Annotated in this window: 50 protein-coding genes and 1 tRNA gene (2 of these 51 running past the window's edge); 23 read left to right on the plus strand and 28 right to left on the minus strand. The window is 58.5% G+C overall.

The window, feature by feature from the left end; translation table 11 throughout:
- From RMR21_RS16990 to RMR21_RS17000, 3 genes are all read left to right on the plus strand, one after another.
- Positions 1-745: the 3' portion of a GNAT family N-acetyltransferase gene (locus tag RMR21_RS16990; RefSeq protein WP_498670642.1), read on the plus strand. 533 nt of this gene lie to the left of the window's left edge; 745 of the gene's 1278 nt are visible here — the last part of the coding sequence; its start codon lies off the left edge, out of view; it ends in the stop codon at positions 743-745.
- Between the two features lie 51 nt (positions 746-796).
- Positions 797-1894: a pyridoxal-phosphate-dependent aminotransferase family protein gene (locus RMR21_RS16995; protein ID WP_498670643.1), complete on the plus strand. Its 1098-nt coding sequence runs from the start codon at positions 797-799 to the stop codon at positions 1892-1894.
- A 173-nt stretch (positions 1895-2067) separates the two neighbouring features.
- A complete protein-coding gene (locus RMR21_RS17000) occupies positions 2068-2250 on the plus strand; it encodes a hypothetical protein (RefSeq protein ID WP_498670644.1) in 183 nt (60 codons plus the stop codon).
- A gap of 62 nt (positions 2251-2312) precedes the next feature.
- On the opposite strand, the gene RMR21_RS17005 is transcribed toward RMR21_RS17000, so the two are convergent.
- From RMR21_RS17005 to RMR21_RS17015, 3 genes are all read right to left on the minus strand, one after another.
- Complete coding sequence (locus tag RMR21_RS17005) at positions 2313-3500, minus strand: Gfo/Idh/MocA family protein (protein WP_498670645.1); 1188 nt, start codon at positions 3498-3500, stop codon at positions 2313-2315.
- Positions 3501-3515: 15 nt separating this feature from the next.
- Positions 3516-4571 (minus strand): sugar phosphate isomerase/epimerase family protein, encoded by a 1056-nt coding sequence (locus RMR21_RS17010; RefSeq protein ID WP_498670646.1) that lies wholly within the window; start codon positions 4569-4571, stop codon positions 3516-3518.
- A gap of 97 nt (positions 4572-4668) precedes the next feature.
- Positions 4669-5742 carry an NAD(P)-dependent alcohol dehydrogenase gene (locus RMR21_RS17015; protein ID WP_498670647.1) on the minus strand — a complete coding sequence of 358 codons (1074 nt, stop codon included), beginning with the start codon at positions 5740-5742 and terminating at the stop codon, positions 4669-4671.
- A 134-nt stretch (positions 5743-5876) separates the two neighbouring features.
- On the opposite strand from RMR21_RS17015, the gene RMR21_RS17020 reads away from it, so the two are divergent.
- The 6 genes from RMR21_RS17020 to RMR21_RS17045 all read left to right on the plus strand — a co-directional run bounded on the left by RMR21_RS17020 (position 5877) and on the right by RMR21_RS17045 (position 12227).
- Positions 5877-6563 (plus strand): superoxide dismutase, encoded by a 687-nt coding sequence (locus tag RMR21_RS17020; protein ID WP_498670648.1) that lies wholly within the window; start codon positions 5877-5879, stop codon positions 6561-6563.
- A 289-nt stretch (positions 6564-6852) separates the two neighbouring features.
- Complete coding sequence (locus RMR21_RS17025) at positions 6853-8454, plus strand: ABC transporter substrate-binding protein (RefSeq protein ID WP_498670649.1); 1602 nt, start codon at positions 6853-6855, stop codon at positions 8452-8454.
- A gap of 148 nt (positions 8455-8602) precedes the next feature.
- Entirely contained in the window at positions 8603-9595 is a 993-nt protein-coding gene (locus tag RMR21_RS17030) for an ABC transporter permease subunit (RefSeq protein ID WP_498670650.1), read from the plus strand.
- A 67-nt stretch (positions 9596-9662) separates the two neighbouring features.
- Positions 9663-10529, plus strand: a complete 867-nt coding sequence (locus tag RMR21_RS17035; protein WP_498671766.1) for an ABC transporter permease subunit — start codon at positions 9663-9665, stop codon at positions 10527-10529.
- A 1-nt stretch (position 10530) separates the two neighbouring features.
- The gene (locus tag RMR21_RS17040; RefSeq protein WP_498670652.1) at positions 10531-11385 is read left to right on the plus strand and encodes an ABC transporter ATP-binding protein; all 855 of its coding nucleotides are present in this window, start codon (positions 10531-10533) and stop codon (positions 11383-11385) included.
- Entirely contained in the window at positions 11382-12227 is an 846-nt protein-coding gene (locus RMR21_RS17045; RefSeq protein WP_498670654.1) for a dipeptide ABC transporter ATP-binding protein, read from the plus strand. The genes RMR21_RS17040 and RMR21_RS17045 overlap by 4 nt, the downstream gene beginning before the upstream one ends.
- 641 nt (positions 12228-12868) lie before the next feature.
- On the opposite strand, the gene RMR21_RS17050 is transcribed toward RMR21_RS17045, so the two are convergent.
- On the minus strand, positions 12869-13678 hold the full coding sequence (locus tag RMR21_RS17050) for a class I SAM-dependent methyltransferase (protein WP_498670656.1): 810 nt from the start codon (positions 13676-13678) through the stop codon (positions 12869-12871).
- Between the two features lie 110 nt (positions 13679-13788).
- Here RMR21_RS17050 and RMR21_RS17055 point away from each other — a divergent pair, with 110 nt between their 5' ends.
- The 4 genes from RMR21_RS17055 (at position 13789) to RMR21_RS17070 (ending at position 17968) form a co-directional block, all read left to right on the plus strand.
- Positions 13789-14922, plus strand: a complete 1134-nt coding sequence (locus tag RMR21_RS17055; protein WP_498670657.1) for an ABC transporter substrate-binding protein — start codon at positions 13789-13791, stop codon at positions 14920-14922.
- Between the two features lie 95 nt (positions 14923-15017).
- Positions 15018-16154, plus strand: coding sequence for an ABC transporter substrate-binding protein (locus RMR21_RS17060; RefSeq protein ID WP_498670658.1), 1137 nt, complete (start codon positions 15018-15020; stop codon positions 16152-16154).
- Positions 16155-17222 carry a FecCD family ABC transporter permease gene (locus RMR21_RS17065; RefSeq protein WP_498670659.1) on the plus strand — a complete coding sequence of 356 codons (1068 nt, stop codon included), beginning with the start codon at positions 16155-16157 and terminating at the stop codon, positions 17220-17222.
- Complete coding sequence (locus tag RMR21_RS17070) at positions 17216-17968, plus strand: ABC transporter ATP-binding protein (protein WP_498670660.1); 753 nt, start codon at positions 17216-17218, stop codon at positions 17966-17968. The genes RMR21_RS17065 and RMR21_RS17070 overlap by 7 nt, the downstream gene beginning before the upstream one ends.
- A 109-nt stretch (positions 17969-18077) precedes the next feature.
- Here RMR21_RS17070 and pbpC read toward each other — a convergent pair whose 3' ends face one another.
- The 6 genes from pbpC to RMR21_RS17100 all read right to left on the minus strand — a co-directional run bounded on the left by pbpC (position 18078) and on the right by RMR21_RS17100 (position 28281).
- Positions 18078-20159 carry a penicillin-binding protein 1C gene (pbpC, locus tag RMR21_RS17075; protein WP_498670661.1) on the minus strand — a complete coding sequence of 694 codons (2082 nt, stop codon included), beginning with the start codon at positions 20157-20159 and terminating at the stop codon, positions 18078-18080.
- Complete coding sequence (locus tag RMR21_RS17080; protein WP_498670662.1) at positions 20156-25603, minus strand: alpha-2-macroglobulin family protein; 5448 nt, start codon at positions 25601-25603, stop codon at positions 20156-20158. Before RMR21_RS17080 ends, pbpC begins: the two co-directional genes overlap by 4 nt.
- A gap of 121 nt (positions 25604-25724) precedes the next feature.
- On the minus strand, positions 25725-25913 hold the full coding sequence (locus RMR21_RS17085; RefSeq protein WP_174156040.1) for a Trm112 family protein: 189 nt from the start codon (positions 25911-25913) through the stop codon (positions 25725-25727).
- A gap of 10 nt (positions 25914-25923) precedes the next feature.
- Positions 25924-26595 (minus strand): LON peptidase substrate-binding domain-containing protein, encoded by a 672-nt coding sequence (locus tag RMR21_RS17090; protein ID WP_498670663.1) that lies wholly within the window; start codon positions 26593-26595, stop codon positions 25924-25926.
- Positions 26596-26739: 144 nt separating this feature from the next.
- Positions 26740-27717 (minus strand): thioredoxin, encoded by a 978-nt coding sequence (gene trxA, locus RMR21_RS17095; protein ID WP_498670665.1) that lies wholly within the window; start codon positions 27715-27717, stop codon positions 26740-26742.
- Positions 27718-27771: 54 nt separating this feature from the next.
- The gene (locus RMR21_RS17100) at positions 27772-28281 is read right to left on the minus strand and encodes a prolyl-tRNA synthetase associated domain-containing protein (protein WP_498670666.1); all 510 of its coding nucleotides are present in this window, start codon (positions 28279-28281) and stop codon (positions 27772-27774) included.
- A gap of 256 nt (positions 28282-28537) precedes the next feature.
- Here RMR21_RS17100 and RMR21_RS17105 point away from each other — a divergent pair.
- Positions 28538-28612 (plus strand) — tRNA-Gly (locus tag RMR21_RS17105).
- A 176-nt stretch (positions 28613-28788) separates the two neighbouring features.
- On the opposite strand, the gene RMR21_RS17110 is transcribed toward RMR21_RS17105, so the two are convergent.
- From RMR21_RS17110 to RMR21_RS17140, 7 genes are all read right to left on the minus strand, one after another.
- A complete protein-coding gene (locus tag RMR21_RS17110; protein ID WP_498670667.1) occupies positions 28789-30516 on the minus strand; it encodes a sensor histidine kinase in 1728 nt (575 codons plus the stop codon).
- Positions 30517-30644: 128 nt separating this feature from the next.
- On the minus strand, positions 30645-33731 hold the full coding sequence (locus tag RMR21_RS17115; RefSeq protein WP_498670668.1) for an efflux RND transporter permease subunit: 3087 nt from the start codon (positions 33729-33731) through the stop codon (positions 30645-30647).
- Positions 33728-34987: an efflux RND transporter periplasmic adaptor subunit gene (locus tag RMR21_RS17120; protein WP_498670669.1), complete on the minus strand. Its 1260-nt coding sequence runs from the start codon at positions 34985-34987 to the stop codon at positions 33728-33730. Before RMR21_RS17120 ends, RMR21_RS17115 begins: the two co-directional genes overlap by 4 nt.
- A gap of 368 nt (positions 34988-35355) precedes the next feature.
- Positions 35356-36291 (minus strand): esterase-like activity of phytase family protein, encoded by a 936-nt coding sequence (locus tag RMR21_RS17125; protein WP_498671768.1) that lies wholly within the window; start codon positions 36289-36291, stop codon positions 35356-35358.
- A gap of 88 nt (positions 36292-36379) precedes the next feature.
- The gene (cobT, locus tag RMR21_RS17130) at positions 36380-38284 is read right to left on the minus strand and encodes a cobaltochelatase subunit CobT (protein WP_498670670.1); all 1905 of its coding nucleotides are present in this window, start codon (positions 38282-38284) and stop codon (positions 36380-36382) included.
- Between the two features lie 98 nt (positions 38285-38382).
- Positions 38383-39372, minus strand: coding sequence for a cobaltochelatase subunit CobS (gene cobS, locus RMR21_RS17135; protein WP_498670671.1), 990 nt, complete (start codon positions 39370-39372; stop codon positions 38383-38385).
- 64 nt (positions 39373-39436) lie between these two features.
- Positions 39437-40063, minus strand: a complete 627-nt coding sequence (locus RMR21_RS17140) for a J domain-containing protein (RefSeq protein WP_498670672.1) — start codon at positions 40061-40063, stop codon at positions 39437-39439.
- Between the two features lie 113 nt (positions 40064-40176).
- On the opposite strand from RMR21_RS17140, the gene RMR21_RS17145 reads away from it, so the two are divergent.
- Positions 40177-40458 (plus strand): BolA family protein, encoded by a 282-nt coding sequence (locus tag RMR21_RS17145; protein WP_498670673.1) that lies wholly within the window; start codon positions 40177-40179, stop codon positions 40456-40458.
- A gap of 6 nt (positions 40459-40464) precedes the next feature.
- Here the strand turns inward: RMR21_RS17145 and aroB are convergent, their stop codons facing one another.
- Together aroB and RMR21_RS17155 are read right to left on the minus strand one after the other, a co-directional pair.
- Positions 40465-41598, minus strand: a complete 1134-nt coding sequence (gene aroB, locus RMR21_RS17150) for a 3-dehydroquinate synthase (protein ID WP_498670674.1) — start codon at positions 41596-41598, stop codon at positions 40465-40467.
- A gap of 4 nt (positions 41599-41602) precedes the next feature.
- Positions 41603-42199, minus strand: a complete 597-nt coding sequence (locus RMR21_RS17155) for a shikimate kinase (protein ID WP_498670675.1) — start codon at positions 42197-42199, stop codon at positions 41603-41605.
- Positions 42200-42370: 171 nt separating this feature from the next.
- Between RMR21_RS17155 and RMR21_RS17160 the strand changes: the two genes are divergently transcribed.
- The 6 genes from RMR21_RS17160 (at position 42371) to RMR21_RS17185 (ending at position 47681) form a co-directional block, all read left to right on the plus strand.
- Positions 42371-42523, plus strand: coding sequence for a hypothetical protein (locus tag RMR21_RS17160; RefSeq protein WP_174156027.1), 153 nt, complete (start codon positions 42371-42373; stop codon positions 42521-42523).
- A 20-nt stretch (positions 42524-42543) separates the two neighbouring features.
- On the plus strand, positions 42544-43497 hold the full coding sequence (gene xerD, locus RMR21_RS17165; RefSeq protein ID WP_498670676.1) for a site-specific tyrosine recombinase XerD: 954 nt from the start codon (positions 42544-42546) through the stop codon (positions 43495-43497).
- 63 nt (positions 43498-43560) lie between these two features.
- Positions 43561-44514 (plus strand): acetyl-CoA carboxylase carboxyltransferase subunit alpha, encoded by a 954-nt coding sequence (locus tag RMR21_RS17170; protein ID WP_498670677.1) that lies wholly within the window; start codon positions 43561-43563, stop codon positions 44512-44514.
- A 230-nt stretch (positions 44515-44744) separates the two neighbouring features.
- A complete protein-coding gene (locus RMR21_RS17175; RefSeq protein ID WP_498671770.1) occupies positions 44745-46199 on the plus strand; it encodes a sensor histidine kinase in 1455 nt (484 codons plus the stop codon).
- Positions 46196-46633 carry a response regulator gene (locus RMR21_RS17180; protein ID WP_498670678.1) on the plus strand — a complete coding sequence of 146 codons (438 nt, stop codon included), beginning with the start codon at positions 46196-46198 and terminating at the stop codon, positions 46631-46633. The genes RMR21_RS17175 and RMR21_RS17180 overlap by 4 nt, the downstream gene beginning before the upstream one ends.
- A 7-nt stretch (positions 46634-46640) precedes the next feature.
- A complete protein-coding gene (locus RMR21_RS17185) occupies positions 46641-47681 on the plus strand; it encodes a histidine kinase dimerization/phosphoacceptor domain -containing protein (RefSeq protein WP_498670679.1) in 1041 nt (346 codons plus the stop codon).
- Positions 47682-47698: 17 nt separating this feature from the next.
- Here RMR21_RS17185 and RMR21_RS17190 read toward each other — a convergent pair whose 3' ends face one another.
- The 3 genes from RMR21_RS17190 to RMR21_RS17200 all read right to left on the minus strand — a co-directional run bounded on the left by RMR21_RS17190 (position 47699) and on the right by RMR21_RS17200 (position 50461).
- Positions 47699-48460 (minus strand): L,D-transpeptidase, encoded by a 762-nt coding sequence (locus RMR21_RS17190; protein ID WP_498670680.1) that lies wholly within the window; start codon positions 48458-48460, stop codon positions 47699-47701.
- 26 nt (positions 48461-48486) lie between these two features.
- Complete coding sequence (locus RMR21_RS17195) at positions 48487-49491, minus strand: L,D-transpeptidase family protein (RefSeq protein ID WP_498670681.1); 1005 nt, start codon at positions 49489-49491, stop codon at positions 48487-48489.
- A 193-nt stretch (positions 49492-49684) separates the two neighbouring features.
- Positions 49685-50461 carry an SDR family oxidoreductase gene (locus RMR21_RS17200; RefSeq protein WP_498670682.1) on the minus strand — a complete coding sequence of 259 codons (777 nt, stop codon included), beginning with the start codon at positions 50459-50461 and terminating at the stop codon, positions 49685-49687.
- Between the two features lie 97 nt (positions 50462-50558).
- Between RMR21_RS17200 and RMR21_RS17205 the strand changes: the two genes are divergently transcribed.
- Positions 50559-51110, plus strand: coding sequence for a DNA-3-methyladenine glycosylase (locus RMR21_RS17205; protein WP_498670683.1), 552 nt, complete (start codon positions 50559-50561; stop codon positions 51108-51110).
- Between the two features lie 33 nt (positions 51111-51143).
- On the opposite strand, the gene RMR21_RS17210 is transcribed toward RMR21_RS17205, so the two are convergent.
- The 6 genes from RMR21_RS17210 to RMR21_RS17235 are packed head-to-tail and all read right to left on the minus strand — an operon-like array spanning position 51144 to position 57449.
- Positions 51144-52220, minus strand: coding sequence for an ABC transporter ATP-binding protein (locus RMR21_RS17210; RefSeq protein WP_498670684.1), 1077 nt, complete (start codon positions 52218-52220; stop codon positions 51144-51146).
- 21 nt (positions 52221-52241) lie between these two features.
- Positions 52242-53309 (minus strand): Gfo/Idh/MocA family protein, encoded by a 1068-nt coding sequence (locus RMR21_RS17215; RefSeq protein ID WP_498670685.1) that lies wholly within the window; start codon positions 53307-53309, stop codon positions 52242-52244.
- Complete coding sequence (locus RMR21_RS17220) at positions 53302-54315, minus strand: Gfo/Idh/MocA family protein (protein WP_498670686.1); 1014 nt, start codon at positions 54313-54315, stop codon at positions 53302-53304. The genes RMR21_RS17215 and RMR21_RS17220 overlap by 8 nt, the downstream gene beginning before the upstream one ends.
- A gap of 16 nt (positions 54316-54331) precedes the next feature.
- Entirely contained in the window at positions 54332-55207 is an 876-nt protein-coding gene (locus RMR21_RS17225) for a carbohydrate ABC transporter permease (protein ID WP_498670687.1), read from the minus strand.
- Entirely contained in the window at positions 55200-56153 is a 954-nt protein-coding gene (locus tag RMR21_RS17230; RefSeq protein ID WP_498670688.1) for a carbohydrate ABC transporter permease, read from the minus strand. Before RMR21_RS17230 ends, RMR21_RS17225 begins: the two co-directional genes overlap by 8 nt.
- Positions 56154-56159: 6 nt before the next feature.
- Complete coding sequence (locus RMR21_RS17235; protein ID WP_498670689.1) at positions 56160-57449, minus strand: ABC transporter substrate-binding protein; 1290 nt, start codon at positions 57447-57449, stop codon at positions 56160-56162.
- 121 nt (positions 57450-57570) lie between these two features.
- On the opposite strand from RMR21_RS17235, the gene RMR21_RS17240 reads away from it, so the two are divergent.
- On the plus strand, positions 57571-57671 hold the start of the coding sequence (locus RMR21_RS17240) for a TetR/AcrR family transcriptional regulator (protein WP_498670690.1). Its footprint extends 604 nt past the window's final position; the window shows 101 of its 705 coding nt (coding positions 1-101); its start codon is at positions 57571-57573; the stop codon falls past the right edge of the window.

Here is a 57671-nt window from a genome sequence, read left to right on the forward strand (position 1 = left end):
GATGATCAAGGCCATCGCGCTCAGCCGAAATCTGCCCCTGGCAACCGCCGAGCCTCACCGGCGCATGATGCTGGAAAGCCAGACTGACGCCAGTCTGTACCTGCAAAATGTTCTGTCGGCCGGACAGTTGCAAGAGCTCCAAAGCCATTGGCAGCATCTTGAAAGCATGGGCACCCTGACCCACGACATCGCCAGACAGCCTCAGGATATCAGACTACGCACGGAAGAGTTTCTCGCTCTGGAGGCGAGCGGCTCCAAAGGCCGCAAACGCTCGGCCCTTGTCAGTGATCGATACCGCGCAGCCTTTGCGCGTGAGGCCATCACCAATCTGGCAGAAGTCGATTCGGTGCGTATCCATACCGTCAACCTCAATGGCCAGGCCATCGCTTCCGCTGTCGTCTTCATGACCATGGGCGAAGCCTATGTCTGGAAGCTGGCCGTCGATGAAAGCTACTCGCGCCAGTCCATCGAGCGGCTGCTCATGCAGAAGCTGACGGAATGGCATCTGGACGACGCCAACATCTTGCGCACCGACATCTGCGGAGCTGACGAAGGAAGTACGTTCAAAGGTTTCTGGGGCGAATCCGCTGACATGGGCACCCTCGTCATCGGTCTGGCGCAAAACAGCGACCGCGACGTGCGGCAGGTGGCAGCGCAGGTGCATATGTATCGCAACACCCGAAATCTCGCCAAAGTTCTACGCGAACGCATCATGTCGATTGGTCGCAAAAGCAACAGGGACTGATCGGCACGATCTTCGCAACGCTACACCTATGCATTGACAGAGAACTCGACCATGCCCCATCGTGACTGGAGCCACCTTCTCGATATCCCCTCCTTTCCGCCGGACCGTTACGCGCAGCTGGCGGACAGACTGGGCGCGCTCATGGGCACGAAAAACGATGTGCTGCTGATCCAGGCGGAAGCCGTTCTGGCTCTGGAAGCGGTCGCTGCCAGCCTCGCGCGCTCCGGCCTCAGAGCCCTCAATCTTGTGACCAGCCCTTACGGAACATGGTTTGGGACGTGGCTTGAACGCGGCGGCGCCGATGTCGTCAACCTCATCGCGGAACCGGCGCTGCCCATCACGCTCACCGCGGTCACTCGCGCCATCGATGACAATCCCGATATTGCGATGCTCTCGCTCGTCCACGCGGAATCGGCCAGCGGTATTCTCAACCCGCTGGAAGAGATCATCGCCTATGCCCGAGAGCGCGGCATCCTCACCATCGTCGATGCCGTTGCATCCATTGGTGGCCACGCATTGGATGTGGACAGTCTCGGCATTGATATCACCGTCATCGGTCCACAAAAGGCCTTGGCGGGAACAGCGGGCCTGTCGGCTATTTCTGTCAGCCAAGGTGCCTGGGATCATTTTTGTCATGCCGAGGCCCCACGCCTGTCCATGCTGTCATTGCTCGACCAGAAAGAACAGTGGATAGACACCGGACGTCACGTCTTGCCCGGAACACCTGTAGCGCTTGAGTTCTTCGCCTTGCAAGCAGCCCTCGACCGGGTAGAAGCCGAGGGCATGGAGCCGTTGCGGCGGCGTCACGAACGGGCCAGAGATGCCACTCGGGCCGGACTTCGGGTGCTTGGCGCGAAACTTTGGGTGCAGCAGCAATCCGCATCGGCGCTTGTCACCACCGTTCTGCTTCCCCCTGATGTGGCCCGCGATGCCTTCATTTCGCGCCGCAACATAGCCGGTGCGGATATGACCGCTGGCGTCGGTCCCGGCGCGGAGCGCCTCGTGCGCCTCAATCACACCGGACGGCGCGCCACCGAAGAGGCGATTCTGGCAAATCTCACGGCGTTTTCACAGGCGCTGGAGGCCCACGGACATGTCAATGATCTCGATAACGCATTGAAGGCCGCAACCGATATTTACCGCCGCTGAACTCGGCATTTTATCGGCGAGGAATAAAGCCGCGCATATGCGACCTTTGCAGAAACGAATCTTCCAAACAGACAGCTGCGCTTAAAAGACTAATTCCCTCGGCAATCTTGACGAAAACGTGGCAACGCGCGAATATTTACACCTCGTTAAATATTGTGACAATGAGGGACAAAATGGTAGCTGGCTTCAATATGCTCTCCTTCGACCTGTTCGGTCTCGGTCGCAAGGCGCAGGAAGACAAACTGAGACGCGACAGTGGCGCCACACCGGAGCCGAAGGTCAAGGACGATTCCGAGCAGCACGACCGCGATCAGGAACACGAGTTGTTCTTCTGGTCGCTCTATCCGGTGATTTAGAGCGCTTCATTGAGGTCGCAGGGTGTGGTCTACCCACTCTCCGACCTCAACCGTTGCTCATATCACACCTTCACCCATCCACCATTCTGCTTCGAAGACGCGATACACGCCGCCACAAAGGCAACACCCTTCACGCCATCATCGATGGTCGGGTACACCACGGCGCTATCGAGCGTCGTGCCTTTGCTGCGTGCTTCGATGGCATTCGCCGCCTCGGTGTAGATCGTTGCGAAGGCTTCAAGGTAGCCCTCGGGGTGGCCGGACGGGATGCGGCTGACACGGCCGGCGGCGGCACCGGCTCCGGCTCCACCACGGGTGATCAGTTGCTTCGGCTCGCCAAGCTTGGTGAACCACAGATAATTCGGATCGGCCTGCGTCCATTCAATGCCTGCCTTTGTGCCATAAACGCGCACCTTCAGGCCGTTCTCATGACCGACCGCCACCTGGCTGCACCATAGAAGGCCCTTGGCAGGCATCTTACCGCCATTTGCCTTGAAGCGCAGCATCACGTGGGCATTGTCATCCAGACGACGACCGTCCACAAAGGTATGGACATCGGCTGCCAGTTCTTCGACCTCAAGCCCGGAAATGAAACAGCCGAGATTGTAAGCGTGTGTGCCGATATCGCCAGTCGATCCGCCTGCACCGGATTGCGCCGGATCGGTGCGCCAAACGGCCTGCTTGGCACCCGTTTGCTCCACGGGTTCCGCCAGCCAGTCCTGCGGATATTCCATCTGCACCAGTCTGATGTCACCCAGTTCGCCGCTTTCCACCAGTTCACGTGCATGCCGCACCATCGGGTAGCCGGTGTAGTTGTGGGTCAGCACGAACAGCGCGTCGGCCTTGTCGGCAACGTCCTTCAGCTTCTTGGCATCGTCCAGATTGGAGGTCAGCGGCTTGTCGCAGATGACGTGGATGCCGCGCTCCAGAAATGCTTTTGCAGCGGGATAATGGACATGGTTGGGCGTGACGATGGAAACGGCCTGAATACCATCAGGACGTGCCGCTTCCTTTTCCGCCATCTCCTCGAAAGAGCCGTAGCAACGGTCCTCATCGAGACCCAGTTCCAGACCGGAAGCCTTGGATTTTTCGGGTGTGGACGACAGCGCTCCTGCCACCAGCTCGAACCGGTTGTCCAGCCGCGCCGCCATGCGGTGCACGCCGCCGATGAACGCGCCGGAGCCGCCGCCCACCATGCCGAGGCGAATGCGCGCATTGGCCTTATCGGTCGTTTTTCCTTCGATCGTCATTTTATCTCCTCGGATTTATGAAAGGCCGAGCATGCGGCGGTTGGCGGCATCATCTGTGCCCGATGATGCGAAGTCGTCGAAGGCTTTTTCGGTAACGCGGATGATATGTGCCTTGACGAACTCAGCGCCCTCGGCAGCACCGTCTTCGGGATGTTTCAATGCGCATTCCCATTCGACCACAGCCCAGCCATCGAAATCATTGGCGGCCATTTTCGAGAAGACCGCGCCGAAATCCACCTGCCCATCGCCCGGTGACCGGAAGCGTCCGGCACGTTCGACCCAGCCCTGATATCCGCCATAAACGCCCTGGCGTCCTGTCGGGTTGAACTCCGCATCCTTGACGTGGAACATCTTGATGCGGTCTTTGTAGATGTCGATATTGTCGAGATAATCCAGGCACTGCAGCACATAATGCGAGGGATCGTAGAGCATGTTGGCGCGGCTGTGGTTCTTGACCCGCTCCAGGAACATCTCGAAGGTCACGCCGTCATGCAGGTCTTCGCCGGGGTGAATTTCGTAGCAGACATCGACGCCCTGCTCATCGGCGTAATCGAGGATCGGGGTCCAGCGCTTGGCAAGCTCGTCAAAGGCCGTCTCCACCAGACCGGCGGGGCGTTGTGGCCATGGGTAGATATACGGCCAGGCCAGCGCGCCGGAAAATGTCGCATGCGCGCCGATGCCGAGATTGCGCGACGCTTTCAGCGCAAACTTGACCTGTTCGACAGCCCATTCCTGACGCGCCTTTGGGTTGCCGCGCACTTCGGGTGCTGCAAATCCATCGAAGGCCTCATCATAGGCCGGATGCACGGCCACGAGTTGTCCCTGCAAGTGGGTGGAAAGCTCGGTCACCTCGACGCCGTTCTGGCGCGCCACACCGGCGAATTCGTCGCAATAATCTTTGGATTCCGCTGCCTTCTTCAGGTCGATCAACTGTCCGGCCCAGGTGGGAACCTGCACACCGAGATAACCCTTTTCCGCCGCCCACTTGGTAATGCCGTCCCACGTATTGAACGGTGCAGCATCGCCTGCGAACTGACCGAGAAAAAGCCCCGGTCCCTTGATCGTCTTCATGAATTTCTCCTCCTGCATCGATACAGTTGAGCGGTTTGAGCCTCCGTCCGTCAACGGTGCTCAAGCTAACCACTGATAAATTTCGTGCAACCCTCAATCATCCCTGAGGCATAAGAATTTGCATCTTCACTTCACCGGCAGGAGCTGAGGCGGCGATATCGAAGGCTTTGATGCTGTCTTCGAAATCAAACGTGCGGGTGATCAGCGGTGCGACATCGATGGCGCCCGACGCCAGCATGTCGACGCAGCGACCGAAGACATTGGCATAGCGGAAGACGTGCTCGACGCGGGCTTCGCGGATTTGCGCGGCCACCACGTCATAGGCTACCAGCTTTGTCGGCATGCCGACGAAAACCACCGTTCCGGCAGGACGCAGGGGTTCGAACACGCGGGTAATCGCCGCTTCGGCACCGGAGCATTCGAAAATCACGTCTGCGCCCCAGCCGCCAGTCGATTTCAGCACCTGTTCGGCAAGGTTGTGCTCGCGAACATTGACCGTTTCCACGGCCCCAAGGCCACGCGCCATATCCAGCTTTACCGGATCGACATCGGATACGATGACACGGGCGCAACCGGCGGCAAGCGCTGCCAGCACGGTGACGAGACCAATCGGGCCCGCGCCGATAACGACCGCGATATCGCCCGGCTTGACCTTGGCTTGCGTTGCCGCCTGCACGCCAACGGCCAGGGGCTCCACCATCGCACCGGCTGCAAACGATACGGTGTCGGGTAGTTTGAAGGTGAAGGCGGCAGGGTGAACGACGGATGCCCGTAGCACGCCATGCACCGGCGGCGTTGCCCAGAAGCGCACGGCCGGGTCGAGATTGTAATGGCCGATGCGGCTTGCGCGGCTGATAGGGTCCGGGATGCCGGGCTCCATGCACACGCGGTCCCCGACAGAGAGATCTTTGACGTCGGAGCCAACCTCGGTCACGGTACCGGATGCCTCATGGCCGAGTATCATCGGCTCGCGCACCACGAAATTGCCGATGGCGCCATGGGTGTAATAATGCACGTCGCTGCCGCAGATGCCCACGGTGTGGATAGCGATGCGCACATCATGCGGCCCGACCTGCTCGTCCAGTGGAAAGGGGCGCAGCGACAGCTTGCCCAGTTCTTCCAGAACGAGCGCGCGCTCTTCACCCGTGGTGGATTTTCCCTGTGATGACATGTGGTCCTCCTCGACCTTCAACGGCAAATTTGCGGTAACAAAACCGGGAACGACATCAATAAGCAAGGTCGAAAAGAAACTTTTCCCGCTCCAGCCGGTTTGCGTTCATTGGACATCAACCGGGAGAATGAGACATGTTAATGACCAGACGCGCCGTCATGGCCGCCACCGCAGCAACGGCTGCCGCAGCCACGCTTTCCGCGCCATCGATTGCAAGCGCTGCACTCCCCTTCAAACAGCCTCCCCTACCCTTCGCAGAAGACGCCCTCGCCCCGACGATTTCCGCAAAAACCATTTCCCTGCATTACGGCAAGCACCACAAAGCCTATTTCGACAAGCTGAACACGCTGGCCAAAGGCACCCCTTACGCCGATATGGAGCTTGAGGAGATCGTGAAAGCCTCTGCCGGCAAGACCGCAGACAAGAAGATTTTCAACAATGCCGCCCAGGCCTGGAACCACGTCGCCTACTGGGAGCAGTTCACGCCCGGTGGCCCGAAGCGCCCGGAAGGCAAGGCCGCAGACGAGATCATGTCGGCGTTCGGCGATTACACCAAATTCATCGAAAAGGCCGTTGCCACATCGGATGAAGTCTTTGGCACCGGTTGGGTCTGGTTGACGCGTGACGACGCCAACAAGCTTGCTCTCGTCGGGTATGAGGACGGCAACAACCCGGTGGCTGTGGGACGACCCGCCTATCTCGGCATCGATATCTGGGAACACGCCTATTACGTCGATTACGAGAACCGCAAACCGGAGCACATCAAGGCCGTCCTCGAAAATCTCGTCAACTGGCGGGTCGTGGCCGATAAGATGGCTTGAGTGTAACGAGAAAAGCTGGTTCATTACCAAGGCGTCCCGACAATCGCGGGGCGCCTTTTTGCTGCCCTCCGCGTGGGAAGAAAAGCATCGCCTTTTTCAGCTTTACAAGACAATCATTCTAATTCCTTCGCCTAAATTAGTATCAAAATCGCGCGAAGTTGAACTTTTGATCAAAAACCTCTGAATTCGCGCAGTCTGCCCGCTTGAGTATGTGCAAAGTTTCTTATAACCACGGTGCACGGTAGTCGCAGAATAAGCGAGCCGGATACAAAAATTGGGAGCTCCATTGATGAGATATAAACTTGGCCTAATCGCTGCAGCCTTGCTTTCAGCGACGTGCTTTGCGCCTGCCGCTGCAAGCGCAAAGACATTCGTCTATTGCTCGGAAGGTTCGCCAGAAGGTTTCGATCCTGGCCTCTACACCGCCGGCACCACGTTCGATGCCTCTGCCCACACCGTCTACAGCCGCCTGCTGGAATTCGAAAAGGGCACGACCAAGCCTGTTCCAGGTCTCGCCGAAAGCTGGGAAGTTTCCGAAAACGGAACGGTCTACATCTTCAAGCTTCGCAAGGGCGTGAAGTTCCAGACCACCGAATTCTTCACACCGACGCGCGAACTGAACGCCGATGACGTTGTTTTCTCCATCGAGCGCCAGATCAAGACAGACAATCCATGGCACCAGTATGTCGCAGGCACGTCCTGGGAATATGCTGAAGGCATGGGCTTCCCCAAGCTGATCAAGTCTGTTGAAAAAGTCGACGACATGACGGTCAAGTTTACCCTGAACCGCCCTGAAGCACCGTTCCTCGCCAACCTTGCCATGCCATTCGCTTCGATCATGTCGAAGGAATACACCGACAAGCTGGCTGCAGAAGGCAAGCAGGCGCAGTTGAACCAGATGCCGGTCGGCACCGGTCCCTTCGCCTTCGTCGCCTACCAGCAGGATGCCGTCATCCGCTTCAAGGCCAACAAGGATTACTGGGGCGGCGCGCCAAAGATCGACGATCTCGTTTTCGCCATCACCACTGACGCTGCCGTTCGTTTCCAGAAGCTGAAGGCTGGCGAATGCCACCTGATGCCTTACCCGAACGCTGCCGACGTCAAGTCGATGAAGGAAGACAAGACCCTGACGGTCATGGAACAGGAAGGCCTCAACGTCGCCTACCTTGCCTACAACACCACACAGGCTCCGTTCGACAAGCCGGAAGTGCGCAAGGCGCTGAACAAGGCCATCAACAAGAAGGCCATTGTCGACGCAGTATTCCAGGGCATGGCAACACCGGCCAAGAACCCGCTGCCGCCAACCATGTGGTCTTACAACGACAAGGTCGAAGACGACACCTACGATCTGGAAGCAGCCAAGAAGATGCTGACGGACGCAGGCGTCAAGGACCTGTCGATGAAGGTCTGGGCTATGCCGGTTTCTCGCCCTTACATGCTCAACGCCCGCCGCGCGGCCGAAGTCATTCAGTCTGATTTCGCCAAGATCGGCGTCAAGGTCGAGATCGTTTCCTACGAATGGGCCGAATATCTCGACCGTTCGAAGGCAAAGGACCGTGATGGTGCCGTGTTCCTCGGCTGGACCGGTGACAATGGCGATCCGGACAACTTCCTCGACACGCTTCTGGGTTGCGATGCCGTGGGTGGCAACAACCGTGCTCAGTGGTGCGACAAGGACTTCGACGGTCTCGTGAAGAAGGCCAAGATCACCACCGATCAGGCTGAACGCACGAAGCTTTACGAAGAAGCTCAGGTCGTCTTCAAGAAGCAGGCACCTTGGGCCACCATCGACCACTCCCTGTCCGTCGTTCCGATGCGCAAGGAAGTCACTGGTTTCGTCCAGAGCCCACTGGGTGACTTCACGTTCGAAAACGTCGATATCGCCGAGTAACATTCGACGCATCTCAAAATGCCGCGTGTCTTGTCTCAAGGCGCGCGGCACTTGCGTTCTGAAGCATCTCTAAACAACAAAGAAGCAGACCGAAAAGGTCGCTACTGCCAGCGCATAGGTTCCAGGCGGAACAGATCGAAGGTTTTTCATGATTGGCTTTCTCGTGCGGCGCATCGCCGTGCTCATCCCGACCTTCATCGGGGTCTCTATCATCGCGTTCCTGTTTATCCGGCTTCTGCCGGGAGATCCGGTTGCCCTTCTATCGGGCGAACGCGTCATGTCGCCGGAGCGGCATGCGCAGATCAGCGCGGCACTCGGCATGGACCGACCCATGATCATCCAGTATCTGGATTACCTCAAGGGTATCCTGATGGGTGACTTCGGCACATCCATCGTCTCCAAGACGCCGATCCTTTCGCAGTTCAAGGCGCTGTTTCCCGCAACGGTGGAACTCTCCTTCTGCGCTATGATCATCGGCATTCCAGCGGGCATCATCGCCGCCATCAAACGCGGATCGGCCTTCGATCAGGGCTTGATGGGCGTGGCGCTCGTCGGTTACTCGATGCCGATCTTCTGGTGGGGACTGCTGCTCATCATCCTGTTTTCCGGCATCCTGCAATGGACCCCGGTATCGGGCCGCATCTCGCTGATGTTCTACTTCCCGCCCGTCACCGGCTTCATGCTGATCGACTCGCTGCTGTCGGGACAGAAAGGCGCCTTCACGTCGGCGCTCAGCCATCTCGTCCTGCCGTCCATCGTGCTGGCCACCATTCCGCTGGCCGTCATCGCGCGCCAGACACGCTCTGCCATGCTGGAGGTGCTGTCGGAAGACTACGTTCGCACCGCCCGCGCCAAGGGTCTCGCACCCTTCCGCGTCATCGGCATCCATGCGCTGCGCAATGCGATGATCCCCGTCATCACCACCATCGGCCTTCAGGTCGGCGTCATGCTGGCCGGTGCCATCCTCACCGAAACGATCTTCTCCTGGCCGGGCATCGGCAAGTGGATGGTCGATAGCGTCTTCCGCCGTGACTACCCTGTCATTCAGGGCGGTCTCCTGTTGATTGCGGGCATCATCATGGTCGTCAACCTCATCGTTGACCTCCTGTATGGCCTCATCAATCCGCGCATCCGGCATTAAAGAAGAGGATCATTTCATGGCCGATACCGCCATTACCAAAACAGCCGAGCCGGTTTCCTCCTCCGCCATGCGCAAGCAGATGCTGAAGGAATTCTGGTTCTATTTCTCCGAAAACAAGGGTGCCGTCATCGGTCTCTATGTTTTCGTCACACTGGTGATCGTCGCCGTCTTTGCGTCCGTCATCGCCCCGCATTCGCCGTTCCAGCAGTATAGTGAGTTCACTCTGCTTCCACCCGTATGGATGGAAGGCGGCAACGCCTCCTACCTGCTGGGCACGGACCCGGTTGGCCGCGATATCCTGTCCCGCCTGATTTACGGTGCGCAATATTCTTTGTTCATCGGCGTCTTCGTCACCACGCTGTCGTTGACGACGGGCATTCTGATCGGCGTTATCGCCGGTTATTACCGCGGCTGGCTCGATACGATGATCATGCGTCTCATGGACATCATTCTGGCCTTCCCGTCGTTGCTTCTGGCGCTGGTTCTGGTTGCCATTCTCGGCCCCAGCCTCACCAACGGCATGATTGCGATTGCGCTGGTTCTCCAGCCGCACTTCGTGCGTCTCACCCGCGCCGCCGTCATGGCGGAAAAAAGCAAGGATTACGTCACCGCCTCACGGCTGGCCGGTGCCGGACCCATGCGTCTGATGTTCAAGACGATCCTGCCCAACTGCATGGCACCGCTCATCGTTCAGGCCACGCTGTCCTTCTCCAATGCCATTCTCGATGCTGCCGCTCTCGGCTTCCTCGGCATGGGCGCACAGCCTCCGGCTCCCGAATGGGGCACCATGCTGGCCGAAGCGCGTGAGTTCATTCTGCGTGCCTGGTGGGTCGTCACCTTCCCCGGTCTTGCCATCCTCATCACCGTTCTCGCCATCAACCTGATGGGCGACGGCCTGCGCGATGCGCTTGACCCGAAACTGAAGAGGTCCTGATATGGCACTTCTGCAAATCGATAATCTCACCGTCGAATTCGAAACCGCCAGCGGCTGGTTCCGCGCCGTGGATGGCGTGTCCGTCGCGGTCGAACAACGCGAAGTCCTGGCCATCGTTGGCGAATCCGGTTCCGGCAAGTCGGTCGCGATGCTGGCGGTCATGGGCCTGCTTCCATGGACGGCCCGCATCACCGCCGACCGCATGCTGTTTCAGGGCAAGGATATCCAGACGCTCAGCGCATCCGAGAGGCGCAAACTGATCGGCAAGGATATCGCCATGATCTTCCAGGAACCGGTGGCAAGCCTCAACCCGTGCTTCACGGTTGGCTTCCAGCTGGAGGAAGTCCTGCGCATCCACATGGGCATGGACAACAAGACACGCCATGCGCGGGCCATCGAACTGTTCAAGCTCGTCGGTCTGCCGGACCCGGAAGAGCGTCTCAAGCACTTCCCGCACCAGATGTCGGGTGGCCAGTGCCAGCGCGTGATGATCGCCATCGCGATTGCCTGCAATCCGAAACTGCTGATCGCCGACGAGCCGACGACCGCGCTCGACGTGACCATCCAGAAACAGATCCTCGATCTCCTGATGAAGCTTCAGGCCGAGACCGGCATGGGTCTCATCATGATCACCCATGACATGGGTGTTGTGGCTGAAACGGCTGACCGGGTGATCGTGCAATACAAGGGCAAGAAGATGGAGGAGGCCGATGTGCTGTCTCTGTTCGAAAATCCCAAGAGCAACTACACCAAGGCCCTTCTGGCCGCGCTTCCTGAAAATGCGACGGGTGATCGCCTGACCACCGTTTCGCAATTCTTCGATGGAACGCCAGCAGTAGCGGGAGAACAGGCATGACCGACACCAAGACCATGCTCGAAATCCGCAACATGAAGCGTGATTATCACCTGCCCGGCGGCTTCATGAAAAAGGCCAAGACCATTCATGCGGTCAAGGGCGTGTCGTTTGCGCTCGAAACCGGCAAGACGCTGGCCATCGTCGGTGAAAGCGGTTGTGGCAAGTCTACGCTTGCCCGCATGCTGACCTTTATCGACGAACCGACCTCCGGCGACCTTCTGATCGACGGTCAGAAAGTCGATACCCGCCCCGGTCACCTCACATCCGAGATGCGCCAGAAGGTCCAGATCGTTTTCCAGAACCCCTACGGATCGCTCAATCCGCGCCAGAAGATCGGTGATGTCTTGGGTGAGCCGCTGCTCATCAACACCAAGCTGTCTGCCGCCGAGCGTCGCGAAAAGGCCAACGACATGCTGGTGCGCGTCGGTCTGGGGCCGGAACACTACAACCGCTACCCTCACATGTTCTCCGGCGGCCAACGCCAGCGTATCGCCATTGCCCGTGCGCTGATGTTGAACCCGAAGCTTCTGGTGCTGGACGAACCCGTTTCGGCGCTCGACCTTTCGGTGCAGGCCCAAGTCCTCAACCTTCTGTCCGACCTTCAGGACGAATTCGGCCTCACCTACGTCTTCATCTCCCACGATCTGTCGGTGGTAAAATACATCGCTGACGAAGTGATGGTGATGTATTTCGGCGAAGCGGTGGAGTACGGCACGCGCGAGGAGGTCTTCTCCAACCCGCAACACAGCTACACCCGCTCGCTGTTTGCCGCCACGCCGAAAGCCGACGTGGATTCCATCCGCGCCCGTGTGGAAGCAAAGCGCCTGGCGAAGGCCGGTTGATATCGAAAGAGCCCGGTTCGCCGGGCTTTTTTATGTGGGAGATGCGGTTGAGATTTTACCCTCAGGGGTTCGGCCCCATCCACCATATTAAAAAATACAATTTTAAATCAATATCTTAACAAAAATCCGCAAAAAAACATCAAAAAAACGTCCGCAGTTTTCTCCACGCCGCGCGAATCCCCCCCACAATGGCCTCACCTCCGCCGTCTCGCTGTTTTCGCGAGACAGGACAGACGACGGAGGCTGGTGGATGGTCGCAGACGTGTGGACAGACACCAGGACTACCATGTCAGGGTCAGACCGGAGGCACCCGATTTCCTCGACGCGAAAGACCATTCACGGCTTTCGGAAGGCGCGAGGCGAAACGGTACAACGGAGACTGCCTGTCACGCTCAGGCCGGATCATTCACGGTCCGGTTTGGGCAAGACATGGCTTATCGGAACGAAATCGGCAGCCACGCAAATGCGGCACCATAGTAAAGACCATACCAGAGACATCTCCGCATTTGCGTGTGCTCTCCGGGTTGAACAAGATGACACATCACGGGCGTTCCACGCTGCGTGAACGGCGAAGCGTGTCTGAAGAAACGCCCCCCGATTCTTGACACTCTGTGTGTTGGCATTGGAAGGGATTTACCCCCTCACTCCGGCTTCCTCGCACAAATCGCATAACGATGCTGAATGCCGCGCGCCGCAGCCTTGAGAAAATTCCAGTTCTTGGCCTGCGTCTTGTGAATGTCCCGCAGGCCGGTATCGACGACCACGCTCTCAAATCCGGCGTCCCGAAGCAAAGCCGCAACCGCTTCCGCCCGCGCTCCTTGAGAAAAATAGACCCGTGATAGAATGCTGTTGTGGGTGCCTGCCATGTCGGCGGGCATGTGCACCGCCTCCGGCTTGAAGACGCCCCATGCGAGCAGCTTGGTCGCAAGGTTCTTCAACAGCTTTTCGGCAAAGCTGACATTGACGAAATCGCCATCGACGATCAGCACCCGGCCACCCGGTTTCAGCACCCGCAGCCATTCGCGAAATGCGGCCTTGGGATCGACCAGCGTCCAGACCAGATGGCGGTTGATGATGACATCGTAGCTTCCTTCCGGCTCCATCGTGCTTTCGGCATCGCCCATGCGAAAGGAAATATTGCGACCGCGGCTCTTTGCCTTCGCCTTGGCCTGCGCCAGCATCGGTTCGGACCAATCGAGGCCGGTAACGCGATAGCCCAGATCGTCCATCAGATGCGAGATGACACCAGTGCCGGATGCAAGGTCCAGCGCGCTTTTGCCTTCACCCCGGCCGAGATGCTTATCCACCAGACGATGCCATGCGGCCCGCTCGTCTTCAGAAAAGATCTCATGGCCGGGCGACAGGTCGAAGGTGGCGGCGCGCGCAGACCAGTAGGCCTTGATCTCATCGCGAAGACCGAAATTGTTCCCGTAATCGTTTACCTGACCCATGATATCCAACCTTGCCGAGTTCCAGTTTTGAAACGCTCTAAAAGATAAAACTTGACTCATCTAATCATAAAACCATAAAGCGCGGACAGTTTTACCGGAGAACAATTTCGATGCGCATTACAGGCAAATCCGCCATTCTTGCAATGGGTCTTCTCGTTTCCACCGTATTGCCTGCATTTGCCGACAAAGTGACGATCAAGGACGTCACTGGACGCGATGTCGAAGTGAATGTTCCCGTCAAGAACGTCATCCTCGGCGAAGGCCGTCAGATCTATTTTCTCGCCGCTCTCGACAAGAACAATCCGTTCGAGCACGTCGTCGGCTGGCGTGACGATCTGCCAAAGGCGGATCCTGAATCTTATCAGGCCTATCTGGCGAAATACCCCGATGTCGCCAAGCTGCCGACATTCGGCGGCATGAAGGACGGTACGTTCGATATTGAGCAGGCCGTTGCGCTGAAGCCAGACGTCATCATCATGAACATCGATGCCAAGACGGCAACCGAAGAGGCTGGCTACATCGAAAAGCTCGGCAAGGTCGGCATTCCCTTGGTCTATGTCGACTTCCGTGAAAAGCCGATGGAAAATACCGAGCCGAGCATGCGCGTCATGGGCAAACTGATGGGCAAGGAAGACCTGGCCGAAGACTTCATCACGTTCCGCTCCGACAGCATCAAGCGCGTAACCGACGTGCTGGACAAGGAAAAGCCGAAGAAACCCGTTGTCTTCGTTGAACGCGCCGGTGGTTACTCCGACGATTGCTGCATGTCGTTCGGCAATGAAAACTTTGGCAAGATGGTCGAGATCGCCGGTGGCATCAACATGGCCAAGGACATCATTCCCGGTACCTTCGGCACGGTCAATCCTGAACAGGTCATCGCATCCAACCCGGACCAGATCATCATCACCGGTGGCAAGTGGGACGCTTACGTTCCGGGCGGCAACTGGGTTGGTGTCGGTTATGGCGCAGACCTCAAGGAAGCCCGCCGAAAGCTTGAGAACCTGACCAAGCGTCCGGCCTTCACCGGCGTCAAGGCTGTCCAGGACGGCAATGTCCACGCCATCTGGCACCAGTTCTATAACAACCCGTACCAGTTCGTGGCCATTCAGGAAATTGCCAAGTGGCTGCACCCGGAGTTGTTCAAGGACCTCGACCCGGAAGCAACCTTCAAGGAACTGCACGCCCGCTTCCTGCCGCTTGACTACAAGCCTGGTTACTTCGTGTCCCTGAAGGACGACCGTTAAGATCAGGGCAGCGCGGGAGGAGCGCTGTCCCATCATCAGGCGAAGCCGCTGACCGCGGCTTCGCCACTCGCGTTTTGAGACTGAAAGGACCTCCCATGCCACACACGCTGTTCAAACGGATTGCAGCCCTTGTCATCATGCTGATCGCGACACCTGCGTTGGCGACCCAGATCATCGACGCCGCCGGTCGCAAGATCGAGATGGACCTTCCCGCCAAGCGCGTGATCGTCGGCGAGGCACGGCAGATCCACGTCATCGCCGCTTTGCGGGGTGACAAGACGTTCGATACCGTTGTCGGCTGGCGCGATGATTTCATCACGAAGGATCCAGACAGCTATAAGGCCTATGTCGAGCGCTTTCCGCAAATCGCAAAACTGCCGCTTTTCGGCTATGTTCCGCAGGGCGATTTCAGCCTTGAAGCGGCTGTCGCACTGAGCCCGGACGTCATCACGCTCAATCTGGAAGCGGAAAAGAGCGCCAAGGAAAGCGGCTTCGAGGAGAAGGCGGCAGCAGCAGGCATCAAGGTCGTTTATCTGGACTTCAGGCTCAATCCCGAAAAAAACAGTGAAAATTCCGTCCGCATTCTCGGCCAGATATTCGGTGCCGAACCCCGCGCTGAAGAATTTCTTGCCTACCGCAAGGACCAGATTGCGCTCGTCACTGATAAGCTGGCATCGGTGAAAGATCTGAAACGCCCCGGTGTCTTCATTGAACGCGCACCCGGTATTTCGGGCGAAAACACGTGCTGCAGGACCTTTGGTCCAGTCAATTTCGGCGCGATGGTCGAGCAGGCCGGTGGACACAATATTGCATCCGACGTGATCAAGACAACCTTCGGCGATCTCAACCCGGAGCAACTCATCGTCTCCAATCCTGAACATGTCATAGTCACAGGCTCCAACTGGGCCGCTGAATCCGATATCAACCAATTCGTGCCGGCCGGTCGTGGTGCCGATATGGCTCTGTCGCGTCAACGGCTTGCAAAGTTGATGGAACGCACACCGTTTCCCGAGCTGGATGCCGTGAAAAAAGGCAATGTTCATGCTGTCTGGCACCAGTTCTATGGTGCTCCCTACGAGTTTGTGCCGATCCAGCAATTCGCCAAATGGTTTCATCCCGATCTGTTTTCCGACATGGACCCGGAAAAGAATTTCGAGGAATTCCACGAGAAATTCCTACCCGTGACCTACAAGCCGGGTTATTTCGTTTCACTTGAAAAAGGCGTGAACTAAATGGCATCCATTGGGGACGCTCATGTTGAAAAAACAGGGGGCGCACAATATCGCGCCCTTGCCGCCCGCCGCATCCTGATCCTGGTCGGGCTTGTCGTCGCGCTGTGTCTCAGCCTTGCCACCGACATGGCACTTGGACCTGCGCGCTACAGTCTGTCCGAGGTGGTCGGCGCGATCCTCGATCCCGCAGGCGTTGCAAACCAGCTGCGCGTTGTCATCTGGGACATCCGCATGCCCATCGCGCTGATGGCCGTCACCGTCGGCGCATCGCTGTCTGTGGCGGGTGCGCAGATGCAGACCATTCTCGCCAATCCGCTTGCCAGCCCCTTCACACTCGGAATTTCGGCCGCCGCCGCCTTTGGCGCGGCGCTTGCGCTGGTGGGTGGTGTCGCTCTTTTCCCGGGCGCCGTCGAATATATGGTGCCGATCAATGCCTTTGTCATGGCGATGGTGGCCGCGCTTTTCATCCACTTCGCCTCGACCATGCGCGGTGTGACGGTCGAAACCATCGTGCTGCTGGGCATTGCGCTCGTCTTCACCTTCAACGCCGCGCTTTCGATGTTGGAATATCTGGCCTCTGAACAAGCGCTGGCCGCTGTTGTATTCTGGACCATGGGCAGTCTGACCAAGGCTACATGGGCCAAGGTCTATGTGACAGGTGCCATCCTCGTCCTCACCGTGCCATTGTTCATGAAAAACGCCTGGGCGCTGACGGCACTTCGTCTGGGTGACGACAAGGCCGCCAGCATGGGCATCAATGTGCGCCGCCTGCGCCTGCACACCATGCTGACGGTCAGCCCGCTGGCATCCATTCCGGTGTCTTTCGTCGGCACCATCGGCTTTATCGGCCTCGTCGGCCCGCACATTGCGCGCATGGTAGTGGGTGAAGACCAGCGCTTCTTCCTGCCAGGCTCGATCATTTGCGGCGCGCTGCTGCTATCGGTGACATCTGTTGTCAGCAAGGTGCTGATCCCCGGCGCGATCCTGCCGATCGGGGTCATCACCGCACTCGTCGGTGTGCCCTTCTTCTTCGTCCTCATTTTCTCCAACAGGAGACGCGCATGGTAGCCCTTGCCCTTCAGGATGTCGGCGCCAAATACGGGCGCACGACGGTTCTGGCCAATGTCACCATGGACATGCTGGAAGCCGGAAGCATCACCGCCGTCATCGGCCCCAACGCTGCTGGAAAGTCCACCCTGTTCAAACGCATCGCCGGGCTGATCAAGGGCCCCGGTGTCGTGACGCTGTCGCAGACCGAACAGGGGCCGCGCACCATTTGCTACATGCCGCAGGACACCGGTGCCAATGCCGTTCTGACAGTCTACGAATCCATTCTTCTGTCGGCCAAACAGGGCAGTGGCTGGAAGGTGCATGACGACGAGCTCGCCGAGATCGATGCCATTCTGAAGGCTCTCAACATCCACGAACTCGCCTTTCGCGGACTTGGCGAACTGTCCGGCGGCCAACGCCAGCTGGTATCGCTGGCTCAGGCACTGGTGCGCAAACCGGAAGTCCTGTTGATGGACGAACCGACATCGGCGCTGGACCTCCACCGACAGGTCGAGGTGCTGGATTTCATCACCAACCTAGCCCGCGAGCGCGGCATGATCGTTCTGATTGCCCTGCATGATCTTAACCATGCGCTGCGTTACTGCGAGCACACGATCGTCATTGCAGATGGTGCGATGGCGGTGAGCGGGCAGACGTCTGCTGTTATTACACGCGATATGCTGCGGACTATCTACAAGGTGGATGCACGTATTGAGATGTGCTCGCGTGGGCAGCCGTTTATTCTGGTGGACGGTACGGCTTGAGATTGGTGACAGAGGGTGCGGTTTACCCCCTGCCGTGACGGGCATCTCCCCCATAGGTGGGGAGATTGGTTCGGCGCGCCCTCCCCTCCAATCATGACCGCACCAACTTCTATTCCACAAAAATCCGGACACTTGATGCCCGTCCATCGGCATCGATCACGGTCAGCGTCGAAAAGCCCTGCCCCTCCGGCAACCACTCGCTACTGCGGCGACGCGACGGTTCTGGCAAAGGTTTGCCGTTGGCGAGCCAGTGGAAGGGTGCGCGTCCGCCTTGCAGTTTGAGCACGAGGGGTGAGAGATCACCGCTCTGGCTTGAGAGCTCTATCCGCGCGCCTTCCGGGGGATAGACGATCTGCGGAGATGGTTCGCGCCGGGTGGATGAGAGAAGACCGCTGCTGGTAACGCTGAAGCGCCGCTGGTTGGCGGGCAAATCTTTGTAGGCCAGCCGCGACACACCCGGCGGCGCTGGCGGGAATGGCGTTAGGGCAACGCCTGATTTTGAAAAAGCTTCGAACAGAATCGGTGCAGCGGAGACGTAGCCCGCAAGACCCGGGACCGAGCCGTTATCGGCGCGTCCAGCCCACACGCCGATGACATAGCGACCATCGAAACCGACCGACCATGCGTCGCGATACCCGTAGCTGGTGCCGGTCTTATAAGCGATGCCACGCTGTTTCATGCCAAGCGGTGGCAGAACGCTGGAGAGGACATCGGTGATGTTCCAGATCGCCGCCTTTGAAAACAGCGGATCGACATCCAGAAGCTGCGGTTTGTTGCGCACCCCGTCTCCAAGGGCGACGGGTTGACCGCCATTGGCAAGGGCGGCGTAAAGCTGGACGAGATCAACGAGAGAGAGACCGGCACCCCCCAGAGCGATCGCCAGCCCCGGCGCTTCGGCCTTTGGCAGTGTGAGTTTGACGGAAGCGCGGCGAAACCGGACCAAGAGCGCGGCGGGACTGACAGCATCCAGCAGGCGCACGGCGGGGACGTTGAGGGACAGTTGCAAGGCCTGTCGAATGCTGACATCGCCCTGATATTGCATATCAAAATTGCGCGGGCGGTAGCCGGAAAAATCCGCCGGGCGATCTTCGATGACGGTCTCCTGAGCGACGAGGCCGTTTTCGAAGGCAAGTCCGTAGATGAAGGGTTTCAGCGTCGAGCCGGGGGAGCGGACTGCGCGGGACATTTCCACCCAGCCACGGCGATTGCTATCCAGGAAATCGGACGAGCCGACGTCGGCGACGATCTCACCCGTCGTGCTATCGGCCATGACGATGGCAACCGAAACCTTGTCTCCCAGCTTTTCGGCGGAGCGCTGTGCGAGGTCTTCAAGCTCTTTTTGAACCGGCAGACGCAGCGTCGAGCCAATGGTCAAGGACTGCGGAAACCTGGCACGCGCCGCCTGCGCCAAGTGGGGCGCGTAGGACGGAAGGTCTATGCGCTTTGCGGGAATGGCAACGACGGCGGCACGGGCGGCCTCTCCCTCGCCGACCACGCGCGAGACGGCGAGCCGTTGAAGCACGCGCGCGCGCGCTTCTTTCGCCGCATCTGGAAAGCGATCCGGACGGCGCTTTTCCGGCAGTTGCGGCAGCGAGACGAGCAACGCTGCCTCCGCCGTATCGAGCCGCTTCGGCTCCTTGCCGAACCAGGCAAGGCTTGCAGAACGCACACCTTCCAGATTGCCACCATACGGCGCGATGTTCAGATAAAGGTCGATGATCTCGGGCTTGCTGAGGCGCCGCTCGATCTGCCATGCCCGCACCATCTGAAGAAATTTCGTGCCGAGCGAACGATCCGTCCGCGGCTCGATCAACCGCGCCACCTGCATGGAAAGCGTGGAGGCACCCGAGACGATGCGGCCATTGGTCAGCAATTGCCACGCGGCGCGGCCCAGGGCCTGAAAATCGACGCCACCATGGTCGAAGAACCGCTGATCCTCATAGGCGACCAGCATGTTGATGAATTGCGGATCGACATCTGCGGCGCTGGTGTGAAGCCGCCAACGCCCCTGTGGTGTCGCAAACGCGCGCAACAGCTTTCCGTCTCTGTCCAGCACTTCCTGCGAGACGATCCGGGCGTTTTGCAGCGGTGGCGGGTAGGCACGGTCCAGACGGTTCAGTGCATAAATGCAGGCGGCAGTGAGAACTGCCGCCACAATGAACCCGCTGATGAACGCCCGCCATCTGATCATTGCTGCGCCGCGCGGACCTCCAGGCGACCGGTTGCCGTGCGCGCCGAGAACTGCGGACGGTACATATCTTCCACCGATGCGGCGGGGTTGTCATAAGTGCCTGGTGTCACGGCCCTGACGACATAGGCCAGCGTAATTTCCGTGTTGTCGCCGGCAGCCTGATCAAACGCTGCAACAAAACGGTCGTAACGGAACTCGGTATGCGCAGCCTCGGTTTCCGGCAACCAATCGAAATTGGAAAGCGCCGCACTGTTGACGAGGCTCGGATTATCGATCTCGAAACCGGAGGGCAGGAGATCGGTCAGCATGATACGCTGCTGCCAATCGTGCTTGGGCGTAACCGACAAGACCACAACGTAGCGTTCGTTTTGCGTCGCTTCGCTGATGTTCACCTCTTCGCCTTCAAGGGAATAATAGGTTTTCTTGATATCGAAACCATCCCCGCCGGCAGGCAGTGGCTGGGCTGGCGGGGCGACGGTCGTCACGACTGCCGTGACCGTATCCTTGGAGGCGTTGGTGATCTTGATTGGCGATTGCAGCAGCTCGTCGCCGCTCATCCCCTTGCTGTATCCGCCCTGTTCAAGCGTGCCATTGATATCGAGCTTCACATCCTTGTCCTCACCCTTCAAGGCGCGGGCGGCAAGCAGCATCCAGGCTTGCTCCTGTGTGCTGGTGTAGGCTTTCGCATCCCAGGCCTTGGCCACAGCGCTGGCCAATTGCGGCACCACCGCAGGAACGGGTCGGCTTTCTGCTGCAAGGGCGAGCGAGGCCGCGCCATCGCGCAGCACAGAACCGTAGTCCGCCCGGGACAGGCTGACATTCGTGGTGGCAGCCGCCATGCTGAGCGACGCGCCGAAGACCGTCTTGGACCGGGCCGCATCGCCATAAAGCGACAGGGCAGATGCCAGCTGTGCCTTGGCCAGCGGCGTCGGGAAATCGTTCAATGTGGTGTCGGCATAATAGCGCAGATCGTTGACGGCAGCCTTGCGATTGCGGGCAAGAACATACAGCGAGTAGGCGATTTCGTTGCCGCGATCTCTGACATTGTTATCATAGGCCAGCCCATTTTGCAGGTTGGTCAGCGCCTGAACCATGGCGGTTTCAGGCACATCATAGGATTGCTCCCGTGCCCGCGTCAGGAAGTCTGTGATGTAGGCATCCAGCCACAGATCGCCTTCGCCGGGGGACCACAGGCCAAAACTACCCGACGTGGACTGGAAAGACAGCACGCGGTAAATCGCGTCTTGCACCCGCTTGCGCAGGTCCTGATCCTCGGCACCGCCGCGCTGCGTCATCAGTTCCGAGACATACAGAAGAGGCAACGCGCGACTGGTCGTCTGCTCTGCGCAGCCATAGGGGTATTTATCCAGCATCATGACCAGACCCGGAACATCGAAAGCGGGCGAACGCGTGACGTTGACCGCAACCGACGACCCCAGCAACATGCTGTCGGCCAGCAATGCGCCATCCACCGTCAGGGTGCTGTTGGGCGCGATCTTGATGTTTCGACGCGTCGTGACCGGCAAGACCGACGGACGAACGGGAATGTTGAGCGCCTGTTCCAGCGAGATGCCGCTGGCGTTGCTGAGCTTGATCGTTATCGCGCCGTTACCCGGATATTCACCCGTCAGCGGCACGGTAAGCGAGGACTTGCCACCCTTTTGCAGCGTTACGGTCTGCGATACCTCGCCCTGATCGACGGTCAACGCCGTGTTGCTCGCGATATCGAGTTTGTAGTCTCCGGAATCGCCATCCGTATTGGCGATATCGACGCGCATTTGCGAGACATCGCCGGGGCTGAGGAATTTCGGCGCACTGGCGGTGATGACAACGGGATCACGAATGACGACATCTGATACGGCATGACCGACGCCGGTCTTTGTCCAGGCAACCGCCATGACGCGGGCCGTGCCGTTGAACTGCGGAATATCGAAACGGATGATGGCCTTGCCGTCCGCATCAAGCTCCACCGGACCGGCAAAAAACGCCACCAGTTTTTCCTTGGGCGGGCTGCCCTGAAGGGCGACCTGACCGCCGTCACCGCCGGTTCTGAGACGCCCGGTGGCGCCGAGCGAACCATCGATCAGACGACCGTAGATATCGCGGATTTCCAACCCGAGACGACGCTGGCCGAAATACCATACATCCGGCTTGGGTGGTTCATAGCGGGTGAGGTTGAGAATGCCGACATCGACGGCAGAGACGGTGACATAGGCCTTGTCGCCCGCACCGGCGCCGGACACCTGCACCGGAATTTCCAGCGGCTGGCGCGGCAATGTCTGCTTGGGCAATGTCAGTGCGATGCCGAGCTTTCGCTCGCCGGGATCGACGGCCAGCCACTTCACCCCGATGGCGCGCATCGGCATGCGGCTTTCCTGCGCGTCGCCGGGGCGGAACAGGGTGGCAGTCACGTAAGAGCCCGCACCCCACTCCTTGGTCACGGGAATATCGACTTCGCCGCCGTTCTCACCGATATCGACATTCTGGACCGCAATCAGCTTGTCCGAGCCGGACGCGACCATCAGCTGGCCCGCAAAACGGGAGGTCACTTTCAATTTGGCGGTATCGCCGATCGTGTAGCTCTGCTTATCGAGCGCGATTTCCAGCGCATCCGGTGTTTCGGTCGAACTTGCGGTGACGTACCAACCGGCATCGAACTCGACGCTGGAGGCAGGGCCGCCGTTTTCAGCGGATTCGACTTCCAGGCGATATCGTCCCCAGGATGCAGGAACGGAAATCTCGCCGCCATTGGCATCCACGGCCAGAGTGCCGGTCTGCACCTGCTTGGTGTAGACGACAGGCTCGTAGCGCCATGAATTGCCCTGACGATACCATTGATAGTTCCGTTCGACCTTGATGAGTTTCCAGGTCAGTCCGCTCATGGCCTGTTTCGTGCCATCCGCAGCAAGGCCGATGACATGGAAACGACCGACGGAATTTTCCGCCAGATCGCCTGAGAATTCAGGCTTGATGCCGATCATGGCGCTATCGGATTTGACCGGAAGGGTCAGCGAACGCTCCACGGCGCGGCCACCGGCCTCGCGCATCCGCACGGTGATATTGGCAGACAGAAACTGCGTCGTCGACGGCAGGTCGGCCAGGGTGACACCAAACTGCGCCTTGCCGTTTTCATCCAGCGCAGGCAGAGCATCCAGCGTGGTACGACTTTCTTCCTGGCTTTCCTCATCCGCCAAACCGAACTCGTAGCCATCGAAACCGGCGCGGGTGCGCGTGGCCTTCAGCGCGATTTCACCTTCCAGTTCCAGACCGGCAGCGGGCGCGCCGTAGAGATAACGGCCATCGACATCGATGGTGGTATCGGCAACCGGATTGATCTCCTTGGCCTTGCTGCTCAGGTCGAACTCGGTTCTATCGGGCACGAAGTCATCAACGAGGAAGGACTTTTGACTGATGGCTGCCGTTTTCGGATCGGTATGGATTGCCACGGTCCAGGTGCCGCGCATGGCATTTTCCTGCAGGGCCAGATCAACGGCATAACCGCCCAAGGCCTTGCCATCACTAACGAAACGGCGATCTTCCACACCATCGGGGCGTGAGAAGATGAAGGTCAGCGGCAGGTTCTCCACCGCATTGCCTTCCATATCGCGTGCCAGCGCCGCCGCATGAACAGTTTCACCAGCGCGGTAGATACCGCGTTCCGTCCAGCTGAACACATCCAGTGCACCGGGCGCGGCGCGGCCTGTGACGCCACGGTCGGAGAGGTCGAAACCGGCGCGGGTCATATCGAGAAAGACATAATCCTTGTCGCCGTTTTTCGCGGTGATGATGGCAGGTGCCTGCCCTGCCGACCCGCGCATCAGGCCTGCGGAGAAGATCGCCCTGCCCTCACCATCGGTCGTGGCGGTGCCGAGAATTTCGTTGTTCTTGGCCAGAAGCTGAAGTTCGACCCCTTTTAGCGGCTTTGCGGTGCTGAGCGCGCGCGCGAAGACGTTGAGGCCATCGGTTCCGGCATAGGTGGTGATGCCGGTATCGGACACGAGGAACCATTGGGTGGCGCGCGAATCCCAGTTTTCGGCGGACGTACCGGGCGGGACCGCAGTCAGCACGTAAATGCCAGGCTTGCGCTCCGGCAATGCTTCATCGACCGGAAAGCTCGTGACGACGTCCTTGTTCAGCTCATTCTGGATATCGATGCTGCCTTGCCAGACCAGTTCACCAATCTCGTTTTCAATCCGCTCCGCACCATAGCCATCCATCTGCGTCAGGAACTGGGAATTGCTCAGCAATGTCGTGATGCTGCGATCACCGACGCGGTACAGCTTGAGTTCGGCACGATCGGTGTTGACGGTCACGAGCGGGATGCCGCGACGGGCTGTGCCGGGAAGAACGAAGTTTTCGCCGGTAAAGCGCACCGAGCCGGACCTGTCACGAACATAGACATCGAGATTGACCTGCTTTTCCAGCGGTTCTTCGACCGAGGACGGAAGACCGGCACGCAACGCGATATTGTATCGCTGGCCGTGGGTCAGACCTTCGATACAAATCTCGCTGCCCTTGGCCTCGAGGGCCTTGGGCGCTGCGCCATCCAGCGTGACGAAGGAGGAGTAATCGACGCCGTTCTTGACCAGTGGTTCCGAGAACTGGACGCAGGCGCGTGGACTGACACTATCGGTATCCACAGTGTTGTCGATGACCCGGAAGCCCTGCCGCGTCTTGAGATCGACATAGGCCGCGCGCGTCTTTGGTTCATCCGACAGAGCAAGGCTCGCCTTGTAGCTGTTCAGCGCTGCGCGGTAGTTCCGTGCCCCTTCGAACGCCACCGCGAGCATGTTGAGCGCACCGGTGCGAACCGACACGGACCGGCTCAAAGAATAGGCGTTGAGAGCACCGGACACTGCCAGTGACGACATCGAAGAATTGCTCTTCACTTTTGCAGCGGCGCGCGAAAGTTCACCCCACACCGCACCATCTTCCAGGCCCAGCGCGAGCGCCTGCTTGTAGCTGCCGACAGCACCGACGAAATCGCCACGGCCAGATTGTTGGCGGGCCACAGACAACCAGTCATCCATGGATTGACCGTCTCCGACAGGAACGAAGCTGGCTTTGAGACCTCTCGCCTCCTCGTAGAGGCTGTCATCGACGAAGGAGAGTTTCTGTGGTGCGCCGATATCCGGTTCGCTCGCCACGTTCACCACCTTGCCCGCGACGGCACCTGGGAACGCGTTGAGCTGGTTGAAATCCGATTTCAGGAAGCACCATTGCACCTTGGGATTATAGGTGAAGGCCTTGCAGGATGTGTCGTTGACGCAGATGGTTTCGCATTGCGGCAGGGAGACATACTGCTCTGTGCGGAGATCGAAGCCGAAATAATCACCGTTTTGGGTGGTAACGATCTTGCGCGTGGTGTCCTGCGCGAGCGCCGGCTGAACGGCCAACGTTGCGACAATGAACAACAGGCTTTTGAAAACAACGCGCATGGACATCAGTCCCTCCCCGGTACGCATGACCGGGGCGACTTTGCTCGCACTTCAGGATAAAAGTCAACGCGAACTCATGGTGCGATGTGTGAAGTTTGGACGACGCCGCTTATTGCGCCAACGCCTCTCAGTCTTCGATGCGTCTTGCTTCCGACATCAGCATGATCGGGACGCCGTCACGAATGGGATAGGCGAGTTTGGCGCTCTCGGAAATCAGCTCGTTGGCGTCACGATGGTAGGAGAGGCGGCCTTTGGTCAGAGGGCAGACGAGAAGCTCCAACAGCTTGGGATCGACATTGCTCAGTTTCTCGTCCATCGCTCAAGCCTCACTGCAACGTCGTGCCGCTTGGGGTGTCACCCTGAGCAAGCAGGATCTCGGTGATCGCGATCAGCGTATCGGCTCTCGATTTGAGATCAGGCGCTTCGAGAAGAGCCTGCTTTTCGGCAGCACCGAAGGGCGACATCATGGAGAGCGAATTGACCAGCACGCGGTTTCCGGCACGTTCCACGCTCTCCCAGTCAGCCTCGAGCTGGTTGGCATCGAGAAACGCCCTGAACACGCGCAGGAGGTTTCCACGGTCCACCGCGTCCTCGTCGTTTTCGCCTGAGAGATCGGCGATGAAGGGCGCGTGTCTGAAGCTGCGGTAAGGCTTGCCAGCGGTCGCTTCCTCCAGCAGGCGGAACCGGCAGATGCCACTCAAGGACACCATATAACGGCCGTCGCCCGTCTCCGAAAAGGATGTGATGCGGCCAAGGCAGCCGATCTGGCTCAACTGGCCTGCTTCGGCGCCACCATCCAGCGAGGTCAACGCTGGCTGCACCATACCGATCAGCCGATGTCCGGCCAGCGCGGCGTCGAACATCGCCAGATAACGCGGCTCGAAAATATTGAGGGGAAGCTGGCCTTCCGGCAACAGGAGCGCACCGGGAAGCGGGAAAACGGGCACCACATCCGGTAGATCCGTGGTCTTCAAATATCTCGCATTGCCGACTTGCATGGACGTGTCCTCATTTTCGAGACGTTTGGCGGGCCCGACCTAACGCGCGTGCCCCCATTTCGAACTGCGCAGACATTCTGATGCGTGTCTGCCGGGATATGCCTTATAGATGTGTTCCGCGTGCCCTCATCGCAAGTCGAGCAATCAGGAAAACAGGATCGCAGAAAGTTTCCGGCGGCCCGTGACCGATGCCGGGTCCTTGAAACCCCAGCTTTCGAAAAACTCGACCAGTTGCTTGCGCGCGCCATCGTCTTCGAAGGTGCGATCCTTGCGCATGATGGTCAGCAGCTCATCGGCCGCCTCGTCGCGTCGGCCCTGCGCGTTGAGGATCTTGGCCAGCTTCATCCGCGCTTCGTGATTGTCGGGGTTTGCTGCCAGTTCACGCTCCAGCGCCGCTGGATCGCCAAGCGCCTTGGCCTCTTCGTACTGGGCGAGCTTCTTCAATGCGGCCTGGACGGCTGCATCGGCCCGCAGCTCTTCCGAAAGCGCACCCAGCAGATCGCTGGCACGCGGATAGTCGCCAACGGCGATCATGCATTCGGCGATGCCGGCAACGGCCTGCGGGTTTTCCGGGTCCACCTGCATGACGAAGCCAAAGAGCTGGGCAGCGCCCTGATGGTCACCATTGTCAAAGAGCTGTTTGGCCTCGGCCAAGGCGGCATCGATTTCGGCCTGCGGATCATCGCCAGCCGGGCCTGCGATCTTGTCGATGAACTCTCTGATCTGGCTTTCGGGTACAGCGCCCATGAAGCCATCCACCGGACGACCGTCCTGAAACGCGACGATGGCCGGAATGGACTGGATGCCAAGCTGGCCGGGAATGGAGGGATGGTCATCGATGTTGAGTTTGACGAGCTTCACGCGCCCACCGGATTCGTTGACCACCTTTTCCAGCACCGGCGTCAGTTGCTTGCAAGGCCCACACCATGGCGCCCAGAAGTCCACCAGAACGGGCTGGTGGCGCGATTCCTCCATCACGTCCTTCGAGAAGTTCGCAGTGGTGGTATCCTTGATGTGGCCGCCCGCCGGAGCCTCCGGTGCACTTGGCGCATTTGCATATTGCACGGAGCCGGTCATCTGTCCGCCCATGGACGTTCCGTAGGGGTTGTTGGCACCGGTCATCTCAAGTCTCCGTTCATTTTGCTTGTATCGCTGGTCTGGCGCAAAGATCGTACTTTATTCTGTCACTTTCAAGATGAGCGGCGTGTGACCCGTCGCCTCCAGAAAACGAATGAGATCATCGCGACCAATCGTCGTCGTCGCATCGTTGGAAAGCGGATGGCCGTTGATGAGCGCATGCTTCATCAATTCGCTGTCGAGCACGAAGGTGACGTTGCGGCCCGTATCATTGATGGCACCGAAAACGGTGACCGAACCTGGGATAACGCCAAGATATTCGAGCATCTTTTCCGGCTTGCCAAATGACACACGGCTGGACGCATCGATGGTCTTGTGAACCGTCTTCAAGTCGACCACGGCGTTTTCTTCGACGGTCAGGACGAAATATTGGTCCTTCTTGTCCTTCACGAAGAGGTTCTTGGTATGGGCGCCGGCAATGCGATCGCGTAGGGATTCCGATTCGGCCACGGTAAAAACAGGCTCATGCTCGAGCGTCTTGTGTTCGATGCCGAGACTATCCAGCAAAGCAAAAAGGTCCTGTGCCGTTTTGGGGGATTGCTGCGTCATGTCTGTCCTCTTGCGCCATCATTTGGAAATTCGATCATATCGTCATTAGGCGTTCAGCATCGGCTTTGCAATCGCCTTTGGAATTCAGCCATCAAAAATACTCAATGTTTTCCGTAGCTTGTATGGTTTTTAGAGTTTTTCTGACGGTTTTTGTCATTTCCCTGTTGCATTTAAAAAGCGGTTGAGCGATATAGCCCTCGTCGCCGCAACGCAGCGACCCGCGGTTCAGCGATCTACCCCGAACCAGCGGATTTGAGCGGGTGTAGCTCAGGGGTAGAGCACAACCTTGCCAAGGTTGGGGTCGAGGGTTCAAATCCCTTCGCCCGCTCCAATTTTCTCTCCGACTAAAAAATGATTAATGGCTCTGTAGTGAGGGCCTCGATATCTCAAACAATATCCTGACCTTATCGGGACATTGGGCCGTCATCTGGGGAGCAGAATCCAAGCGTCTTGCGACAGCGTCCGGTGATCCCGAACCGGCTGGACCGGCAATCAAGGTGTAATCATTCAGGTGGGCATTGTGAAAGTGAACCGTGTTTCGCTTGCATCGGAATGGACGGTGATCGCGCCGTTATGTGCCTTGGCAATTTCTGACGCGATGTAGAGACCAAGACCCAAGCCTTGCATGCCGGGACGCAGGTCACCTCTTCTGAATGGTTGGAACAGACGCTCCAGCATGTCGGGCGATATCGGCTTGCCGCAATTGCTGACAGAGATTTCCAGATATCCGTTGTTGACGGCTCCATCAATCCTGACGGTTCCCGTGTCGGTACCGTGGGTCAGGGCGTTGGATACGATATTGGACAGCATCTGTGCAATCCTGAACCGATCGACCAAAAGCGGCGCAGGAATATCGAGATTGACGTCGATAACGCGCGAGGGATGGGCAACACGCAATTCATCCACGACGTGGAACAGGGTCGTGCTCAGATCATCTTCGAAAAGCTTGAGCGAGATGCCACCGCCGAGCCGTGCGCGGGCAAGGTCCATGACATTGTCCACCAGACCGCCCATGCGTGCGATACTGGCTTTCATCAGATTGAGAACCAAGGGGCTTCGCTCGGTCCAGCCTTCCTTCAACAGGCGCGATGTGCCTGCATCGACCGCAGCAATGGGATTGCGCAGATCATGACCGAGGACGGCAATGAATTGCTCGCGCAGTTCCGCGACCTTGCGCTCGCGCTCCAGCATCTCTTGCGCGACTTTCAGACGCTCGCCCGAATCCAGATGCTGGCCGATGAGTTCTGCGAAAAGCTTGAAGGTGCCGAGAACCTGCGGATTCTTGATCTTGGCCGGATTGGGATCGATGGCGCAGAGCGTTCCGAAAAACTGACCGTTCGACAGGATGATCGGCTCGGAAATATAGCTCCGTAATCCGTAGACGCGTGGCGTATGATGGTCGCGATAAAGCGGATCCGACGCGGCGTCATCGAAGACGATCGTTTCACGATGATCGCGAATTTCGTTGCAGAGTGTGCTTTCGACCGGCAGTTCGTCACCGGGCTTCAAGCCGAAACCAACATGATCGAGCGACTGGCAGGTCACCCATCTGTCTTCCGTGACCCGTGCCACGGCGGCGAAGCCCATGCCGGTCATGCGCAAGACAACATCCAGAATGGACGGAACGGCTGCGATTGCAGCAACGCGCGCAATGTCGCCAGAGAAATCCGTTTGCGCTTCACCGATGTGCGATGACAGATTGCGCGAATCGGCGAGATCGCTGGACAGCGAACCGATCAGGTCGATGGTTTCGAACGCGGAAGCTGCCGCACTGGCCAAGGCTTCCAGCGTCTCGATTTCCCACTGGCTGGGCTCGTAAGCTTGCGACCAATAGGCTGCAATGGCGCCAATCGGATTTTCCACACACACGGGTGCCATCGCCAAGGACTTGACGAACGTAGCTTCATAAAGCTCGTAGGGGACACGATCATCCTTGGAAATATCGGGGATGACGACGGTCTGCCTGTTGAGCATGGCCCAGCCGCTGATGCACGCGACCATGGGGAAACGCTTGCCCTTCCAAAGCGGACCGATCGCGTCTTCCTCCACATAGTGGCAAAGATCCCCATCCCTGCGGATGATGGCAATTCCCTCGCAGCCGATCAGAAACCGCGCGGAGGTCCTCATGATTTCGATGACGTCTTCCCAGCTTTTGGCGCGAACGATGCGCGCCATGGCGTCTGTCAGCTTCGAAAGGGACGTCAACGGAAGAGGTGAAAAGTCATGCAATGCCATGTCGTTCTTCTTTCCCGGAACTCTGGCCGCGTTGCATTCAGGCGTTCACCTTGGCACAAGTTGCCAAGTTGCGCAAATCTATTGCGAAAAAGCCATCGGGCTGAGCTCAAACGACCAGCGAACCAACCTTATTCCGTTACGGGTTGGCGATGTCCTCTTCCCAACCGGGACTTGACGAATTCCGAGAGGCGTTCGATCTCCACGAAGATGACCGGCGTCATGAACAGCGTCAATATCTGACTGACGATGAGGCCGCCGACCACGGCGATGCCCAGCGGCTGGCGCAATTCAGAACTTGCACCGGTGCCTACAGCAATCGGAAGAGCGCCGAAGAGCGCACAAAACGTCGTCATCATGATCGGGCGCAGACGCCGCACGGCGGCTTCGTGGATGGCATCCAGCGTCGGCATGCGTTCTTCCCGTTGCAAGGTCAGCGCGACGTCGATCATCATGATCGCATTCTTCTTGACGATACCGATCAGCATCAAAAGCCCGATCAACGCGATGATCGACAGATCGAAACCGAAGAGTTTCAGTGTTAGCAGCGCCCCGAACGCAGCGGATGGCAGGCCGGACAGGATGGTGAGCGGGTGCAGGAAACTTTCATAGAACACGCCGAGCACGATGTAGATGGTGAGGATTGCAGCGCCGATCAAAAGGCCGGTGCTATCGCTGGTCTGCTTGAAGATCTGCGCCGCTCCCGCGAGGTTGGTGGTCACCGTCGATGGAACCTGGATCTGCTGTTTCAGCTCATCGATCCGCGCCGTGGCCGAGCCGAGCGAAACGCCTGTGGGAAGGTTGAACGACAGGGTGACGGATGTGAGCTGCCCAGTCTGGTTGACCGTGACAGGGCCTGCCGCACGGGTAATCGTCGCAAAGCTGGCGAGCGGAACGAGCGCACCCGAACTGGAGCCGACGCGCAGTGAACCCAGCGATTGCTCGTTCCATTGCAGGGACTGGTCATATTCCAGAATGACATCGTAGCTGTTGCCGGTGGTCTGGATCTGTGTCGCCTGATAGCTGCCGAATGCCGCTTCCAGCGTCTGACGCAGGGACTGCGACGTGACGCCCAGCGTATTGGCGCGGTCATTGTCGATAACGAGGTGGGCCTGCAGCGCGTTATCCTGCAAATCCGATGCGACATCCACGAAATATCCGCTATCCGCACGCATCGCGTCACCCAGCGTCTTCGACCACTCCCGCGCCAGTTTCGCATCGATGGACTGGAGCACCACCTGATACATGCTCTGGGAACTACGGCCACCGAAGCGAAGGCTCTGTTGCGGGGTGATGAAGGTCTTGAGACCCGCAATGCCCGACAGCGCGTGCCGGAGCGAGTTGAGCGTCACATCCAGGACTGGCCGATCTTCGAAAGGCTTGAGCTGAACGAGGATGGAGCCTGCATTCAGCGCAGAACCACCGGGGCCTGAGCCGAGCGTGGAGGTAACGTGCGCGACCGAGGGGTCGGCAGATACGATGGCCGCGGCTTTGGCCTGAAGCGCACTCATCGCCTGATAGGAAATGTCTTGGCGCGCCTGCGTGGAGACGGTCAACAGACCGATATCTTCGGTGGGGAAAAAGCTGCGGGCAAGACTGGTGAACATCCACCCGGAGCCCACGAGCGTGAGGACGAACATGACCATCACGATGGGGCGGTGCTGAAGGCACCATCCGACAGACCGTCCGTAGGCCGCTGTCGCCCGGTCAAACAACGTCGGCTTCCTGTCTCTTTCCTCCGGCTTGTGCGGCAGGCGGGCGGCGAGCATCGGCGTCACGGTCAGCGAGACCACAGCCGACGACAGAATGGCGAGTGTGACGACCACACCGAATTCGTTGAGCACGCGCCCGACGATGCCACCCATCAACAGGATGGGAAGAAACACGGCGACGAGCGAAATCGACATGGAAATGATGGTGCCCGTGACTTCGCTGGCGCCCTCGATGGCAGCCTGGAAGGGCGGCATGCCCTCTTCCACCTTGCGCACGATATTTTCGAGCATCACGATGGCATCATCCACCACCAGACCGACCGAAAGGGTGAGACCGAGGAGGGAAATGTTATCGATGGAAAAGCCGAGCGCATACATGGCGCCCAGGGTGGCAACCAGCGACAAGGGCACGGCAAGGCCCGGAATGAACGTCGCCCAAACCTGACGCAGGAACAGGTAGATGACGAGAATGACGAGGCCGAGCGTGATCATCAGTGTCATCTCGACATCGGCCACCGCCGCGCGGATCGACACAGAGGCGTCGTTGACGACGTTGATATGCATGTTGGCAGGCAGGCTCTTCTGCAATTCGGGAAGTTTCGCCTTGATGGCATCGACCACGGCCACCGTGTTGGCACCGGGCTGGCGCTGAACGGCCAGAACGATCGCCGGCGTGCCATCCAGCCAGCTACCCTGGTTGACCACCTCCACGCTGTCCTTGACCGTTGCCACATCTTCCAGCCGCACGATGCGGCCATTCGGTCTGGCGATGATCAACGTGCGGAAGGAAGCGGCATCGGTGCGTTGCGTAGACGCATCGATGGTCAGCGCCTGCGAGGCATTCTGCAAGGTGCCGATGGGCGACTGGTCGTTGGAGGCTGCAAGCGTGTTCGAGACGTCGTTCAGCGACAATCCACGGCTTGCAAGCTTGTTGGGATCGACTTCCACGCGAACCGCATAGGTCTTGGCACCGTAAACCTGCGCCTGCGCCACACCGGAGATGGTGGAAAGTGCCGGAGAAACGATGTTCTCGCCGATGTCGTCCATCTTCGTCAGGTCGGCCGCGTCACTCGTCAGCGCCAGAATGAGGACGGCGGCGTCCGCCGGGTTGGCCTTTCGATAGCTGGGTGGCGACGTCATGTTGTCGGGCAGTTGCCGCTGTGTGCGGGCAATGGCTGCCTGAACGTCCGCGGCGGCAGCATCGATGTTGCGCGACAGGTTGAACTGGATGGTGATCTGGGTGTTGCCGAGCGAGGAGCTTGCCGTGATCGTATCGATACCGGCGATGGTTTCGAACTGCTTGATGAGCGGGGTGGCGACCGAGCTTGCCATCGTATCGGGTGCGGCACCTGCCAGCTGCGCCGAGACGTTGATGGTCGGGAAATCCGCCTGTGGAAGTGCGGCGACAGGCAGGTTCCTGTAGGCGGCGACACCGGCAATCAGCACGCCCATGATCAGCAGGATCGTCGCGACCGGACGCCGAATGAAGATTTCAGACATATTCATGTCGCGTCACCCGTCACTGGTGCCGCAGCCGGTTTCTTCTCGGCTGCATCCTTGGGCTTGTTGACGACGACATGGCTGCCGTTGATGAGCGACGCCTGCCCTTCCGTGACGACCGTGTCGCCGTCTTTCAGACCGGTCGACACACCGGCGACATCGCCATCGGTCAGCGCCAGCGTGACCTTGCGTTGCTCGACCGTGTTATCGGGACCGACGACATAGCACACGAAACCGCCAGCCTGGGGCTGGAGTGCGACGAGCGGAACCGTCACCAGATCATCCACCTGCCCTGCCTTGACCGTTACTTTGAGGGACTGTCCGGGCCAGAAGGTTTCGGGGTCGTTATCCAGACGCATGCGAAGCTTGAACGTGCCGGACGCCGGATCAACCGTATTGTCGATAAAGACGATATTGCCGGTTCCAGTGGCCTTGCCGTCCTGCTGCTGCGCCTGCGTGGTAAAGACGTCCGCCGTCAAAATCTTATTGGTCATGGCCGTGCGCACGAGGTCGAGATCCGGCTCCGGCAGCGAAAATTCCGCCAGCACCGGTTTCATCTGCGTGAGCATGACCACCTCGCCGCCCGGTGCGACAAAGGCACCCGGCGACAAGAGAACGACACCCAGCTTGCCATCGAATGTCGCACGGACTTGCGTCTGCGAGAGCGTGACGTTGTCCGCCGCGATCGTGGATCTGTCGACCGACAGCGTCGCTTGCGCCTGTTTGACGGTAGCGTTCGCATCGCTGAATTGCTGCTGTGTATCGACGCCCTGTCTGCTCAGCGATTCGACGCGGGCAAGCGTTGCCTGGGCCGCTTCCAATACCGCCTGATCTCGCAAAAGCACGGCCTCATCGCGTGCGATATTGGCCTTGATCGTGCGGTCATCGAGCTGCACGAGAAGATCTCCTGCCTTCACCTCGGCACCATCATTCACCAGAATGCTCGCGACAATGCCGGAAATCGGGCTCGTCAATGCGGTGGACGCCACGGGAACGATAGCGCCAATTGTCTGGCGCGTAACAGGCAGAGAGCCCGCCTTTGCCGTGGTCACCGTGACCGCCGAGGGCCGCCCCGCCTGCCCTCCACCGCCGCCACCATGCCGTCCACCGCCTTTGGCCTGGGTATCATCGGAGGGATGGGTCTGGGTGGTCGCCGATGTCGGTTTGGCCCATGACGGCAGATAGGATTCCACTGCATCACGATTGATGAACAGCAGTGTTGAAACGGCAATAACGACTGCGACAGATATGATAAACCGCATGCGGAAGTCCTTTGGAGGCATTCGAGCCGATGGACGGGAAGGCATTCGTTCTAACGCGCACAGCATGCGGGGCTGGAGCGTCCGCAGGCAAATCCGTGTAGACTTTCAAACTGCATGTATCGTTCAAGTATTAGTCCGGTCAGGAGCATTACGGTGACGCCATCAGACCCAGCCCCTACTTCCGAAATGACCGATATTCAGAAAGGGCAGGCCAATGACGCAGCAGCCGTCATTCCCGTTCGATCACTTAACGCGTCACGGCGCAAAAACGGAAGACGATATAATATTAAATTACTGTAATATTTAAGGTATTTCAAAAGTATCGGCGGCAACGGTTGGTAGAACAGGCCGTTACAGAGCGGCCGCTGTCAGTTGAGCAGCTTGAATTCCAGCATCATATTTCGTTGCAAAAACGAGTGATTGTCGTCGGATACCAGAATGAGATGTGTCGAGCCATCTGCCGCCTTGACGATATCCATGCCTTCCATGTTGTCGATCTGGTTGGAAAGGTCGGCTTCGATAAGGATTTCACCGTCTACCACCGCGCCGGGACGTATAGTATCTGCCTTGATGCGACGGATGCGCATGCCGACGCCGACGGCCAGTTCGAACCGTCGCTCGAGCAGCAACAGATCGCCATCGGGCAGAAACGCGCCATCCGTAACGGAAAAGGCGTGGTCGCGGGAAACAGCGAAGAGCCCTTTTCGCGGACCCTCCAGAATGGCTGCCAAGAGATTTCCGTTGCTGTCGAGGCTTGCCTCTGCAACCACGACCATGGAACCGCGAAGCGGGCCGTCTGCGGGAGACACGGCAATCGTTTCCATGCCTGCGTTACGGCGAAACTCGTCATCGGGTATGAGATGTGGCAGCTGCCCTATCGGCTTTGCCGTTTCCAGATCGTCGGTAAAGTAGATCATGATGCGGGGGCGCTGCTCATAGCTGACGAAGGCCCGGTTGCCTCGCAAGGCCAGCCCTTCCGAGTCCATATCGCGTTTTCGTTTTGCCTCGTGGCCAGCCTTGTCCAGCATGGGAGCAATGCGGACGTGCGATAGCCCCGACAGGTCGCCCGACGCATTACGCTCCACATTGCCGGACAGGAAGTGGCCGGTGTCCAGGACCGCGAGGAAACTGCGGCCATCGGGCATGAACCGGATGCTGGAGATAGCACCGAACAGCGGCTCGGGCGAACGCATGACCAACCCACCGACAAATTGAAGTTTGCCGAACCGTTTTTCCGTCGAATCGACTTTGAACTGGGAGACCAGACGCGCGCTGACCGGCACATCGACTGTGCCCGCAGCCATGCCGGACGGGATGAGGGTTGTCGCCAATGCCACTGCTAAAGCGGCAACCCCGAACAATCCACGTTTTGCCGAGCTGTCACCGCGCGGCTTAGCCCGCACGGCGCATCCTGCCGGAACGGCGCGGAGCCGCGTTGGTATCTTCGAACAGGGCTGCAAGCTGCTCCGTCATCGCGCCCGCCAGTTCGTCCGCATCCACGATCGTCACGGCGCGGCGATAGTAGCGCGTGACGTCATGGCCGATGCCGATGGCAAGCAGTTCCACGGACGAGCGTGTCTCGATCTGTTCGATGACGGCGCGCAGGTGACGCTCCAAATAATTGCCCGGATTGACCGACAGCGTGGAATCGTCCACCGGCGCGCCATCGGAGATCATCATCATGATCTTGCGCTGTTCGGGCCGGTTGATGAGACGGTTATGCGCCCACATCAGCGCTTCGCCATCGATGTTTTCCTTGAGCAAGCCTTCGCGCATCATCAGGCCGAGATTGCGGCGCGAACGGCGCCAAGGCGCATCTGCGGACTTATAGACGATGTGGCGAAGATCGTTGAGGCGACCGGGAGATGGTGGCTTGCCACCGGCCAGCCACTGTTCACGTGACTGTCCGCCCTTCCAGGCCTTGGTCGTGAAGCCCAGGATTTCGACCTTGACGCCAGACCGCTCCAGCGTGCGTGCCAGAATATCGGCGCAGGTGGCCGCAACCGTGATCGGGCGACCGCGCATGGAGCCGGAATTGTCGATGACCAGCGACACCACGGTATCGCGGAACTTCGTATCCCGCTCCTTCTTGAAGGACAGCGGCTGCATCGGATCGATGACCAGACGCACCAGACGTGCCGGGTCGAGATAACCCTCCTCCAGATCGAAATCCCACGAGCGGTTCTGCTGCGCCATCAAGCGGCGCTGCAAACGGTTGGCCAAACGGCCGACCGCACCTTGGAGATGCGCAAGCTGCTTGTCGAGAAAGGCGCGGAGACGGTCGAGCTCGGCTTCGTCACAAAGCTCTTCGGCAGAGATTTCCTCGTCGAACTCCTGCGTGAAGATGCGGTAATCCACCTTCTCGTTGAAATCGTCGAAAGGGCTGTTGGGGCGGCGGGTTTCGCCGGGCGTTTCAGAATCCTCGTCGAGATCGTCGGACATCTCGTCCTCCGACATCTCCGCACCATCCATCTCGCCGTCTTCCATCTGCTCCTGGGAGGCTTCGCTCTCTTCGGCAGGGGCGGCATCGGAACCGGCTTCTTCCTCGACCTGTTCTTCCTGCGTCTCGTTGCTGGCGGGCTGGTCTTCCTCGGATTCGGTTTCCTGGCTCTCGGGCTGGTCGTCCTCGTCGCCGAAATCCTCCGCCATCTGCATCGAGGTCAGCATCTTGCGGATGAGCTTGGAAAATGCCTTCTGGTCTTCAACGACCTTCGACAAGTCCTTAAGGTCGCCGGACGCCTTGTCTTCGATGAAAGAGCGCCAGAGATCCAGCACCTTGCCAGCGCTTTCGGGCGGCTTTTCACCGGTGAGACGTTCGCGCACCATCATTGCGATGGCTTCTGCAAGCGGTGCGTCTTCCTGCGTATTGATATTGACGAAATTCGCCTTGGCATATTTTTCGGTGTTCATCGCCCGCATGTTCGCGGCCATGCCGGGCATGCGCCGCGCACCGATGGATTCAACCCGCGCCTGTTCCACCGCATCGAAAATGAGCCGCGCATCCGGCCCCTGCGGGGCCATGGTGGCGTGGACATCGCTATCGTGACAGGCGATGCGCAATGCCATGGAATCGCCGAGACCGCGGGTGATGGCGATTTCCTGAGCGGTTGGCTTCTTGGAGATTTCCGGCAGCCGCATGCGCTCACCGGCAAGACCGGGGCGCTCATTGGCGAAGGTGACTTCGATTTCCGCATCGCCCGCAATCGAGCGCACGCATCCGGTAATGGCCTGACGCAGCGGTTCCGCGTCGATCATCATTCCGGATTTGGGTCTCACATTGTCGCCACGGCCTGCCATTGTCTTTCCTGTCGATTCCAGACCGTCACCCCTCCAGCAAAGCGGCGGGGTGACGTCTTCAACTCATGGGTGACACTTTCCGGAAAAGCTGGAAAATATCAGGCGCTGAGAACGATGTTCGCAGCGCTTTCCTTCAACTCAACGCCGAATGCGCGTTGATAATGTTCGGCCACCAGGGTCCGCTCCAACTCATCGCACTTGTTGAGGAAGGTCACGCGGAAGGCGAAGGCCACATCACCGAAGATATCGGCATTTTCCGCCCAGGTGATAACGGTACGCGGGCTCATAACGGTGGACAGATCGCCATTGACGAAGGCTGAACGGGTCAGGTCGGCAACGCGCACCATCTTCGACGCGGTTTCGCGACCCTTGTCGTTATCAAGGCTTTTGACCTTGGCAACGACGATATCCACTTCCTGCTGATGTGGCAGATAGTTCAGCGTGGTGACGACAGACCAGCGGTCCATCTGCGCCTGGTTGATCTGCTGCGTGCCGTGGTAGAGACCCGTCGTATCGCCAAGACCGACCGTATTGGCGGTCGCGAAAATACGGAATGCCGGGTGCGGACGGATAACGCGGCTCTGGTCGAGAAGTGTCAGGCGGCCGGACGATTCCAGCACACGCTGGATGACGAACATCACATCCGGGCGGCCCGCATCGTACTCATCGAAAACAAGCGCGACGTTGTGCTGGTAGGCCCATGGCAGGATGCCGTCCTTGAATTCGGTGACCTGCTTGCCGTCTTTCAGGACGATGGCGTCCTTGCCGACGAGATCGATACGGCTGACGTGGCTATCGAGATTGACGCGAACACACGGCCAGTTCAGGCGGGCAGCGACCTGTTCGATATGGGTGGATTTACCGGTTCCGTGAAAGCCCGAGACCATGACGCGTCGGTTGTGCGCAAAGCCCGCAAGAATGGCGAGCGTCGTATCGCGGTCAAAAAGGTAGTCGGGGTCCAGGTCCGGCACATAGGCGTCGCCCTTCGAATAGGCGGGCACGCGCAGATCGGTGTCGATAGCGAACACATCACGCACGGAAACGGTCGTATCCGGCAGGTTGGTAATATCCAGGTCAATTTTGCTCATAACGTCTCCAAGGCGGGTAGCAGCCACCCGGCCACATATCTATCAGGCGGTCACAGGAAAGGGCTTAGCAGAAACCAGATTGCTTTAACAATTGGTAGGCTTGAATAACAGCCCGAAAACGATCTTCCGAACCACGATCACCACCATTAGCATCAGGATGATGCTTTTTGACAAGCTCCTTGTAGCTGCGTTTGATCTGCTCCTGTGTTGCGTTGACGGTTAATCCCAGCGTATCAAAGGCTTTCTGTTCCAGCGTCTTCAACTTGCGGCTCTGTGCATACCGCGGCCCTCCGCTGCGTCCCTGGCCCGTAAAGCCGAAAGGATCGCGAATGCGCGCATTGGTCGCGCCAGCAGAGCCCGAGCGCAATGTGGAATGCAAAGGGCTATCGCCTGCCGTCTTGTTGACGCCGACAGTCCAGGTGGGGCGGTGGCCGGTGATGGCTTCTTTCTGGTAGCGGGCAATCTCGTTGTCCGACAGGCCGGAAAAATAGTTGTAGCCCTTGTTGTAGTCCTTCACATGCTCGAAACAGAACATGAAGAATTGCCCCTCGGCATTGCGGCCGACGGGTGCGCGATGGACGCCCGGCTTGTCACACCCATCCCACTGGCAGGTCGGTGCCTTTATTTCAGGCTCCGGATCCCGTCTGCGGCGTGTGCGAATGCGGTCGAAGTATTTCGAATCCAGTTTCATGGTACCCTAATTATGGGACGCGAAAGCGCACCAAACAAGAATTGACAAAGTGGAATGTTGCAGGCTTCTAGAGAGCCCCTTCGACACGCAAGACTGATTTGGAGACCGTAAAGATGGCCCTGCGAGAACGTATAGAAAACAAGCTCAACGAGACGTTTTCGCCTATTCGGCTTGATGTCATCGATGAAAGTCACCTGCATGCGGGCCACCAGCCCGACATGACCGGAGCAGGCGAAACACATATGCGGGTTCAGATCGTGTCGGAAAGCTTTTCCGGCAAGTCACGGGTGGACCGCCACCGCGCCATCAATGCGCTGCTGAAGCCGGAACTCGATGCCGGACTTCACGCGCTCGCCATAGACGTGGCGGCACCGGGTGAAACGATCCGGTTTTGAAGAGGCTCAGCCGGGGTGCTTTTCGCCAAGGAAGGACTGCACCTCGGATGAAGCAACGTCGTCGGCCACGAAGGATTGACCCACGCCATGGGTGAGGATGAAGGTGAGCTTGCCGCCCTTGACCTTCTTGTCCTGCGCAATGGCCGCCATCAGCGTTTCGACCGGCGGCAGTTCTCCTAGAATATCCTTCATCGTCGTCGGCAGGCCAACCGCCTTCAAATGCGCCTCGACACGGGCGGCATCATCAGGACTTGCGAGGTTGAGGCGGGCGGAAAACTGGTGCGCAAGCACCATGCCGATGGCCACACCTTCGCCATGGACGAGACGTTTGCTGTCGTATTCCGTTGCTGCTTCCAGTGCGTGACCGAAGGTGTGACCGAGATTGAGCAATGCGCGGACGCCATTTTCCTTCTCGTCCGCCACCACTACATCCGCCTTGGCCTGACAGCTCGTCGCAATCGCCTGAATGCGCGCAGGCCCGCCCTTCAGAACGTCTTCCCAGTTCTTTTCCAGCCAGGCAAAGAAATCGGGCTTGTCGATCAGCCCGTATTTGACGACCTCGGCATAACCGGCGCGAAATTCGCGCGGGCTCAGCGTATCCAGCACGGTCGTATCGGCCAGCACCAGATCGGGCTGATGGAAAACACCGACGAGGTTTTTGCCATGGCGCGTGTTGATCCCCGTCTTGCCACCCACGGACGAATCGACCTGCGCCAGAAGCGAGGTTGGTATCTGCACGAAGCGGACACCGCGACGCACGACGCCTGCGGCAAAGCCTGTGAGATCGCCGATAACGCCGCCACCCAGCGCAATCACGGCATCGTTGCGTTCGATGCGCGCGGACAGCACCGTATCGCAAACCGTCATCAGATGCTCGAAACTCTTGGTCTTTTCTCCGGCGGGCAGCGTCAGCGATACCGCCTCGATACCGTCTGTCTGCAAACCATCCACCAACGCTTCGAGATAAAGCGGAGCGACATGCTCATCGGTGATGATGGCGGCGCGCTTGCCCTTGAGGCGGGAGGAAATCTCGCCACCGGCACGAGCCACCAGACCTGGACCAATCAGAATGTCGTAGGCACGTTCGCCCAAGGGCACGTGAACGAGGCGTTCGTCTGTGGAGAGGTCTTCAGATGTCATGGGATCAGGCCTTATGTTCCGTACTGGCGATGGCTTCCAGCACCTCTTTCACGATGATTTCCTTGCGGACATCCCGCGATTCGATGGTTATGTCGGCTTCCTGATAGATCGGATACCGCCGTTCCATGAGTGCCAGTAAAGTGGCCTTGGGATTTTCGGTCTTCAGCAGCGGACGATGTTCGCGCTTGCTGACCCGCTCCCAGAGAACCTCGATATCCGCTTTCAGCCACATGGAAATGCCGCCGCGTTTGATGTGCCTGCGCGTATTGTCATTGACAAACGCGCCGCCGCCGGTCGACACGACTTTCGGCCCCCCGCGCAGCAAGCGCTTGATCACACGCATTTCCAGCGCACGGAACTCGTCTTCACCGTAAGATGCAAACAGTTCGGAGATCGTCATGCGCGATACGCGTTCGATTTCGGAGTCCGTATCGACGAAAGGGATTTTCAGCTGTTGCGCGACGAGCCTGCCGATGGCAGATTTTCCGGCGCCCATCAGGCCAACGAAAATCACGTTGCGTCTTCCAAGCTTTGCCCGGGCCTTCTCACCGATAGTCTTGTCACCCAAACCAGAGTGAATCGTCGTGCTGGTTTCGCTCATGAATGATGGCCCGTTTGGCATCGGTATCTGCAAATGTTTACCAAGCGTCAAGCCTAATTGCGCCTAATGGAAAGAGAATCGCCTCGGAGACGCATTTCACGATCAAGGCATCGGTCTTGCTGTTGACGCCTGCGCCTTACATATATTGCACGAGACCTGCCCGGAGTATCCATGCCCACTCTTTTCCGCTTCATCTTTGTTCTGGCTGCCATTGCGGGCATCATCTATGGCGGCATGATTTCGCTGGTCATGCTGGTGCAGCCGCGCGAGCGGGAGGTGACGGTGCGCATACCCTCCGAAAAGCTGAACCCGCCCACACCATGACGACAGGGAAACACGCCTGAATGGCTGGACAGAATATGGCACGGCTGGAGAGCTTTCTGGAGATGATGAGCGCCGAGCGTGGGGCCGCGCTCAACACGCTGACCTCCTATGAGCGCGACCTCAATGATCTCAGAGAATTTCTGGCAACGCGCAACACGCCTGTCGCCGATGCGACGACGTCGGATCTCTCCGCTTATCTCGGCCACCTCTCGGCACAGGGCTTCGCGGCCTCGTCGCAGGCGCGGCGACTGTCCTGTCTGCGGCAATTCTACAAATTCCTCTATTCGGAAGGGCTGCGGGGCGACGATCCGACGAGCATCCTGGACTCGCCCAAGAAGGGACGCGCGCTTCCCAAGCTCATGAGCGTCGCCGATGTCTCGGCGCTTCTGTCGCAGGCGCAAAAGGAAGCGGAAACGGAAGGGGCCGGGCAGCTGTCACGCATTCGCATGCATCTTTTGCTGGAGCTGCTCTATGCCACCGGCATGCGCGTCAGCGAACTCGTTTCCCTACCTGCGACAGTGTTGCGCCATGAAGGCCGGTTTTTGATGATCCGCGGCAAGGGCAACAAGGACCGCATGGTGCTGCTTTCACGCACGGCGATGGAAGCAATGGACAGCTATGACCAAACCCGCAAGAAGCTCGCACCGAAAGTGGAGGGAAAGCCCGATAGTGTGTGGCTGTTTCCATCCAACGGGAAAGAGGGCCATCTGCCGCGGCAGGTGTTCGCGCGCGATCTGAAAGATATCGCCATCAGGGCCGGGTTGACGCCCTCGGCCATCTCTCCGCATGTCATCCGGCACGCCTTTGCCAGCCATCTTTTACAGAATGGCGCAGACCTGCGCGCCGTGCAGGAATTGCTGGGCCATTCGGACATTTCCACGACACAAATCTATACACATGTGCTGGAAGAACGGTTGCAAGAACTGGTACAAACGCACCACCCTCTTGCCAAACAGGCCAAAAACCTTGAATAGAGCGGTCGGAACCGCCGGGGCCACCCGGTCAAACCTTGCGCAAAACGATCGGAAACGGATCTCATGCACAGCTACCTCGACTTCGAAAAACCTATCTCGGACCTTGAAGGCAAGATTCTGGAGCTGAAAAAGCTTGCAGCCGAAGACGAGAGCATAGACACCTCGGAGGAGATCTCGCGTCTTGAATCCCGCGTTCGGGACGCAATGCTGGACATTTACTCCAAGCTGAACGCGTGGCAGAAGACGCAGGTCGCGCGCCACCCGCAGCGCCCGCACTTCGTGGATTATGCCAAGGCGCTGTTCACCGACTTCACACCGCTGGCCGGCGACCGCAAATTTGCCGAGGATCCCGCGATCCAGGCAGGTCTCGGCCGCTTCAACGGCCAGCCCGTTGCGATCATCGGACAGGAAAAGGGTAACGACACGAAGTCCCGTCTCAAGCACAATTTTGGCAGTCCGCGCCCCGAGGGCTACCGCAAGGCGATCCGCGTTCTGGAACTGGCCGACCGTTTCTCGCTGCCTGTTATCACGCTGATCGATACGGCAGGTGCCTATCCCGGTGTTGGCGCTGAAGAGCGCGGTCAGGCAGAGGCCATCGCCCGTTCCACCGAAATGTGCCTCAACGCAAAGGTTCCGATCGTTTCTGTCGTGATCGGCGAAGGTGGTTCGGGAGGCGCCATCGCCATCGCCACCGGCAACCGCGTTCACATGCTGGAACACGCCATCTACTCGGTCATCTCACCGGAAGGTGCGGCCTCGATTTTGTGGCGCGATTCGACCCGTGCCAAGGAAGCCGCCACCAATATGAAGATCACGTCGGATGATCTGAAAGCGCTGGGGGTGATCGATTCCATTATTCCCGAGCCGCTTGGTGGCGCACATCGCGACCCGGCGACCGTCATCGAAGCGACCGGCAAGACCATCGCTGCCGCACTGAAGGACCTCACGCCACTTTCCGGCAGCCAGCTTCGCGCAGAGCGCCGTCAGAAATTCCTCGATATCGGCCGCAACCTCTAACACTGCCGCCGACACACCGAACAAAGCCCACCAGCAAGCAAAGCGGTGGGCTTTTTTTGTGAAACAATTCAGCTTCGCGCCAGCGTGTTCGTCAATAAAAGCGAACAACTTAACCATTAATGCGGCAACGTCTTGCATATGGTATAGACGCTGGATACGTACGAACGAACTTAAAAGCTACGGGGTCTGGGGTGGCAAAACTATCTGCGTTCGTTCGGCGAACAATGATCATGTTCGGTTTGGGCGTGCTGCTGCTTGTCGGCATGGTTGCGACCTCGCTGTGGCTTGTTCAGGCGAACAACAAATACTCGCAGGAAACCGCCGAACTGCGCCGTTTGCGCGCCTCCATTCTGGACGTTCTGACCGCAATACAGGATGCCGAAACGGGCCAGCGGGGCTACCTTCTGACAGGTGACCAGCGCTATCTCGCGCCCTATCAGGATGCGCTGGCGACCCTGGGTGAAAAGCGGCAACGACTTGTCGAGCGTATCGGTAACAAAGCCGAATATCTCGACGATCTGCCCCAGTTCCAATCCAACCTCGACGCCAAGATGGCCGAGATTGGACGGGCTGTTCAGTTGATGAACGACAACCGCACGTCCGATGCTATCGAGTTGGTGCGTAGCGACACCGGCCTTGCCTATATGCGCGATATCAGAGCCACGCTCGGTCGTTATCAGGAAACGGCCGACAACCGGCTGCGCATCATCGTGGCGGATCAATTGGCGGCAGCGGAAAATCTGCGTTGGGTGACCATCATCGGCGCTGTCGCCATCCTTGCCGTGCTGACCGGCGCTGTGGTGCTCATGCTGAAATATATCCGCGAGCTCATGCGCTCGCGTGAGGAAGTGGACGAACTGAACAGGGGGCTGGAAGAACGCGTCGACGAGCGCACCAGAGACCTTGTCCGCGCCAATCAGGAAATCCAGAAGTTCGCCTATATCGTGACTCATGATCTGCGAGCACCACTGGTCAACATCATGGGCTTTCTATCGGAGTTCGATGCGTCCTTGAAGCCCGTTCAGGCTTTCGTTCTGGCGGATGGCAAGCCGCTATCCGACAACGATGTGCGCGATGCCAAGCTGGCCGTGGAAGAGGACCTGCCGGAAGCCATGCGCTTCATCCGCTCTTCGACCCGCAAGATGGACCAACTGATCAATGCCATTCTCAAGATTTCGCGTGATGGCCGCCGAAAGCTGCAGGCCGAGAAGGTGGATCTGAAAGATCTGCTGATGACGGCGGGTGCAAGCGTGCAGCATCAGGTGAGCGCCGTTGACGGCAAGATCGACGTTGACGTGCAAAGCTTCACAATCGTGACCGACAGGATTTCGATCGACCAGATCCTCGGCAATCTTTTTGACAATGCCGTGAAATACCAGATGCCCGGACGCCCCCTGGAATTGACCGCCCGTATTCTGCCGCAAGGCCGCGGTATCGTCCGCATCGATGTGAGCGACAACGGCCGCGGTGTAGCCGAAGACGATCTGGAGCGTATTTTCGAGCTTTTCCGCCGTGCGGGAACGCAGGACCAGCAAGGTGAAGGCATCGGCCTGGCCCATGTGCGGTCGCTCATCAGAAATTTAGGTGGAGACATCACGGTCGCGTCCGAGCTCGGCAAAGGAAGCACGTTTCACCTGACATTGCCGACTGATCTGCGAAAAATAACGCGAGGGAACGACATATGAAAGCAACGGGACAGGAAGTCACGATCGTCATGATCGAAGACGACGAGGGGCATGCGCGCCTCATCGAAAAGAATGTACGCCGCGCAGGTGTGAACAACAAGATCGTGCCGTTTACGCTCGGCCATGAGGCGCTGGATTTCATCCTTGGTCCTGAACGGGACGGTCTGGTCAGCAAGGACCGTTACCTGCTGATCCTGCTGGATCTCAATTTGCCGGACACGTCGGGCCTTAAAATCCTTGAAGCGATCAAAAACAATGAATACACCAAACGCCTTCCGGTTGTGGTATTGACGACAACGGATGACGAGACCGAGATCCAGAAATGCTATGATCTCGGCGCGAATGTCTATATTACAAAGCCAGTGGACTATGAGGGGTTTGCAACCGCCATCAGAAATCTCGGTCTTTTCTTCTCCGTAATTCAGGTCCCGTGAACGCTTAATGACTTTACGAATACTCTATGTCGATGATGACCCTACCCTTGCAAAGCTCGCCCAGCGCGTGCTGGGTCGGCATGACATAGACGTCATTCATGCGTCCTCCGTGCCTTCGGGCCTGGAAGAATTTCATGCAGGCACGTTCGATGCCGTGGTTCTGGACCATTATTTCCAGAGCGGCACCGGTCTTCAGTTCCTCGCCGCGATCGGCGATGCGTGCCGGGTGATCCCTGTTCTCTATGTGACCGGCGCCAGCGAGGCGCAGATTGCCATAGACGCGTTGAAGGCTGGCGCGGCCGACTATGTGATCAAGAATGTCGCAGACGATTTCTTTCCGCTTTTGCTGAATTCCATCCATCACGCGCTTGATAACTTCCAGCTTCGTCGTGAAAAGGAAGAGGCTGAGCGGCAGTTGGTACAGGCGAAAGAGCGCGCCGAGCTGATCTCCAAGGAAATGAACCACCGGATCGCCAACAGTCTTTCTCTGGTGTCAGCCATGATCCGCATGCAGTTGAACGCCGTGACAACGGCGGAGGCCCGCACCGCGCTTCTGGAAACGCAGAGCCGCATTTCCGCCATCGCCGGCGTTCATCGCAGCCTCTACACGGCCTACAATGTCGGCGAGGTCGAGCTCGACGCCTATTTGGCGTCCATCATTCAGGATCTCGCCAAATCCGCCCGCGACAGCGAGAAAGTCCAAATTTCCACACAGATGGAAAACGTCAAGGCGTCGCCCGACCAAGCCGTGGCACTGGGTGTGATCGTGACCGAACTGACGACCAACGCGTTGAAATATGCCTATCCCGACGGTGTCGGCGAAATTCGCATTCTTCTGACGATGGACGGCAATCTCGTGCGGCTTGTGGTCGAAGACGACGGCGTCGGCATGGACAGTGCCAATCCGCCCAAGGGCACCGGCCTTGGTACACGGCTGATCTCAGCCATGGCGCAGAGCCTCAAGGCAAAGCTCACCCAGTTTCAGACCACATCATCCCAGGGCGCATCCGTTTGCGTCGAGTGGGAAGGAAATATTCCCTCCCACTGAAGTAAGGGCTTTTCCCCTCAATAATACGGGTCCGGGTAGGGCTGGTCCTGCATCGGTGCCAAGCCCGGTGCCACTGCCATCGTTTGCGATTGCGATGTGGCTGCACCGGCCATCACGACAATCGGCGTGCCGTCGGGCACCCGGTTGTAGAGATCGACGATGTCCTGGTTCATCAACCGTACGCAGCCTGATGACACCGACTTGCCAATGCTCCACCATTCCGGCGAACCGTGCAGGCGATAGATCGTGTCCTGTCCGTCCTTGAAGATGTAGAGAGCACGGGCGCCGAGCGGGTTCTTGAGGCCCGGCTCCATTCCGCCATTGGCAGAGCTGTAGGGAACAAGCTCCGGCTGACGTGCAACCATCTCGTCCGGCGGTGTCCAGCGCGGCCATTGGCGCTTGTACTGGATGACGCCCCTGCCCGACCATTCGAAGCCGGCACGACCGAGGCCGACGCCGTAACGCATGGCCTGATTGCCCTCATAGGTCAGGTAGAGAAAATGATTGGCGGTATCCACCACAATCACCCCAGGACGTTCGCCCGTGGGATTGTCCACCATCTGACGATAAAAGCGAGGGTCGATTTTCTCATAAGGGATTGCTGGCAGCGGAAACTGTTCATCTGGCTTCGGCCCATAAATTTCGGCATAGAACGGATCAGCGACAGGACGAACAGCCCGCTGCGGCACCTCGCGCGGCGTGGTGTTACATCCGGCAAGCGCCGTGACGGCCAATCCTCCGGTGCCCAAGAGGAAAGACCTGCGCGTCGTAGAGTCCATTTTCAATCGGTGTCCTTGTCAGTCTGTTATCGCGAGCCCGCAAAGGGGTCAGCAAGGGCCGCTTCCGGGCGGCTGATCGGATATTTCGTGCCGGACACCTTCTCCGCCATGCTCTTTGCGCCATTGTTCTTCAAAATGGCGCGGAAGCTGGGATGCATTCCGCCATCGACATAAGAGTTGAGTGCGCTGGAGGTTCCCTCGTTCAGTGCTGCCACGAGTTTTTGGTTCTCGGCGCTGAGCTTGGCGGCTACGGCGGGTTCCGTCTGGTTGATAACCGCAGGACATGCTGCGAGCGGATCGCTCGGCTCACCGCCAGAAAATTCGCTGTTGAAGACATAGCGACGGCCACAGACGGAGACTTTCGGCTGACGTCTCGTCAGTTCGAAACTGTCATAGCCTTCCTTGAGGGTCTTCCAGAACGAGAAGTTCGGGTCGTCCTTGTAGGCAACCATGTTTCTGGCCGTCATGCGAAACGGGTAGGCCTGAACCTGGAACTTGGCCTGTCCACCCTTGAGCGCCCGATCGACAATCGCATAGATTTCACCGACCTGCTGATCCGTCATGGCGAAGCAACCCGACGAGGAACAGGCACCATGGACCATCAGCGCCTCGCCGGTATAGCCCATCGCGGATTCCAGCCGGTTCGGGTAGCCGAGATTGAAGGACACATAAAATTGCGAATTCGGGTTCAACATGCCTGCCGAGACATGGTAGAAACCTTCAGGCGCCTGCCTGTCTCCGCTTTTGGTCTTGGGGCCGAGTTTACCCGACCAGCGGCACATGGGGTAAGTCTTGAACAGCGCATAGCTGCCTGACTTGTCGACCTTCCACACTTCGAGTTCGCTCTCCTGCTTGAAGATGCGCACGAGCACGGGGCTTTCGGGCGTCATTCCCTTGGAGGCCATGGAGGCGGCGACTTTGGACGACAGCTTCGGCGGTTCCTTAGAGGCAGTATCGATACCCATGGACGTGCATGCGGCTAGAGCGCCGCACAGCGCTGCCACCGATGCCACACGCACGGATGCGCTCATGAATTTCCGCAGCCTCACGGGAACCAACCCTAGAAGATTTGTATACGCCATAAAGTGTCTTGCCCGCCTTGTTCAGGGAACCCGTACATAAAGAAGTTGACCGGATGACGGCAACCGCATCGCGACACAAAGCTTCGTGAATTTGCGTTACTGTTTCGTTAATCATACGAACACAAGGCTGTGACGGCGTAGGTCAGACGAGCAGGCCCTGCCCGCCATCGATCCAGACTGGGCTTCCGGTGATATGGCGCGATTTCGAGCCCGCCAGAAACACGACGAGATCGGCCACGTCTTCGCTGGTTCCTGGGCGTCCCTTGGAAATGGGAATTTCGCCCTGTGGCCATTCGACGGGAATAGCCGTCTCGTCTCTGTCGCGGATTTGGGTGTTGTCATCGATATCGGTTTCGATGGCGCCAGGGCAGACGGCATTGACGCGGATGCCATAACGGGCAAGCTCCAGCGCCAGTTGCTGGGCCATGGCCAATTGGCCTGCCTTGGTGACGCTGTAGGCCGTGGCACCCGGCGAGGTAAAGGTTCTGGTGCCATTGATCGAGGAAACGATGACGATCGCACCGCCGTGCTTTTTGAGATGCGGCACGGTTTTGTGGAGGGTGAGATAGGTACCGCGCAGGTTGACGCTCATGGTTTTGTCCCACTCGTCCGGCGTCAAATCCTCGATAGGCGCCCACACGCCATTAATGCCGGCATTGGCCACCACGACATCGATCCGACCAAAGTGATCGACGAGTTTCGTGGCCGCTTCATCCATCTGGGCTTCGTCCGAGACATCCGCCAGCAGTGCGACGGCCTTGAATCCTTGCGCGACGATATCATCGACAACCGCATCCAACTCCTCTTTGGTGCGTCCGAGAACACCGATGTGATAGCCTTCTCTGGCAAGCGCAAATGCGGTGGCTCTGCCAATTCCAGACCCTGCGCCCGTAACCAGTGCAACTTTCCCATCCGTCATGCTGTTCTCCCTGCGGTCAGACATTTGATTGTTTGGTGCTCTTCATAGAACACATAACAACACGTTCTCCGTGTTGTTCCCTCAAGCCTGAGCGCAGATGAGCCTCCTTTCGCAAAGCTTTTACCTGAGAGATGCCGTGACGGTCGCCAAGGACCTGATTGGCTGCGAATTCCGCGTGAACAATACGGGCGGGATCATCGTCGAAACCGAGGCCTACAGCCCCGACGATCCGGCATCGCACAGTTTCAATGGACCGACCCAACGCAACCGGACCATGTTCGGGGTCCACGGACACCTCTATGTCTACAGATCCTACGGACTGCACTGGTGCGCCAATATCGTTTGCACACCGGGTTCGGCGGTTCTGATCCGCGCCATCGAACCCACCCACGGTATCGACCTCATGAAATTGCGACGCAACACCGATAACATTGCCAATCTGTGCTCGGGGCCGGGAAAACTGACGCAAGCGCTCGGGATCACGCGAGACATGGACGGTCTGGCCGTGACGAAAGAGCCCATCGTCGTTTCGCATTGCGCAAATACCATCTCGACCGTCGCCGGCCAGCGCATCGGCATATCGAAAGGCGTGGAACAGCCGTGGCGGTTTGGGCTGGAAGGCTCGCGATTTCTTAGCCGAAAATTCTAGTTCTCGCGGGTCGGATGCGATGCTGTGATGCCATTACACCCGGCGTCCATCACTGCCGAAGACGTGCGCATTGGCGAGATCGAAGGACAACGGGACTTTTTCTCCCATACGAAACTGCTTTTGCCCCTCCAGCAAAACATTCACAGGCTGGCCATCGGCTGTGTTGGTGTAGATGACGGTTGATCCACCCAGATGCTCGACAAGCTGGATATCGCCCTCGCCCAATGTGGACGATTGCGTCTGCGCTTGGATGTGCTCGGGACGAATGCCGAATGTCAGTACTTCATCGATTTTGGCGTCCAGAGGGCGCTCCAGCACAATGTGCTGCCCGGCAATTTCTATGGTGCGGCGTGCGGTATCGGATGCGACGAGCTTTGCCGCCAGAAAGTTCATTTTCGGCGACCCGATAAAGCCAGCCACAAACTGGTTGTCCGGCCTGTTATAAAGATCGAGCGGACGCCCAACCTGCATGATCTTGCCTTCGCGCAGCACCACGATCTTGTCGGCCATGGTCATGGCCTCGACCTGGTCATGGGTGACGTAGATCATCGTGCTGCCGAGCTTCTGGTGAAGCTTGGCGATTTCCACGCGCATCTGCACACGCAGTTCCGCATCCAGGTTCGACAAGGGTTCGTCGAAAAGGAATATTTTCGGCTCCCGCACGATGGCACGACCAATGGCCACGCGTTGCCGTTGCCCGCCCGACAGCGCCTTGGGCTTGCGTTGCAGGAGAGGCCCGATCTGCAACACGTCTGCCGCCTTCTGGACGCGCGCCTCGATTTCCGGTTTCTTGTAGCCGGCCGTTTCCAGGCCGAAGGCGAGGTTCTTGTAGACGCTCATATGCGGGTAGAGCGCGTAGGACTGGAACACCATGGCGATACCGCGCTTGGAAGCGGCGGTGTCGTTGACGCGCTGGCCGTCGATACGAAGCTCTCCGTCGGAAATCTCCTCAAGCCCGGCAATCATGCGCAACAGCGTGGATTTTCCGCAGCCGGAGGGTCCAACGAAGACGGTGAACTCGCCCGGCTCTATCTGAAGGTCGATGCCGTGCACGACAGGGAAAGCGCCGAAACGCTTGACGATCTTTTCAAGGGTAATGCTGCTAGCCATATTGTTCCTCGCATCCGACACTTATGGTCGCCAGCTGATATATTTCGGATGATCCCGGGTAATCGGCAGGGCGACATCCGTTTTCGTCTCGTTGGAATGATAGATTGCGGCAATGAGCGACAACGAGCGTCTCGCATCTTCCGAGGTAACAGGCGGCTTTTCGCCGCTTTCCAGCGTGTGGTAGAAGGCTTCCATCTGCCCCGTGAAGCGACGTCCGGTCGGGACGATATCCGCGAGCAGAGCCTCGATCCTGGCGCCGATCTCATCGTTGGCGGGAACGATCTTCCAGGGGCCGTCTCCGGGTGAATAGGGTTCAGTGTTGCTTTCGAACATGACGTTTTCAAAGGCCAGCCGCAAACGGCTGATCTCTGCCTGCGAACCGAGCGTGGAGGTCGATGACACCAGCGCACCGCTTTCCATCAGGAAACTGGCTGATACGCAGTCTTCGACTTCAATGGCATTCACTCTGGTGGCCGTCCGGGCAAAAACCCGCTCCACCGGACCCATCAGATAGGTCAGCATGTCATGGATATGGATGGCATGGGTCATCAGCACGCCGCCAAGTTCGGTGGCCCAGCGCCCGCGCCAGGGATTGTCGTAATATGCCGCGTCACGGTTCCAGAATATCTCGGCCGTCCCGGCATAGGGTTTGCCCGCCAGGCCGCTATCGATGATACGCCGCGCCTGCTGCACGCCCGTGCCATAGCGATACTGGTAGATCGGCATCAGCACACCTTTGGCGCTCGCTTCGGCGGCGGCGACATCGTCCAGTTCCTTCAGCGAGCCTGTCAGCGGCTTTTCACACACGACGTGTTTTCCAGCAGCCAGCCCCTGCAACACGAGTTTGGTATGAATGGCGGGAGGCGTACAGATATCGATAATGTCGATGTCATCCATGGCCATGAGCTCATCGGATGACCGGGTGCGGCCCTTGACGCCGAACTCGTCGGCAACAGCGTTCAACCTCACCTCATCGAGATCGCAAAGATATGCGACTTCGTATTTATCAGGATGGGCGGCGTAGCCTTCCTCGATATGCGTTTTGCCGATACCGCAGCCGATGATGCCGACCCTGTAACGCTTAGCCATGTTGATGACCCTCTGCAAATTGTTGCGCTGTGAGAGCGATCTCCATCGCTGCAAAACAGCGCGCTTGCGGCATGGCGGTCTCGGTGCGATTGCGGATATCCGACAGAAGCTGCGAGCCGTAGGGCAGCGGCACGTCGGAGCAATCGAAATAGTGCATGCCGGTCTTGTCGGTCAGGAACAGATGGTTTGCACCATCGCGTCCGGCCACATCGACATTCTTGCGGATTTCGATCGCACCTTCCGTGCCGGTGACGAACAGGCGCCCATCGCCCCAGCTCGACAGACCATCCGGGGTGAACCAATCGACCCGAATGAAACCGTCGACGCCCTTGGTGGAGAGGTGAATATCGCCGCTGTCCTGCAATCCTGGGGTTTGCGCGTTGGCCTTATTGGCAACCTTGGCAAACAGGATATCGGCCTTTTGAGAATCGGTAAAGAACAGGAACTGTTCGCACTGGTGGGAGGCGATATCGACCAGAATGCCGCCATAACGCTGCCGCTCGAAGAACCATGCCGGGCGCGTCGATGCCCGCAACCGGTGTGGGCCGAAACCTGCCATGGAGACCAGTTTGCCAATAGCGCCAGCCGCGATCAGTTCGCCTGCCTTGACCGTGGCGGGGTTTTCGAAATGTTCGGAATAGAGCACCGAAAAGATCCGGCCGGTTTCCGCCTGAACTTTCTTGACCGCGTCCAGTTGCGCCAGCGTTATCATGCCGGGCTTGTCGACCATCACATCCTTGCCGGCGCGCATGACCTCGATGGCAAGGGCCGCCCGCTCATCGGGAATGCCCGCGCTGATGATAAGGTCGATGGAGGGATCGTCCAGCAAACGGCGCTTGTCATCGACGCGGGAAACATGGGGGAACGCCTGCGCATATTCCCGCGCTAGATCATCTTCGATGGCGTGAAAGCCGACATGTTCGGCACCGGCCGCAAGCATGCAGCTCGTCTGCCCGAAGATGTGGTTATGGTTGATACCGATTGTCGCAAACCGAACGGGTCTCATGGTGCATGCCTTGATGTCAGCGCTTCATGCCGGTGGTGGCAATGCCTTCGATGAGGAGGCGCTGGAAGAAGAGGAAGAAAAGAAAAACGGGAATGAGCGAGAGGTTAGACATGGCAAACAGCGCCGTCCAATCCGAACTGCCGGTACTGTCCACGAAGGAGCGCAGGCCGAGCTGAACCGTGTAGGTGTTGATATCGCTCAGATAGATCAGCGGTCCGAAGAAGTCGTCCCAGGTCCAGATGAAGGAGAAGATGGCAGCCGTTGCCAGAACCGGCGACGACAGCGGCAGCATGATTTTCCAGTAGATGCGGAAGGGACTGCATCCATCCATGACCGCCGCCTCATCCAGCTCCCGCGGAATGCCCCGGAAGAACTGGACCATCAGGAAGATAAAGAATGCGTCCGTCGCCAGATATTTCGGCACGATCAACGGCAGCGACGTGTTGACCCACCCCAGCTCCAGAAACAGGATATATTGCGGGATGAGCACCACATGATAGGGCAACATCAAGGTGCCCAGCATGAGCGCGAACCAGAAATTCCGTCCGCCGAACCGCAGGCGCGCAAAGGCGAAAGCCGCGAGCGAACACCCGACCACGTTGCCGAAGGTTGCCAGAACCGAGATGAAGAACGAGTTCCAGAAGAACTGCCCGAACGAGACCTGAAGACCGGTCCAGCCCCTGATATATCCGCCCCAGTCAATCGACGAGGGAATGAGCGAGGATGAGCCGAACAGCTCATCCTGCGGGCGGAACGAACCCGAAATCATCCACAGGATCGGATACATCATGGCGATGGAGGCGGCGATCAAAACTGCATGAAGGAGAACCGACTTCCACAGCGGACGCTGCAGGGTTTGACCCGGACGGAGCGAAGAGACAGCATCAGTCATCGTAATGCACCCAGTAACGTGCGCTCAGGAAGGAAAAGGCCGTGAAGAGCGAGATGATAACGACGAGGATCCAGGCCAGAGCCGAGGCATATCCCATGCGGAAGAAACCGAACGCTTCCTGATAGAGATAGAGCGTGTAGAACAGCGTCGAATTGATCGGACCGCCGGACCCTTCCGAGATGATAAACGCAGGCGTGAAGGCCTTGAAGGCATCGATTGTCTGGATGACCGCGTTGAAGAAAATGACTGGCGTCAATAATGGCAGGGTGATGCGGAAGAACTGACGCATCTTGCCCGCGCCATCCATTTCCGCAGCCTCATACATATCCTGCGGGATCTGGCGCAAACCCGCCAGGAAGATGATCATTGGCGAGCCGAACTGCCAGACCGACAGGATGACCAGCGTGTAGATCGAATAATCCGGATTGGAAATCCAGCTTGGTCCTTCGTAACCGAAGGCCTGCCACAGAACCATGTTGACCAGACCGTCGGAGGCGAAAAGCTGACGCCACAAGACCGCGATCGCGACGCTGGAGCCGAGCAGCGACGGCAGGTAAAAGACCGCGCGATACATCGTCAGCCCTTTGATGCCGCGGTTGAACGCCATGGCGACCATCAGAGCGAAGATCAGTTTCAGCGGCACGGACAAAAGGACGTAGGTGAACGTCACCTTCATGGCGGCTGCGAATTTCGGATCGGCGGTTGCGATGCGCACATAGTTGGACGCGCCCACCCAATCGGGCGATTGCAGCAGATCGTAATTCGTGAACGACAGATAGAGCGACGCCAGCGCTGGACCAAGCGTCAGGCCGAAGAAGCCGATGAGCCACGGCAGCAGAAACACATAGGCGTGAAAATTGCGATCAAACGCTTTTCGCACACGGCCCTGCCCTGGAAGAGCCGCAGAGCGGCCCTCCCCTGTTATCGTATCGGATCGAAACGTCATGGATCGTTACTTCCGTTTGATCACGGTTTCCGCTTCGGTCACCAGCTGTTTGCCGCCTTGCTCGGGCGTCATTCTGCCGAAACCGACCTCTTCCGAGGTGCGCTTGAGCACGAAGGCAAACTCGCCGGCACCCGGAGGCGGTGACGGTGGCAAGGCCCCCACGCCTGGCGTGACCTCGGCGATGTAATCGACCATCGCCTTGCTGACCTCGTTGAGCTTTGGGCTGAGCTGATCCCGCATGGACTCAGACGCGGGAACGCCGCGCTCGACGCCGAGAATATCAATACCTTCAGGCACGGCCACGAGGAAGTTGATGAAATCCACCGCAGCCTCGATACCGGCACTACCATTGGCCACGCTCATCAGCATCGATGGCTTCAGATAATGACCGGAAGGGCTGTCTGCTGCGACCTTGGGATAGGATGTGATCGACAGCTTGGCCTTGTTGATGGCCTGATAGCCGACGAACTGGTTGGAATGGGCAAAAGCAGTTGCCGCCTTGCCGGTGGTCAGTGCGTTGCTTTCGATGTTCAGCTGATCGAGCGCCTGGATATCGGCAGGAACGCAGGCACCGGCCTCGCGCATCGCCGCCCACATGGCAAACCATTCACCGGCATCCTTGGCATCGTAGCCAAGGCCGCCGCCTTCGACGAAGAGCGACTTGTTCTTCTGGCGCAGCCAGTTTTCAAAGCTCGGCTCGACGCCGCTGGCATCGGCAGTGGCATAATAGCCGGGCTTGGGCTTGTTCTTGCCGAACTCTGCCGCGTTCTTGGCAAAGTCTTCCCATGACTGGCCAGCCGATGGTGGCTTGGCACCGGTCTTTTCCCAGCCCTTGGCATCGTAAAAGACTGCGCTTGAATTCACGCCAAGATTGATGCCGTAAAGCTTGCCATCAACACGGCCGGAATCGATGTTCGGGGTGCCGAAATCATCGATCTTCAACGACTTGCCGAGATAATCATCGAGGGGTGCCAGAGCACCGCGACGGGCATATTCGAAAATATACCGGTAATCCATCTGGATGAGATCCGGCGCGTTGCGTCCGGCGACCTGCGTGGCCAAGCGGGGCCAGTAATCCGACCACCCGGCGAACTCACCGGCGATATCGAGATCGGGCTTGACCTGCTTGAAGGCAGCGATTGCCTTGTTGGTGCGGTCAGCGCGCTCCTGAGAGCCCCACCACAACAAACGAATTCGCGCAGCCTGTGCGAAAGCGGGTCCTCCACCCACCGCCGCAAGCGAAAGCGCAGCCAGACCTGCCGAAAGTACGGCACGTCTCTGTAGCATCATGGACATTGGCAACTCCTCCCTAATTGAATGCCAAATTAAATGATGACGGCAATGAAGACTTGCCGTTTTATAACTATCTGGTTACATGGGAACACCGATCAACAGCATTGTCAAGCGACCTTTGAAGATGGATGAAACCAGCAAACCGGCGACCGAAGACACAAACGAGGAAACCGGGGCCAAGCCAACTTCAACACGAAAGAAGGCGGCAGCGCAATCTCGCAATCC

Origin of the sequence: Agrobacterium sp. rho-8.1 (assembly GCF_033957725.1) — a bacterium.
Classification (GTDB): Bacteria; Pseudomonadota; Alphaproteobacteria; order Rhizobiales; family Rhizobiaceae; genus Agrobacterium.

Excerpts from the sequence above, each read along its gene's own strand:
- RMR21_RS16995 (WP_498670643.1), top strand. The coding sequence starts at position 797 with ATGCCCCATCGTGACTGGAGCCACCTTCTCGATATCCCCTCCTTTCCG.
- RMR21_RS17000 (WP_498670644.1), top strand. The coding sequence starts at position 2,068 with ATGGTAGCTGGCTTCAATATGCTCTCCTTCGACCTGTTCGGTCTCGGT.
- RMR21_RS17005 (WP_498670645.1), bottom strand. The coding sequence starts at position 3,500 with ATGACGATCGAAGGAAAAACGACCGATAAGGCCAATGCGCGCATTCGC.
- RMR21_RS17010 (WP_498670646.1), bottom strand. The coding sequence starts at position 4,571 with ATGAAGACGATCAAGGGACCGGGGCTTTTTCTCGGTCAGTTCGCAGGC.
- RMR21_RS17015 (WP_498670647.1), bottom strand. The coding sequence starts at position 5,742 with ATGTCATCACAGGGAAAATCCACCACGGGTGAAGAGCGCGCGCTCGTT.
- RMR21_RS17020 (WP_498670648.1), top strand. The coding sequence starts at position 5,877 with ATGTTAATGACCAGACGCGCCGTCATGGCCGCCACCGCAGCAACGGCT.
- RMR21_RS17025 (WP_498670649.1), top strand. The coding sequence starts at position 6,853 with ATGAGATATAAACTTGGCCTAATCGCTGCAGCCTTGCTTTCAGCGACG.
- RMR21_RS17030 (WP_498670650.1), top strand. The coding sequence starts at position 8,603 with ATGATTGGCTTTCTCGTGCGGCGCATCGCCGTGCTCATCCCGACCTTC.
- RMR21_RS17035 (WP_498671766.1), top strand. The coding sequence starts at position 9,663 with ATGCGCAAGCAGATGCTGAAGGAATTCTGGTTCTATTTCTCCGAAAAC.
- RMR21_RS17040 (WP_498670652.1), top strand. The coding sequence starts at position 10,531 with ATGGCACTTCTGCAAATCGATAATCTCACCGTCGAATTCGAAACCGCC.
- RMR21_RS17045 (WP_498670654.1), top strand. The coding sequence starts at position 11,382 with ATGACCGACACCAAGACCATGCTCGAAATCCGCAACATGAAGCGTGAT.
- RMR21_RS17050 (WP_498670656.1), bottom strand. The coding sequence starts at position 13,678 with ATGGGTCAGGTAAACGATTACGGGAACAATTTCGGTCTTCGCGATGAG.
- RMR21_RS17055 (WP_498670657.1), top strand. The coding sequence starts at position 13,789 with ATGCGCATTACAGGCAAATCCGCCATTCTTGCAATGGGTCTTCTCGTT.
- RMR21_RS17060 (WP_498670658.1), top strand. The coding sequence starts at position 15,018 with ATGCCACACACGCTGTTCAAACGGATTGCAGCCCTTGTCATCATGCTG.
- RMR21_RS17065 (WP_498670659.1), top strand. The coding sequence starts at position 16,155 with ATGGCATCCATTGGGGACGCTCATGTTGAAAAAACAGGGGGCGCACAA.
- RMR21_RS17070 (WP_498670660.1), top strand. The coding sequence starts at position 17,216 with ATGGTAGCCCTTGCCCTTCAGGATGTCGGCGCCAAATACGGGCGCACG.
- pbpC (WP_498670661.1), bottom strand. The coding sequence starts at position 20,159 with ATGATCAGATGGCGGGCGTTCATCAGCGGGTTCATTGTGGCGGCAGTT.
- RMR21_RS17080 (WP_498670662.1), bottom strand. The coding sequence starts at position 25,603 with ATGTCCATGCGCGTTGTTTTCAAAAGCCTGTTGTTCATTGTCGCAACG.
- RMR21_RS17085 (WP_174156040.1), bottom strand. The coding sequence starts at position 25,913 with ATGGACGAGAAACTGAGCAATGTCGATCCCAAGCTGTTGGAGCTTCTC.
- RMR21_RS17090 (WP_498670663.1), bottom strand. The coding sequence starts at position 26,595 with ATGCAAGTCGGCAATGCGAGATATTTGAAGACCACGGATCTACCGGAT.
- trxA (WP_498670665.1), bottom strand. The coding sequence starts at position 27,717 with ATGACCGGTGCCAACAACCCCTACGGAACGTCCATGGGCGGACAGATG.
- RMR21_RS17100 (WP_498670666.1), bottom strand. The coding sequence starts at position 28,281 with ATGACGCAGCAATCCCCCAAAACGGCACAGGACCTTTTTGCTTTGCTG.
- RMR21_RS17110 (WP_498670667.1), bottom strand. The coding sequence starts at position 30,516 with ATGGCATTGCATGACTTTTCACCTCTTCCGTTGACGTCCCTTTCGAAG.
- RMR21_RS17115 (WP_498670668.1), bottom strand. The coding sequence starts at position 33,731 with ATGAATATGTCTGAAATCTTCATTCGGCGTCCGGTCGCGACGATCCTG.
- RMR21_RS17120 (WP_498670669.1), bottom strand. The coding sequence starts at position 34,987 with ATGCGGTTTATCATATCTGTCGCAGTCGTTATTGCCGTTTCAACACTG.
- RMR21_RS17125 (WP_498671768.1), bottom strand. The coding sequence starts at position 36,291 with ATGGCTGCGGGCACAGTCGATGTGCCGGTCAGCGCGCGTCTGGTCTCC.
- cobT (WP_498670670.1), bottom strand. The coding sequence starts at position 38,284 with ATGGCAGGCCGTGGCGACAATGTGAGACCCAAATCCGGAATGATGATC.
- cobS (WP_498670671.1), bottom strand. The coding sequence starts at position 39,372 with ATGAGCAAAATTGACCTGGATATTACCAACCTGCCGGATACGACCGTT.
- RMR21_RS17140 (WP_498670672.1), bottom strand. The coding sequence starts at position 40,063 with ATGAAACTGGATTCGAAATACTTCGACCGCATTCGCACACGCCGCAGA.
- RMR21_RS17145 (WP_498670673.1), top strand. The coding sequence starts at position 40,177 with ATGGCCCTGCGAGAACGTATAGAAAACAAGCTCAACGAGACGTTTTCG.
- aroB (WP_498670674.1), bottom strand. The coding sequence starts at position 41,598 with ATGACATCTGAAGACCTCTCCACAGACGAACGCCTCGTTCACGTGCCC.
- RMR21_RS17155 (WP_498670675.1), bottom strand. The coding sequence starts at position 42,199 with ATGAGCGAAACCAGCACGACGATTCACTCTGGTTTGGGTGACAAGACT.
- RMR21_RS17160 (WP_174156027.1), top strand. The coding sequence starts at position 42,371 with ATGCCCACTCTTTTCCGCTTCATCTTTGTTCTGGCTGCCATTGCGGGC.
- xerD (WP_498670676.1), top strand. The coding sequence starts at position 42,544 with ATGGCTGGACAGAATATGGCACGGCTGGAGAGCTTTCTGGAGATGATG.
- RMR21_RS17170 (WP_498670677.1), top strand. The coding sequence starts at position 43,561 with ATGCACAGCTACCTCGACTTCGAAAAACCTATCTCGGACCTTGAAGGC.
- RMR21_RS17175 (WP_498671770.1), top strand. The coding sequence starts at position 44,745 with ATGTTCGGTTTGGGCGTGCTGCTGCTTGTCGGCATGGTTGCGACCTCG.
- RMR21_RS17180 (WP_498670678.1), top strand. The coding sequence starts at position 46,196 with ATGAAAGCAACGGGACAGGAAGTCACGATCGTCATGATCGAAGACGAC.
- RMR21_RS17185 (WP_498670679.1), top strand. The coding sequence starts at position 46,641 with ATGACTTTACGAATACTCTATGTCGATGATGACCCTACCCTTGCAAAG.
- RMR21_RS17190 (WP_498670680.1), bottom strand. The coding sequence starts at position 48,460 with ATGGACTCTACGACGCGCAGGTCTTTCCTCTTGGGCACCGGAGGATTG.
- RMR21_RS17195 (WP_498670681.1), bottom strand. The coding sequence starts at position 49,491 with ATGAGCGCATCCGTGCGTGTGGCATCGGTGGCAGCGCTGTGCGGCGCT.
- RMR21_RS17200 (WP_498670682.1), bottom strand. The coding sequence starts at position 50,461 with ATGACGGATGGGAAAGTTGCACTGGTTACGGGCGCAGGGTCTGGAATT.
- RMR21_RS17205 (WP_498670683.1), top strand. The coding sequence starts at position 50,559 with ATGAGCCTCCTTTCGCAAAGCTTTTACCTGAGAGATGCCGTGACGGTC.
- RMR21_RS17210 (WP_498670684.1), bottom strand. The coding sequence starts at position 52,220 with ATGGCTAGCAGCATTACCCTTGAAAAGATCGTCAAGCGTTTCGGCGCT.
- RMR21_RS17215 (WP_498670685.1), bottom strand. The coding sequence starts at position 53,309 with ATGGCTAAGCGTTACAGGGTCGGCATCATCGGCTGCGGTATCGGCAAA.
- RMR21_RS17220 (WP_498670686.1), bottom strand. The coding sequence starts at position 54,315 with ATGAGACCCGTTCGGTTTGCGACAATCGGTATCAACCATAACCACATC.
- RMR21_RS17225 (WP_498670687.1), bottom strand. The coding sequence starts at position 55,207 with ATGACTGATGCTGTCTCTTCGCTCCGTCCGGGTCAAACCCTGCAGCGT.
- RMR21_RS17230 (WP_498670688.1), bottom strand. The coding sequence starts at position 56,153 with ATGACGTTTCGATCCGATACGATAACAGGGGAGGGCCGCTCTGCGGCT.
- RMR21_RS17235 (WP_498670689.1), bottom strand. The coding sequence starts at position 57,449 with ATGTCCATGATGCTACAGAGACGTGCCGTACTTTCGGCAGGTCTGGCT.